Source organism: Thalassospira permensis NBRC 106175 (assembly GCF_000714555.1).
Classification (GTDB): Bacteria; Pseudomonadota; Alphaproteobacteria; order Rhodospirillales; family Thalassospiraceae; genus Thalassospira; species Thalassospira xiamenensis.
This window is the reverse complement of sequence record NZ_AUNC01000019.1, coordinates 1-57671: the sequence shown is the minus strand read 5'-3', so window position 1 is coordinate 57671 and position 57671 is coordinate 1. Positions and strand designations below refer to the sequence as shown.

The window sequence follows — 57671 nt, the reverse complement described above, 5'->3', positions numbered from 1 at the left end:
CCGAGCGGGCGCCTCACAATTCAGGGAGACGTCTTTTTCCATGAGCGACTATACGCCACCACTCCATGATCTGCGGTTCCTGATCCACAATGTGATCGGTTTGCAAACCGTTTCGGATATCCCGGCCTTCGCAGAAACCAGTCCGGACCTTGTCGATGCCATTCTTGAAGAAGCAGGGAAACTGGCTTCTGGCGTACTGGCGCCCTTAAACCGTATTGGGGATCAGGAAGGTTCGGTTCTTCAAACTGATGGCCATGTTAGAACTCCGACCGGCTGGAAGGATGCCTATGATAAATTCTGTGAAGGCGGCTGGCAGGGCATAAGCGCCCCGCAGACCGAGGGCGGCATGGGGTTGCCGTTGCTTTTAGGTGCCGCCGTAGGAGAGCTTTGGCATTCAGCGAATATGGCCTTTGCCCTGTGCCCCATGCTTACCGCCGGCGCCATTGAACTTCTGACCGCACATGGATCGGACGAGCAACGCGCAATTTATCTGTCACGCATGATAAGTGGCGAATGGACCGGCACCATGAACCTTACCGAACCGCAGGCCGGTTCCGACCTTTCAAAGGTTCGCAGCACGGCCGAGCCAGAAGATGACGGTTCGTACCGGATTACCGGACAAAAGATTTTTATCACCTATGGCGATCACGAGATGACAAGCAACATAGTTCATCTTGTGCTTGCCCGGACACCGGACGCGCCAAACGGGGTCAAAGGTATATCGCTATTCATTGTGCCGAAATTCGTTGTGAACGCCGATGGCACACCAGGTGAGCGTAACGATGTGAAATGTGTATCACTCGAACATAAGCTTGGTATCCATGGAAGCCCGACCGCTGTTCTTTCCTTTGGAGACAACGGGGGTGCCAAGGGTTATCTGGTCGGACACAAAGGCCACGGTTTGGCTTGCATGTTCACAATGATGAACAACGCCCGTCTCGCTGTCGGGCAACAGGGCGTCGCGATTTCAGAACGCGCCTATCAGCAAGCTGTATCCTACGCACGCGATCGCAAACAGGGGAAATCTCCGACGACCGGGCAGGATGAAAGCATCATTCATCTCGGCGACGTCCAGCGCATGCTGATCCGAATGCGCTCAACCGCCGAAGCCGCCCGCGCGCTTTCACTTTATGCCGCGGCGCAACTTGATATTGCTCATCATCATGAAGACGAAAATGAACGCACGAAGGCGCAAACGCGCGCAAACCTTCTGATCCCAATGGTCAAGGGGTGGTCAACGGATCTGGGCGTGGAAAACGCATCCCTTGGCATTCAGGTTCATGGCGGTATGGGCTTTATCGAGGAAACAGGCGCAGCCCAGCATCTGCGTGACGCGCGAATTGCCCCAATTTACGAAGGCACAAATGGCATTCAGGCACTGGATCTGATCGGCCGGAAGCTACTTCGTGATAATGGAGCCGCGGTGCGGTCACTGATTACCGAAATGCGTATGTCTGTATCCAAGCCGCATCTTGATGACAATTTGTCTAAAGCGGCGCGGATGTTCGCCCATGCTATCGATCAACTGGAACAAACCACAAAAGATATCCTCTCCAGGTGCAAAAACTCATCTGGCCTCGCTCAGGCTATCGCCTCCCCCTACCTCCGGCAGACTTCGATTTGTGTGGCAGGTTGGTTAATGTTCCGCTCTTTGGAAAAACTGACCGATAGCGACATTGAAAAGGGCTTTGCCAAAGCAAAGGGCCTAAGCTGTAACTTCTTTTTGGCGCAAATCGTTCCCGAAGCCGATTTCATGGCACAGCAGATCGCCAATACGCGACACGAATTGCTGCATGAAACCGCGCCATTATTCTGACACAGCGTTGGCGTTGAAATCCCCCAACCTCTTCCGGAACAGATTCTCCAGGAGAGGTTGCTTTCGCCTTTAACGGCAATCGTTTGCAGCATACTCCACCACAATCAGCCAGCCCCGTCGCGTAACAGTGTAATTGCCGGGATTTCCCCCTAATTTCCTGTTTCGGTTTTTGAACGCTTCTCTATAATCCGGCCAATGAATCGTTTAACCCGATATATGCTGAAACAGCAGTTCATCATGATGGTGTTTGTGACACTTGGCTTGCTATGTGTCATTTGGCTGTCGCAAAGCCTGCGTTTCATTGAAATGATTGTGAACCGCGGCCTTTCGGTATCGGTATTTTTGCAGCTAACATCTCTGCTGCTTCCAAGCTTTTTGGCGATTATTTTACCGATCTCGCTCTTTTTCGTTGTAGTTTTCACATATAACAAACTTATTCAGGACCGCGAGTTGATCGTTATGCGATCCGCCGGGTTAAGCCAGTGGGCTCTTGCAAAACCGACACTCATACTAGCATTGCTGACCGCCGCTTTCGGTTATTTCCTGACGCTGTTTTATCTGCCTTACAGCTACCAGCAATTCAAAGAACTGCAGTTCTCAATCCGCAACGATTTCTCATCCGTTTTGCTGCAGGAAGGCAGCTTTACCGACCTTGACGGTCTGACAGTCTATATCCGGGAAGTCGGGCAGGATAACGAGCTACTTGGCATTCTTGTACATGACGCCAGAGATCCAAACAAACAGGCCACAATGATGGCCAAGAATGGTGCTCTCGTTCGCACGGAAAATGGTCCGCGGATCGTATTGCTTGATGGAAACCGCCAGGAAGTCAACACAAAGGACGGCACGATGTCGATCCTCTATTTTGACCGCTATGCTGTCGATATTGCGCATAATGCAGAAGATCCGGCCCTTCGTTACAAAGAAGCGCGTGAACGAAGCGTATCCAATCTTCTAACAACCATGCCGCCTGATGTTTTGCCGAATGACATTGGCTCATTTCGCGCTGAAGGACATGATCGGCTACTTTCACCGCTATACTCCATCGGCTTTGCAAGCATTGCACTGGCAGTTCTGGTTTCAAGCAGCTTCTCTCGCAGGGGGCAGACCGGGCGCCTTTTATTTGCGATTGCAATTATGATCGTCTTCCAGGTGATCAGCATTACAATGAAGAACCTTGCAGCAAAGAATCCCGACCTTGTCCCCCTTATGTATTTGAATGCGCTTCTTCCAATCGCAGGGGGCCTCTACTGGACATTCCGCGGACCGCAAATCCGTGCGAAGGCTGGAAGCCGGGACGAGGTTCCAGTATGAGAATCTCACCAACCCTCACCTGGTATTTCGGCAAACATGTTCTGATATCGATTCTGGGAATTCTCGCCCTTTTGATCGGATTGATCCTGATCGGCGATACAATCGAATTGCTGCGTCGCGCCGGTGGACGCCCAGATGCGACGGTTGGTATCGTATTTCAAATGGCAACCAGTCGAATTCCATTCATGACAGAGAAGGTCCTGCCGTTTGCTGTCTTGTTCGGATCGATGTTTTCGTTCTGGAAGCTTACTGGCAATCAGGAGCTTGTCGTCACACGTGCAGCAGGTGTTTCTGCCTGGCAATTCCTACTTCCGCCAATCATGTGCGCGATTTTACTAGGCTCCATTCAGGTTATGGCGCTTAATCCGCTATCTTCAATTTTGCTACAAAGATACGAAACGCTCGAGGCCCGATATCTTCAGGGCAACAGCAGTGTCATGAATCTCTCGTCAAACGGATTATGGCTGCGTCAGGGCACGCAGGATGGACAGGCCGTAATATATGCCCGCGAAGTTCGTGGGCAGGCAACAGATAGAGTTGACTTGCGGAACGTCACCGTTTTCCGTTTTCAGAATGCGGATGATTTCACAACCAGAATTGATGCGCAGCGTGCAGTTCTCGAGCCCGGCACATGGCGTTTCTATGACGCATGGACCTTCCATCCGGGACAGACTAGTGAGTTTTCATCCGAATTGATGTTGCCCACAAATCTGACCGCACGAAAAATCCAGGACAGTTTTGCGTCTCCCGAAACGATGTCGTTTTGGGACCTGAAGCCGTTTATCAACCTTCTGGAACGCGCCGGCTTCAACGCAACCCGCCATCGCATCCATTTTCACAGCTTGCTGTCGCGTCCATTGCTGCTTTGCGCAATGGTTCTGATTGCCGCTGCATTCTGTCTTAAATTTTCTCGACGTCGCCGCGCATCTCTTGTTATCGGTGGGGGTGTCGCGACCGGTTTCATTCTTTATTTTTGTACCGATGTCATTTCAGCACTTGGCGTTTCAGGTGGAATCCCGCCCGTCTTGTCGGCTTGGGCACCTGCAGGTATATCTTTGCTATTGGGAGTTTCCACCTTGCTTCATCTGGAGGACGGCTAGCTGAATGGCTCATACAGGGGGAATGATTAAAAGACTGGCAACGGGGACCATCCTGGGCTGTGCATTTGCTTTGGCCGGAACATATTCGATTGCCGCCAAGGCACAGCAGTCCGATGAAGTGACCACTGCAAACGACGAACAGTCCAAGATTCTTTTCAGTGCGGATGAAGTTGACTATAACCGGGAACTTCAAACGGTAACAGCGCGCGGCAATGTCGAAATCTCGCGGGATGGTCGTATTTTGCTGGCAGATACAGTCAGCTATGACAGATCACAGGACGTGCTGACGGCGTCTGGCAATGTCAGTATTACCGAACCAACCGGTGAAGTGACGTTTGCAAGTCATGTCGAACTCTCGGGTGATTTCAAGGAAGGCATTGTTGAAGACATTTATGTTCTTCTTGATGAAAACACTCGAATTGCCGGTACCGGCGCGCGCAGAAGCGGCGGGAATTTTACCGAAATTGCCAAGGCGGTTTACTCTCCTTGCAAGGTTTGCGAAGACGATCCGGAAACACCACCGCTTTGGCGCATCAAAGCAGCCCGTGTTCTTCACGATGCCAAAGAAAAAACCGTGGAATACGAAGATGCCCGACTGGAATTTGCAGGAATTCCGGTTCTTTATTCGCCGTATTTCCAGCATCCTGATCCAACAGTTAAACGTCAATCAGGTCTTTTGGCACCATCTTTTGGTAGCACGAGTTATGTCGGATCGTTCTTCGAATTGCCCTATTATTGGGCTATTGATCAAAGCAAGGATCTGACCCTTCGTCCTATCTACACAACGGACGAAGGCCCGGTTCTCGCCAGTGAGTATCGCCAACGCTTTGACAGCGGTGAAATGGACGTTGTCAGTAGTGTTACCAGTGACGATACGGACGACTTTCAGGGGCACATTGATGCAAAAGGCCGCTTTGACATCGATAAAACATGGCGGTGGGGATTTGATGCAGAACAAGCTTCTGAAAAGACCTATATGAGCCGATATGGTTTTGGCTCACCATCTGTTTTGACCTCCAACCTGTTTACCGAGGGTTTCAGAGGGGCCAGTTATAGCCGTGTCGACGGCTATTATTTCCAGGGACTAAAGGCTGAAGATGATCGGGATACGACACCCATCATCTTGCCACACGCACAATTCCACGGTCAAACGGCTCCGGCGAAATATGGCAGTTACACCACCCTTGATTTGGATGCCTTGTCACTCACCCGGGAAGAAGGGGCGGATTCTCATCGCCTTTCCGCCAAAGCAGGCTGGGCACTACCCTATATCGGATCACTTGGGGACGTAACAAAGCTCTCGATATCCATTCGCACCGACAATTACATGGTTTCGGATGTATCAAGAGACGGTCAACAGGATTACAACGGATATGCAGGCCGAATTCTTCCATTGGTAGCCGTCGACTGGAACATGCCATTTGTGAACAATCAGGGCAGCTACCATCATATCATCAAACCGATTGTCATGGCCGCATGGTCACCAAACGGTGGAAACCCGGACGAGATTCCGAATGAAGACTCCCAGTCATTCGAGTTTGATGACATCAATATTTTCTCACATGACAGATATAGTGGCCTTGACCGTGCAGAAGACGGTTTTAGAACCAGCTACGGCCTTGAATGGGGGGTCTACGGTGAGGAAGGAGGATATACCAGTGCCATGTTCGGCCAAAGCTATCGCGCCAACAAGGGCGATACCTTTGAAGAAGGCACTGGCCTCGAAGATCATCTGTCGGATTATGTCGGCAGAGTAACCGTCTCTCCAAACAAATATGTCGACCTGACCTATCGCTTCAGGCTTGATAATGAAGATTTCTCGACACGCCGAAATCAGGTATCAGCAGGTTTGGGTGAAAAGGAAACGTTACGCCTTAATCTGGATTACGTTCACTTTGCAGAAGATGCTGGCAGTGATGAGTTCGGGCAACGAGAAGAACTTTATTTCCGTGCAGAGCGCCAGTTCAGCGAGTTCTGGTCGGGGATGGCATATAGTCGCTATGATCTTGATCAGAACGACCCTCTTGAATACGGTTTCGGCTTTGTTTACGAAGACGAATGCTTCGTGTTTGACGGACGGGTCAGAAGAACATTCTACGAAGATCAGGACCTTGGTCAGTCGGATGAGATTCTTTTCCGACTGGTATTCAAAACACTTGGCGAATTTGCGTCAGCAGCCGGATTATAAGGCAGTATAACTTTGCATAGCACCAGACTTTCTCATCTCGTCGCAGCAATTGCTGTCATGCTTTTTGCTGCTGTTTCGATATCGACAGCAAGAGCTCAAAGCACGATCGGCGTCGCAGCTGTCGTCAATGATGCCCCGATTTCGGTGGTCGATCTGGTAGAACGTATCAAGCTTGTCGCTGCCTCTTCCAATATTCCGATGAGCCCGCAACGAAGCCAGGAGATGGCACCACAGATTTTACAGCAGCTGATCAATGAAAAGCTGCAACTGCAGGAATCTGAACGTCGCGGCTTTGAGGTGACGGACGCAGATATTGATCGCGCCAAAACCCTGATCGAGCAAAATTCAGGATTGCCAAAGGGGGGGCTTGACCAGTTTCTGGCTCAGAATGGTATCGCACCAGAAACCATAAGAAACCAGATCCGTCCCCAAATTGCATGGCAGAAACTTTTGGGTTCCATGCGTCGCGAAATCGAGATTTCCGATACAGAAATTGATGACAACCTCGAACGTATTCGCAGCAACCAGGGCAAGCCGCGTAACAATGTTCAGGAAATTTTCCTGCCTGTCGATAATCCGCAGGACGAAACCAAAGTTTACCAGAATGCCCGCGAGGTGATCCGGGCCCTTGAACAGGGGGCTAATTTTGGCGGCCTGGCGAGACAGTTTTCGGCAAGCTCAAGTGCAGCAAACGGTGGTAACCTTGGCTGGCTTTATTCTGGTGAAATGGCCGGAGAATTGCAGCAGGCCATTAACCAGATGCAGCCGGGCGATGTAAGTGATCCTATCAGAACCATTCGCGGATATTACATCCTGAAACTGCTTGAACGCCGTCGGGGAGATGCCAACGCCCTGACAGATGTCCGGCTTGATCTATATCAGCTCTTTGTTCCGATTGCAGCCAACACGCCCCAAGATGAGGTCAACTCCAAACTTGGTATCCTGCAAAATGCCAAAGAAACTGCCGATAGTTGCCAATCACTGGCAAATGTAGCGGTTGACCTTGGTTCGGACATGAGCGGAAAGACCGAAGGCATATCACCAAACGATCTTGCAGGGCCTGTACGCAATGCCGTCGCAAATCTGGATAAAGGCGGTATTTCCGATCTGATCAAGGTTGATGGCGGTGCCCTGCTTGTCATGGTTTGCGACAAGACAGAAGAAAGTACTCTTCCGGATCGGGAAAGCATCCGCCAACGTCTTGAAATGGAACGCCTCGAAATTCTGGCGCGCCGTAAACTGCGTGAATTGCGCCGCAATGCGTTTATCGATATCCGGATGTAATCCGGAAAGGACGCCAACCGATGAGCAACATCAAGCCGATTGCAATGACACTGGGAGAACCGGGCGGCATCGGCCCGGAGCTCGCCCTCAAGGCGTGGCTGTCGCGCAAAGACCATGTACTTCCTCCATTTTTCATTCTCAGTCCCAAGACAATCATGGATCAAACCATCGAAAGTCTTGGGCTGCGGGTAAAAACCAAGGTGATAAACGAGGTCAGCCAAACAGGTAAGTTCTTCGAGGACGCCCTTCCGGTTTTTGAAATCCCCGGCACAGCGCAAGATATCAAACATGGAACGGCATCCAGCAAAACCGCATCTATTGTCATAGACAGCATTAACCATGCCGTTAACTTGACGCGATCAGGAACAGCAAGTGCTGTGGTAACCAACCCGATTCAGAAGAGCGCGCTTTATCAGGCCGGTTTCAAACATCCCGGCCATACCGAATTTCTGGCAGAGCTTTCTGGTCCGGGCACCATCCCGGTTATGATGTTGGCCAATAGTCAATTGCGCGTCGTACCGATGACAATCCACATCGCCCTTTCGGAAGTGCCAAAGCAACTTACCAGTGAAATGATCAAACAATTGGTCCGCATCACGTCAAAGTCGTTGCAACGGGATTTTGGGCTGGAAAAACCAAGGCTTGCGATTGCCGGATTAAACCCGCATGCAGGTGAAGATGGATCAATGGGCGACGAAGAAATCAGGATAATACGTCCTGCCATAAAGGCATTGCAGAATGAGGGGTTTGATGTCGTTGGGCCCCTCCCCGCAGATACCATGTTCCATGCCGAGGCACGTGCAAACTACGATGTCGCCCTATGTTCCTATCATGATCAGGCTCTGATTCCGGTCAAAACACTTGATTTCCATGGCGGTGTGAACGTCACGCTAGGATTGCCCTTTATCAGAACGTCCCCTGATCACGGGACGGCTCTTGATATCGCAGGTAAAGGCATCGCACGGCCTGACAGCCTGATCGCGGCCATCAAAATGGCGGCTGAGATGGCACATAAACGAGTAGCCGGCAACGCTGCCTCACAAGGAGCCTGACATCGTGTCAGACCAGAACAACGAAACCACCAGCCTTGCCAATGATGGGCTTCCACCCTTGCGCGACGTCATTGCAACGCATGAACTGTCCGCGCAGAAGAAGTTTGGCCAGAATTTCCTTTTTGATCTGAACCTGACCGGGCGGATCGCGCGCGCGGCTGCACCACTGGATGACGCAACCGTAATTGAAATCGGTCCAGGCCCCGGTGGTCTGACACGCGCCTTGCTTTATCATGGCGCAAAGAACTTGACGGTTATCGAACGTGATCCCCGTTGCCAACCGGTTCTTGAACAAATCAGCAATCACTATCCGGGGGCGCTTCATGTGATCGATGGGGATGCGCTTGACGTTGATGTTACGTCACTCGGCCCGGCTCCGCGAAAGATTGTCGCCAACCTTCCCTATAACGTGGGTACGCAACTTTTGCTGGGTTGGCTGATGCAGATTGATCAGTTTGCCAGCCTGACCTTGATGTTCCAGAAAGAAGTCGCAGAGCGCGTTGTCGCCGCCCCGAAAAGCAAGGCCTATGGCCGCCTTTCGGTCCTGTGCCAGTATTTATGTGACTGCCAGATACTTTTTGATGTGCACCGTAGTGCCTTCACCCCACCGCCCAAGGTAACCTCAGCTGTCGTTCAACTGCGTCCCAAAACAGATCGCGGCGAAGCTGTAAATCTTGTCAGTCTGGGCAAGATCACACAGGCAGCCTTTGGCCAAAGGCGCAAGATGCTGCGCGCCAGCCTGAAGACATTGAACATGGATGTCGGAATGTTGTTGGAACGTGCACAAATTACAGAGACAGCACGTGCAGAAGAATTAAGTGTAGCCGATTTCGTTCGACTAACACTTGTTCATGACGAAATGGCCGCCTGATCAGGCGACCATTTCGGATCATCAATCTGTCAAAAGCTTTTTAACGAACCCCGGCAGTTGGGATTGGCGTTCGCGTTTAACGCGTTCTGCACCAATGATATGTTGTACATCGGCAAGACAACGTTCAAGGTCATCATTGATCAGAACATAGTCAAATTCTTCCCAATGGCTGATTTCGGCACCGGCTTTTGCCATACGCTTCATGATCACATCATCAGCATCCTGTCCCCGATCACGAAGACGGCGTTCAAGCTCGGCCGACGAGGGCGGCAGGATGAAGACAGAAACAACATCATCCCCACCCTTCTCGCGTATTTGCCGCGCGCCTTGCCAGTCAATGTCAAACAGAACATCGTGGCCTTCGGAAAGCGCCTTTTCGACCGGGCAGCTAGGCGTGCCATAATAGTTGCCAAACACTTCCGCCCATTCCAGCAATTCATCATCGGCGATCATATGCTTGAAGGCATCAACGGATTTGAAGAAGTAGTGTATCCCTTCTTCCTCGCCCGGACGCGCTGCACGTGTTGTCGCAGAAACCGAAAGAGAAATCTGGCTGTCTTTTTCCAAAATCTGGCGTGTGATCGTGGTTTTCCCTGCCCCTGAAGGGGCACAGAATACCAGCATAACACCACGACGTTTTGCCTGATCCGTCATCGGATTGTCCTTATTCAACGTTCTGAACCTGCTCGCGCAGTTGATCGATTATGACCTTAAGCTCCATGCCGCAATTGGTCAGTTCGATATCATTCGCCTTGGAACAGAGCGTATTGGCTTCACGATTGAATTCCTGACATTGGAAATCAAGTTTACGGCCAATCGCACCGCCTTTTTGGATCATGTCGCGTGCGGCGATGATATGGGCTTTAAGTCGATCGATTTCCTCCCGAACATCCGCCTTGGTCGCAAGCAAAGCTGCTTCCTGATGAAGCCGTTCGGGATCGAACTTGCCTGTTTCCATCAGCTCATCGATCTGACGCTTGAGCTTTGCCTTGATCGCATCGCTTCGAACGGACGCGCAATTTTCAGCTCTCAGGACGGTTTCCTCGATACGATCAATATGACCGCGCAGCATTTCGTCAAGCTTCGCTCCTTCTTCGGCACGATGTGCTGCCAATTGATCAAGCGCCTCGCCAAAACTTTCAAGGATCGCGGCATCCAGATTTTCGCGACTGTCGTCGTCTTCCTGCTGTTCGACCGCTTCGAGAACGCCTCGCACATTCATCAAATCTGCAATCGTCCCGGCCGAAAGACTACTGGCGCGATCAAATTCTTCGGCCAGCGCAACCAATTCGGCAAGTAGATCGCGGTTAATACGATAGGCACTGGTTTCCCCGGGGCGGACAACATTTAACGTGACCCCCATATTGCCTCGCTTGAACCGTTTGACGACGGCGTCTCGTACAACAGGCTCCAGACGTTCAAAGCCGCCGCTAAGACGCGTACGAACGTCCAATCCCTTGCCATTGACACTGCGAAGCTCCCAGGTCCAGCCAAAGCCTTCTGCACCGCCGTCGGTGCGGGCGAACCCGGTCATGCTTGATACGGTCATATTCTTATCCAGTCTGAATTGTCGGTTGCCCGTTTATAACGGTTGTGCCTCGGCGCGCCAAGGGATTGTCGTTTGATGATCGATCATCAAGACAGACAGTTATTGCCCGCATTTCATAATGCTGCCCTAATGCTGTCCCATGTTCCGCGCGAACAATTCGGAACACGTCCAACGGGATCACGAGCAACCATGTCACTGCAATACCACGCCATCCTGATTACCGGTGCCAGCTCGGGCATCGGGGCCGCCCTTGCGCGTCACTATGCCCGCACCGGGGTCACCCTGTTTATCAGCGGCCGGGACCAAACACGTTTGAAACTGGTCGAAAATGAATGCCGCGCGGCAGGGGCAAATGTATTTGCCGATGTGCTTGATGTGACCGAACGCGAAACGATGGCTGAATATGTTACCAAATGCGACCAGATTATACCGCTGAGCCTGATTATCACCAATGCGGGTATTTCAGCCGGAACCGGCAGCGAGGGTGAAGACCCCGATCAGGTACGCGATATTTTTGCAACCAATGTTGCGGGTGTTCTCAACACGATTGATCCTGCCATCGCCTTCATGTCCGCACGTAGGCACGGCCAGATCGCACTGGTTTCATCGCAGGCATCTTGGCGTGGTCTTCCGTCCGCCCCGGCTTACTGTGCCAGCAAGGCCGCCGTAAGGACGTATGGCGAAGGACTCCGGGGTGCCCTTGCCCCCTTCGGGATAAAGGTGAATGTGATTTGTCCGGGATTTGTCAAAAGCCGCATTACCGATGCCAACGACTTCCCCATGCCATTCTTCATGCAGGCCAACAAGGCAGCAATCAAGATTGATAAAGGCCTGTCGAAGAACAAGGGAATGATCGCGTTTCCCTGGCAAATGAACATTCTGGTTGGTGTTCTGAAAATGGTCCCGCAATCACTGCTGGACATGGTGGCATCGCGCATCCCGCGAAAGGCATCGAAAAGCCAAACGCGCGAAAGACTGGCATCAACGTCCGAACATATACAGCCGCGTCAATAAAAACGGGGATAACCAGTTACTTATTGGCGATCCCGGATGCGGCGCCAACGCGCGACATTGCGGTTATGCTCGTCCAAAGTCCGGGCAAAGGCATGACCGCCCGTTCCATCCGCGACGAAATAAACCTCGTCAGTTTCGGCAGGATGCAAAACGGCATAGATCGCGTCACGTCCAGGATTTGTTATCGGTCCCGGTGGTAACCCAGATGACACATAAGTATTGTAGGGACTATCGAATTTCAAATCAGCACGCGTCAAGGCACGGTCAAGCGGTTTATCCGGGCTGATTGCATAAGCGACCGTCGGATCGGACTGCAAACGCATATTCATTCTGAGCCGGTTGACAAAAACCCCCGCAACACGTGGACGTTCCGCAGCAACACCGGTTTCCCGTTCTACAATCGATGCCAGAACAATTGCTTCTTCGATCGTATCATATGGCAGATTGGCTTTTCGTCCCGGCCATAACTGGGTTACCAGCGCATCATGTGCTGCTGCCATACGATCAATGATGCTTTGTTTCGTGTCACCGAACGAAAACTGATAGGTCTCTGGCAGAAGGATACCATCAGGCGGAACATCAGGAATTTCACCAATGAGACCATCTACAAGATTGATACGGGTGACGATCTCGCTTGAGCGAAGCCCTTCAGGGATCGTCACAAACCGTTTTACAGTATCGCCGGTCGCAAGAATTTCTGCAGCCTGTTTGGGGCTGACACGTGCAGGAAAATGATATTCTCCTGCGCGCAATGCCCGATCAAGCCCGGCGATGCGGACGCCAAGCAGAAACACAAGCGGTTCCTGAATAATATTTTGGCGGCGAAAGATGTCCGCAATCCCGCGAACACCGGTACCCTGCGGAATGACAATATCACTGCCCTGTGCCAGCTTGCTGGGCGATGTATACTGCACATAAACATACACCGCCGCCCCACCAATGGTGAGCGCGGCGGTGATGCATAAAAAGCCAAGAACAAGCAGAAAACGCTTCAAGGGGTTTCCCTCTGTCAGGTTGAATCTGCTGTCTTAAACGCCTTTGAAGACCAGCGAAGCATTGGTACCGCCAAAGCCGAACGAGTTCGACAGGGCGACATTGACCTTGCGTTTCTTCGCTTCAAGCGGAACCAGATCAATTCCGAGGCAAGCTTCGGAAGGATTGCGCAGGTTCAGGGTCGGCGGAACAATACCTTCATGGATTGCAAGGATCGAGAACACAGCCTCGATCGCACCTGCTGCGCCAAGAAGATGGCCCGTTGCCGATTTGGTCGAGGACATCGAAAGTTTCGATACCGAATCCCCGAACAGACGTTTTACCGCACCGAGTTCGATTTCATCACCCAACGGAGTCGACGTACCATGTGCGTTCACATAATCGACGTCTTCCGGGTTAACGCCCGCATTGCGAAGGGCATTGCGCATCGAACGGAAACCACCATTGCCGTCTTCGGCAGGTGCCGTGATGTGATAAGCGTCGCCCGACATGCCATAACCGGCAACTTCGGCATAGATTCTAGCGCCACGGGCTTTGGCGTGCTCGTATTCTTCAAGCACCACACAACCGGCACCTTCCCCCATGACAAAACCGTCACGGCCCTGATCCCAGGGGCGCGATGCTTCGGTCGGGGTATCGTTGTAACCGGTGGACAAGGCACGCGCCGCAGCAAAGCCCGCCATACCCAACCGGCAAACAGCGGCTTCAGCCCCCCCGGCAACCATAACATCGGCATCGCCCAGCATGATCATGCGCGATGCGTCGCCAATGGCGTGCGCACCGGTTGAACATGCCGTAACGACAGCATGGTTCGGGCCTTTAAGGCCATGTTTGATCGAAACCTGGCCGGAAACCAGATTGATCAGGCAGGACGGAATGAAGAATGGGCTGACACGGCGGGTTTTGCCGTTATTCACCAGCTCCGTGGCTTCGGAGATCTTCGGTAAACCACCAATACCCGAACCGATCAAAACACCAGTATTTTCCTGGTCTTCATCAGTTTCGGGCTTCCAGCCGGAATCGGCCAGTGCCTGATCGGCAGCGGCAACACCATAGACGATGAAATCGTCCATTTTTTTCATGTCTTTGATCGAGACATGATCTTCCGCGTTGAAAAGTCCGTCACCCACACCGCGCGGCACAAGGCCAGCGATCTTGGCCGGGATATCGGACACATCGAAAGTGTCGATGCTTTTGATTCCGGATTGGCCGTCCAGCAATTTCTGCCAGGTGTTCTGTGCGCCGCTGGCAAGCGGAGTAACAGCACCAATACCGGTAACAACTACGCGTCTCATCCCGCACTACGCCTTTATTTTATGAATACAGCAAAGACGAAAAGGGCGCCTGAGGATGCCCTCTGGCGCCCATGTCTCACGGCAAGATTAGCCGTTCGCCTTTTCGATGAAGTCGATCGCGTCTTTAACGGTCAGAATTTTTTCTGCTGCGTCATCAGGAATTTCGCAACCGAATTCTTCTTCAAACGCCATGACCAGCTCGACAGTGTCCAGGCTGTCGGCGCCCAGATCGTCGATGAAGCTTGCGTTTTCGGTGACCTTGTCTTCCTCAACACCGAGGTGCTCGACAACGATCTTCTTCACGCGATCTGCGACATCACTCATAGCTCAAATCCTTCAATAGGTTTTCTGTTAGTTGGTTTTGATTGGTTCTTCGCGCCTTCCCCCTATTGAAGGAATTTGCGAGGACCGGAATCCGACAACCGCAATTGCCGGTTTCGTGATTTTCTATAGCGGCCTCTTTTAAACAGAAAAGCAAGCAACCCGCAACGGGTTAAATCATCGCCATTCCGCCATTCACATGCAAGGTCTGCCCCGTGACATAAGCGGCTTCGTCGCTTGCCAGATACAGAACCGCTGCTGCGATCTCTTTGCTTTCCCCCATGCGCCCGGCAGGAACATTGGCCAGAAGCTTTTCTTTCTGTCCGTCATCAAGCTCGTCAGTCATCGCCGTGGTAATGAACCCCGGTGCAACACAGTTAACAGTAATTCCGCGCGATGCAACTTCCTGTGCCAAGGATTTTGACCATCCGATCATTCCGGCCTTCGCTGCCGAATAGTTGGCCTGGCCCGGATTCCCTGTCACACCAACGATCGAGGTAATATTGATAATACGGCCATGACGGCGTTTCATCATCCCGCGCAACGAGTTCCGCGCAAGCTTGAAAGCAGCCGTCAAGTTCACATCGAGAACCGCCTGCCAGTCTTCGTCTTTCATGCGCATCGCGAGCTGATCACGGGTAATACCAGCATTATTGACCAGAATGTCAAGCTGACCGCCAAGGGCTTCTTCGGCATCCTTGATCAGACCGGCAACCGATTCCTGATCAGAAAGGTTACCCGGAACGACAACAGCATTTTCACCAATTTCCGCAGCAACAGCCTGAAGGCGTTCTACGCGCGTGCCCGAAAGAGCAACCTTTGCACCGGCCGCAGCCAGAATTTTGGCAATTTCACCGCCGATACCACCAGTCGCGCCGGTTACAAGTGCGGTCTTGCCTGCAAGATCAAACATCAATCTATCCCTTTGGGTTCGTCTGTTTCGAGCAACGCTTAAAGCGTGCCGAGGAAGCTTTCGATATCGGCCGGGCCGTTAACGGCCAAACCGGTAAGATCACGGTCGATACGGCGAACCATACCACTCAAAACTTTACCCGCGCCCAGCTCCACCAGATCGGTGATACCCTGCTCTTTCATATAAAGAACAGACTCACGCCAGCGCACGGTTCCGCAAACCTGCTCCACAAGGAGTTTACGAATGGTTTCCGGATCAGCAGTTTTTTCCGCAATCACGTTTGCGACAACCGGTTTACCGGGGGCATTCATCGCCACAGACGCCAGTGCTTCGGCCATACGGTCTGCAGCCGGTTGCATCAACGGGCAATGGAACGGTGCCGATACCGGCAGCAAAACAGCGCGTTTTGCACCCTTTTCCTTGGCTATCTCGATCGCGCGCTCAACGGCCGCCTTATGGCCCGAAACAACAACCTGTCCGTCGGCATTGTCATTTGCAGCGGTACAGACATCACCTTGCGCAGCTTCTTCGGCAACAGCAACGGCGTCGACATAGTTAAGCCCCAGAAGAGCTGCCATCGCGCCGACACCAACCGGCACAGCGGCCTGCATCGCCTGCCCGCGAATTTTCAGAAGGCGAGCCGCATCTGCAATCCCAAAGGTGCCTGCAGCTGCAAGGGCCGAATATTCACCCAGCGAATGGCCCGCAACCAGATCACATTTATCTGCAAGCTTGAAACCGCCTTCGGATTCAAGAACACGGGTAACCGCAAGACTGACAGCCATCAGAGCAGGCTGCGCATTCTCCGTCAGCGTCAATTCGTTTTCAGGACCTTCGAACATCAGGGTGCTGAGTTTCTGCGAAAGAGCGTCATCAACTTCCTGAAAAACTTCGCGGGCAACCGGAAATGCATCTGCCAGTTCCTTGCCCATACCTACCGCTTGCGACCCCTGACCGGGGAAAACGAATGCGCGTGTCATTATGTGTAATTTACCCTTGTCTGCTTTCGTAAGGACCCGGTTCGGTCAGATCCCTTTTTTCGAGCTACCCTTGATACTGCCCGCAAGCCCTGTGTCAAGAACAGACGACATTGTCATGCGACTTTCCGTCGCTTTGTTGCCCGAAAGGTAACAGACTTGCCAAACGCCGAAAACAAAACCTTGTTGCGCAGTGCAACGTGGCCTGTTTGCTTCCGGCGCGTTCTTGCCCGCAAAGCATCAAGCATCCAACCTGATATATACAAGTGCTATTCAATTCTGTACTGAATGACACAAAAGGCCGGTTTTCTGCGGTTTACCACTATTAAAGAACGATCAATACCCATACCGTTCAAGATGGCAGGTTTCGCGCGGTTTTCAGCAGAAGTTTGATGGGGCATTTACGGTTGCATGCCCTGTGGAAAAGTGTATATTCCGCCGTCTCACGGCTCCTTGCCGGGGTTGCCCGGCTATGCCTGCATGGCACGAGGTCATGCGAGGAAGAGACAAGCCAAAAGGAGTAATAGGAGTATTATGAATAAGTACGAGAGCGTGTTTATCGCACGTCAGGACTTCTCGACCGCACAGGTCGAAGCCCTGAATGAAAAACTGGCCCAGACCGTTGAAGGTCTTGGTGGCAAAATTGCCAAAACCGAATATTGGGGCCTGCGTTCCCTGACATACCGTGTCAAGAAGAACCGCAAAGGTCACTATACTCTCTTCCAGATCGAAGCCGACAACGCCACGATCGCGGAATACGAGCGTCAGATGCGCCTGAACGAGGACGTTCTGCGTCAGATGACTGTCAAGGTTGAAGAGTTCGAAGAAGAACAGTCAGCCATTCTGCGTAACCGCGACGAGCGCGGCGGTCGTGGCGGTAATCGCCGTGGCGGTCCCCGTCAGCACGGCTAACAGATAGCGAGGAGAATTTATTATGGCTGGACGTCGTCTGTTTTTCCGTCGCCGCAAAACCTGCCCGTTCTCGGGTGCGGATGCGCCGAAGATTGACTACAAAGATGTCAAACTGCTGCAGCGTTTCGTTTCGGAACGCGGCAAAATCGTTCCGAGCCGTATCACTGCGGTTTCGGCCAAGAAACAGCGCGAACTGGCGAAAGCCATTAAACGTGCCCGTTTCCTGGCGCTGCTGCCGTATTCAGATCAGGTCTGAGGCAGTCGGCAAGAGACCCTCTTGCGGTCTCGGGCCTGGAGTAACTGATGTCGCGTAACATTTTAATGGCAGTCGGTGCAGGTTTGGGCAGTTCTGTCCTTTTCCTGCTTGTATTGTCAGGTAATCCGCTGGCTCTGTTGCTTTCATATTTCGGGCACCTGCCACTTTTTCTTATCGGATTGTGGCAAGGTCCAAAACGCCTGCTGGTTGCGGCAATTGCCGCATGTAGTGCCCTTGTTCTACTGGGGGGACTGCTGCCTTTCACGGTCTTTATGGTCGTGTTTGCCGGACCGGCGATGTTGTTGACCCGCATGGCGCTGGTCATCCGCAAGGACGAAACCGGGAAACCGGGCTTTGTTCCGACCGGAATAGTGGTAAGCGCCATGGCCGTCATGATTGCAATGGTGATGATTGTCATCACCGGCAGCGTAACGGCGGAAGGTTTGGACATCCAGGAATTCATTTCGCAGTTCCTGGGTCAGATGTATTCAGAAATGGGGGTCCCTATGACGCCCGAACTTCAGAATATCATCGACATGTTCCAAACGTATTTCCCGGCGATTGTGGCGGTAAGCTGGCTTCTTATGCTGTTTGCCAATGCTGCGATCGCACAGGCAATTCTGGTGCGGTCCGGTCGCAATTTGCGTCCGTCGCCCGATCTGGCCTCGATGGCCTTGCCTGGATGGTCACTGTTTGCGTTCGCCTTGGCTGGATTTCTGGTCGGCTTTGCCGATGGATCTTTGGCCTATGTGGCGCGAAACGTCGCGGTGGTGCTGGCAGTGCCGTTCCTGATGCAGGGATTGGCACTGGTGCACGGGCAGGCAGCCCGTTGGCCGCAAAAACGTATGATACTGACGGTATTCTATATCGTCGCGGTTCTGTCCACATGGTCGTTTATCGCGATCACGGGACTTGGAATTGTTGAGCATTTAATCAGGCTGCGGGGGAAACAACCGATGACCCGTAGCAATGAGGAGGATCGGTGATGGAAGTTATTCTGCTCCAGCGGGTAGAAAAACTCGGTCAGATGGGTGACGTAGTCACCGTCAAGCCGGGCCATGCCCGCAACCGTTTGCTTCCGAAGGGCATGGCCCTTCGCGCAAACAAAGCAAATCTGGCAGTTTTCGAAGCTAAAAAAGCACAGCTCGAAGCTGACAACCTTGACCGCCGCAAAGAAGCCGAAGCGGTTGCCGAGAACATGGGCGACGTTGCTGTCACCCTCGTTCGTCAGGCATCCGATGTTGGTCACCTTTACGGTTCGGTTACCGCACGTGATATCTCGAACGCGGTTACCGAAGCAGGCTTTACCGTTGCGCGCACTCAGGTCGTTCTTGATCAGCCGATCAAGACCCTTGGTCTGCACCAGGTCAAAATCAACCTGCACCCGGAAGTTTCCGTTGAAGTGACCGCCAACGTCGCACGTTCCGAAGAAGATGCCGTCGAGCAGCTTCGTAAGGGCGGCGCCGTTCTGGGCACCATCGACGAAATGGAAGCCGAAGAAGCTCTGGAAGCTGCTGAAGAACTCTTCGAAGAAGACGTTCCGGAAGACTTTGCTGACGAAGCTGAAGGCGAAGAAGAAGCCAACGTTTAATCGTTGCCTTCCATTCAAAGCCAGTTTGGAAACGGCGTATCCGCAAGGATGCGCCGTTTTCTTATGGTTTTGTAATATATTTCAGCTTTTTACACAGAAGGCGACCTCTGCGCTTGCGGAATACCGGCTATGAGTTATACCGATTAGCCCTTTCAGCCCAACAAGATGACTGATACCTTTTTACGCCATGACTGATCCCCAGCTAGATGCCCTGTTCGCACCCCTCGAAGAAAACCACGGTGGCAACACTGAAATGGTGCTCGAACGGACTCCGCCTCATAACTTCGAGGCAGAGGCAGCACTGCTTGGCGCCATCCTGAACAATAACGCCGCTTACGAACGCGTTTCAGATATTCTGCGTCCCGAACATTTCGCGGACGCCCGCCATGGCCGTATTTTTGAAGCCTGCGGCAAATTGATCGAACGCGGTCAGCTAGCCAACCCGGTGACCCTGTCGGCGTTCTTTCGGCAGGACGAACATCTGGCTGAAATCGGTGGCGCGCAATATCTGGCCGAACTGTCAAACAACCTTGTCTCGGTTATCAATGCCGGCGATTACGGCAAACTGGTATACGACCTGTATCTGCGCCGCGAACTGATTGAAATCGGCGAAGACACCGTCAACGAGGCCTATCGCTACGAAATCGAAACTGACGCCGCCAACCAGATTGAGAAAGCCGAACAGAAACTTTTCTCTCTGGCGACGGCGGGTGCTGCTGAATCCGGTTTCGTTGCATTCGGCCCTGCCCTGACCAAGGCATACGAAAATATTGAACACGCCTATAAAAACGCCGGAAAGGTTGTTGGTGTAACCACTGGCCTGCGCGATATCGACCGTAAGCTTGGCGGTCTGCACGCTTCTGACTTGCTGATCCTTGCCGGACGTCCATCAATGGGTAAAACCGCGCTTGCAATGAACGTGGCATTTAACGCCGCCATTGCATCGCATCAGAACCGAAAAACCGGTGCCGAGGCGGGCGACGAGCTCAAGACCGGCGCTGTCGCGGTTTTCTCGCTCGAGATGGCGGCAGAACAGCTGGCTGGGCGACTTCTGTCCCAGGCGGCCGAGGTTTCGGGCGACAACATGCGCCGCGGCGATTTGAACGAAGACGATTTCCAGCGTCTTGTGGTTGCCACTCAGGAACTCAATACCGTTCCGCTTTATATCGATGATACGCCGGCTCTTCCGGTTTCGACCCTGCGCACACGTTGCCGCCGCCTGAAACGTCAGCACGGCCTTGCGATGATCGTCGTCGATTACCTGCAACTTCTGGCACCGCCAACCAACTTCCGCGGCGATGGCCGCGTACAGGAAGTTTCCGAAATCACCCGTATGCTAAAGGCAATCGCCAAGGAACTCGAAGTTCCGGTTCTAGCCCTGTCGCAGCTTTCACGTGCCGTCGAACAGCGCGAAGACAAACGTCCGCAGCTGTCGGATTTGCGTGAATCGGGCTCGATCGAGCAGGACGCCGACGTTGTGATGTTCATTTACCGTGAACAATATTATCTCGAACGTGCAGAACCGGCACAACGTCCGGAAGAAGCTACCGACAAGTTCGGCGAACGTTACTCCCAGTGGCAGGATCGCCTGAACCACGTCTATAACACAGCAGAAGTCATTATCGCCAAACAGCGTCACGGCCCGGTGGGCAACGTACGCCTGTTCTTTGACGGGAACTACACCAAGTTTGGCGACCTTGACCATATCGAAGAAGAATATGAATAGGCCTTGAGCCTGAAACCGAAACGGACTCCACGGGGTATTGCGAATGAGCGTTCTTCCCGCCGCCGGCCGTGCTGCTGAGTGTGCCGAACTTCAGATCAATCTGAAGGCGATTGCTGACAACTACCAGATCATCAAGAAACGCTACAAAGGGCGGACTTGTGGCGCGGTTGTCAAAGCAGATGCTTATGGCCTTGGCGCACAAACCATTGTGCCTGTTCTCAAAAAGCAGGGTTGCCGTCTTTTCTTTGTCGCACAGGCAAACGAAGCAGCCGACCTGTTCCCGCTTCTGCGTGGCGGCGGTCGCATTGCTGTTCTCAATGGCGTTCTGCCCGGTGACGAAGAATTCTTTATCGAAAATGACGTCATTCCGGTGCTTAATGACCTTGGTCAGATCGAACGCTGGTCAAATCTTTGCCGTGAACATGAACGCCCCGCACCGGCCTTCATTCATCTTGATACCGGGATGAACCGTTTGGGTCTTGCCCCGCGCGAGATCGGCGAACTGGTGGATCGTTATTCGTCTCTTTTATACGGCTTCGAAAAAGCGGGCTATATGACCCACCCGGTCGCCGCCGACGAGCTTGAAAATCCGGTCACGGCCGAACAGTACGAACTGTTCATGAAATGGTATCGCCGCCTGCCGCCTGCTCCGCGCGGTTTCTGCAATTCCTCGGCGATTTTCCGTAATAACGATTATCACCTCGAATTCTGCCGTCCGGGCTTTGCGCTTTGGGGTGGAAACCCGACCCCCGAAACCACCAACCCGATGCGCCCGGTGGTAAAGCTGACCGCAAAGGTACTTCAGGTGCGTCAGATCGTCGCTGGCGAGGCGGTTGGTTATGGCGGCACCTGGCGCGCGGAACGAGCCAGCCGCATTGCGACAGTTGCCGTTGGTTATGCCGATGGATGGCTGCGTTCGCTTTCGAATTCAGGAAAACTGCGCATCAAAGGGCATGAAGTCCCGTATGTCGGACGGGTTTCGATGGATGCAATCAGTATTGATATCACCGATCTTCCGGGCAAGCCGTTGCAGCCGGGCGATATGATTCCGTTGATTGATGACAAAATGACAGTTGACGACATCGCAAGTGCTGCGGGTACAATCGGTTATGAAATACTGACTTCTCTTGGACATCGCTATCGGCGGGTCTATACAGAAAGCTGACTTGAAGAAATCGGCCAACAGTCAATGACTGGCCTGCAACAGGGGAAATAATAATTCCAATGCCGATCTTTGCGCCGGTTGGCCGTATGTTCCTTGCCTTTTTGGCTCTCGTTGGTCGCGTAACGGTATTTGCCGGGCGCACCATTGGCCATATGGTAACGCCGCCATTCTATTTCCGACTGATTTTCAAACAGATGCGCGAGATTGGCTATTTCTCGTTGCCGGTCGTCGCCATGACGACCCTGTTTGCCGGGATGGTTCTGGCCCTGCAATCCTATTCAGGCTTTTCACGCTTTTCTGCCGAAAGTGCGGTTGCCACGGTTGTCGTCATTTCGATGACCCGCGAACTGGGCCCGGTTTTGGCCGGCCTGATGGTGGCCGGTCGTGTCGGGGCGGCGATAGCGGCTGAAATCGGTACCATGCGCGTCACCGAACAGATCGACGCATTGGTGACCCTGTCGACCAACCCGTTCAAATATCTGGTGGTCCCACGTGTCATTGCCGGGCTGCTGACCCTGCCCGTGCTGGTCCTGATCGGGGATATCATCGGGGTGCTGGGCGGATATCTTGTCGGAGTGAACAAGCTCGGCTTCAATGACGGTTCCTATATCCGCAATACGTTCCAGTATCTTGAACAGCTTGACGTGGTTTCGGGGCTGGTCAAGGCGGCGGTCTTCGGCTTCCTGATCACGCTGATGGGCTGCTATCACGGATATCATTCGCGTGGTGGCGCACAAGGCGTCGGGCAAGCCACAACCAATGCTGTGGTTTCAAGCTCTATCCTGATTCTGATATCGAACTACATCGTCACCGAACTTTTCTTCACACGCTAAGGTCGGGATATGAGCGACACAGCCAAAATCTCGCTTCGTGATGTACACAAGTCCTTTGGCCCCAAAAAGGTGCTCCAGGGGGTCAATCTTGATGTCGGCCCGGGAGAATCCGTTGCCATCATCGGCGGCTCTGGTACCGGTAAGTCCGTTACACTGAAATGCGTTCTGGGTTTGCTGACACCTGAACAAGGATCCATCAAGGTCAACGGTGTTGAAATGGTCGGGGCATCGCGGTCCGCCCGTGAAGACATGCTTGATCATACCGGCATGCTGTTTCAGGGGGCCGCGTTGTTTGACTCCCTGCCTGTTTGGGAAAATGTCGCCTTCGGTCTGATCGAAGGCCGCGGCATGAAACGCAAACAGGCCCGTGACATTGCCATAGCAAGACTTTCCGATGTCGGCCTTGGCCCCGAAGTCGCCAATATGTCCCCTGCATCTCTTTCGGGCGGCATGCAAAAACGTGTCGGTTTGGCACGCGCCATTGCCACCGAACCGGAAATCCTGTTTTTTGATGAACCGACCACTGGCATCGACCCGATCATGGGTGACGTGATCAATGATCTGATCGTCAAATGCACCCGCGAGCTTGGTGCCTGTGCGATGACCATCACCCATGACATGGCAAGCGCGCGCAAAATCGCTGATCGCGTTGCCATGCTGTATCAGGGCAAGATCATCTGGGATGGTCCGGTTTCTGAAATCGACAATGCCGATAACCCCTATTTGCAACAGTTCGTTTCGGGTGATATCGAAGGTCCTCTGGATCTTGATCTGAAGCATCTCTGATCACGATCAGCCCCTTCGCCTGTTTCGTTCCATCCTCATGCGCGGAGCCACCTGTGGCCAAAACCCAAAGTCGTTTCATCTGCCAGAATTGCGGTGCAGAATACCGGAAATGGACCGGACGTTGCGATGCCTGCGGCGAATGGAATTCGATCGAGGAAGAACGCATTGAAGCCAGCCCCAAGGCAACCGGTGGCATCGCGACCGGGTCGAAGGGCAAACAGCTTGATTTCGTCGCCCTTGAAGGTGAAAGTGCAAGCCCGCCCCGCATCATAACCGGCATTGCCGAACTTGATCGTGCGGTTGGTGGCGGCCTTGTTCCTGGCTCTGCCCTTTTGGTTGGCGGCGATCCTGGGATCGGTAAATCAACGATCCTGTTGCAGGCCGTTGGCGTCCTGTCGACCAGACATAAATGTGCCTATATCTCGGGCGAGGAAGCGGTTGATCAGGTGCGCATGCGTGCCGCCCGTCTTGGACTTGAAAAATCAAAGGTCGATTTTGCCGCCGCAACCAGCCTGCGCGATATCATCGCGACACTGGATCAAAGTTCACATGAAGTCGTGGTCATCGATTCCATTCAGACGATGTATGCCGATACGCTCGACAGTGCCCCGGGTACCGTATCGCAGGTCCGCGCCTGTGCACTTGAACTGATCCGCCTTGCCAAGCGCAAGGGTTTTGCCGTGATCCTTGTCGGTCACGTCACCAAGGAAGGCCAGATTGCCGGTCCCCGTGTTCTGGAACACATGGTCGACACGGTTCTATATTTCGAAGGCGAACGCGGCCATCAGTTCCGCATTCTGCGCGCGGTTAAAAACCGTTTTGGTGCGACCGATGAAATTGGCGTGTTTGAAATGGGCGATGCGGGCCTTGTCGAAGTCCCGAACCCGTCCGCCCTTTTCCTTGCCGACCGCGAAGCCCCGGTATCGGGCACCGCCGTGTTTGCCGGGCTTGAAGGCACCCGCCCGATGCTGGTGGAAATTCAGGCGCTGGTTGCGCAATCAGCACTCGCCACGCCACGTCGGGCGGTTGTCGGCTGGGATTCGGCCCGTATGAACATGATCCTTGCGGTTCTGGATGCGCGCTGTGGCTTGCCGCTTAGCCAATTTGACGTTTACCTGAACGTTGCCGGTGGTATGCGTGTGGGCGAACCCGCCGCCGACCTTGCCGTGGCGGCTGCCCTTATATCTGCCGTCGCAGATGCGCCGGTTCCTGCCGAAACCGTTATTGTCGGCGAAGTCGGCCTTTCGGGCGAAGTCCGCCCTGTCGGTCAAATCGAATCACGCCTTAAAGAAGCCGCCAAACTCGGCTTTGTAAATGCCTATAGCCCGCGAACCGGTGGCAACGGCAAGAAGAAGATCACGATCAAGGGCCTTAACCAGCGTGAAATCGGCCATCTTCAGGATTTGGTAAATCTCTTCGGCGACGATGTTCGTGACAAGGTGCGTCCGCGCGAAGGCATGTATTGATCGTTGCCCGGCTTTTTTGTGCGCGTACTGCGAACTGACTGACCAACAGGATTTACGAAATTATGGACTTTTCCAGCCTACCCGATCTTGGTGCACGGGACGTATTCGATCTGGTGATAGTAGGCATTGTCCTGATCTCGGGTCTGTTTGCATTTTTCCGCGGCTTTATCCATGAAACCCTGTCGATGATGGGCTGGGTCGGGGCTGGTCTTTGCGCATTGTATGGTTATCCGGTCGCGCGCCCCTATGTGCGTGATCTGATTCCTTCCGAACTGATTGCCGATCTGGCCACCGGGGTTGGCTTGTTTCTGATAAGCTTTCTGATCTTTTCCTTCATCAGCGGGCGTATTGGTCGTGCCGTTCAGAATTCCGGTCTTGATAGCCTCGATAGCACGCTTGGCTTTGTCTTCGGGCTTCTGCGTGGCGGGCTTATCGCCTGTATTGGTTTTCTGGCCCTGTCATGGCTTTTGCCGGCTACCTCGCAGCCAGACTGGGTTCGAGACGCCCGTACCCGCCCGGTTCTGGAAGAAGGTGCGTTTCTGCTGATGCGCGCAATGCCCAATGAAATCTTTGACACAACCGCCGAAGAAATTGCCCGTGCGCAACGTGATGCGGAAATCAACGACCAGACATACCGTCAACTTCTGGGTCCTGAGCCAAAAGGTGCTGGACCCAAGCCCCTAAACGGGTATACAAGGCCCTCGCGCGATGATTTGGATCGTCTGATTGAGGCGACCACCAACGAGTGAGGCGATAGGGTTTCGCATGGGTGCGGTATCCTGCGCCACCGGCGAGAGAGCGGAACCCACTCATGCTGACCACCAATCCATTTGACGACGACAAGCTGCGTGAAGAATGCGGTGTTTTCGGTGTTTTCGGATCGCCCGATGCGGCGGCCCTGACGGCCCTTGGCCTGCATGCGCTTCAGCATCGCGGACAGGAAGCCGCCGGCATCGTTTCCTATGACGGCGAAGATTTCCCTGCGCACCGGGCATCCGGTCAGGTCGGCGATATCTTCGGTTCTGAAGACGTAATAAAAAGCCTGCAAGGCCACCGTGCCATCGGCCATGTGCGCTATTCCACGGCCGGGGGCAAAGGCCTTCGCAACGTGCAGCCACTCTTTGCAGATTTCGAATTCGGCGGTCTGGCGATTGCCCATAACGGAAACCTGACCAACGCACTTGCCGTGCGGGAGCGTCTTGTAAAACGTGGTTCGATCTTCCAGTCGACCTCGGATACCGAAACATTCATTCATCTGATCGCAACCAGCCTGTATGAAAAAATCGTGGATCGCCTGATTGATGCCATTCGTCAGGTCGAAGGCGCATACAGCCTTGTGGTCATGACCCAGAAAAAGCTGATCGGTGTACGTGATCCCTTGGGTGTACGTCCGCTGGTTCTGGGCAAGCTGAATGACAGCTATATTCTGTCATCGGAAACGGTTGGCCTTGATATCGTTGGCGCGGAATTCATTCGCGACGTCGAACCGGGCGAAATCGTTGAAATCACGGATGACGGCCTCAAATCGATCAAGCCGTTCAAACCGGTCAAATCGCGTTTCTGCATTTTCGAACATGTCTATTTCGCCCGCCCCGACAGCATCGTCGAAGGCACAAGCGTTTATGACGTGCGCAAAAATATCGGTCGCGAACTGGCACTGGAATCCGGTGTTGATGCCGATGTGGTCGTACCGATCCCCGATTCAGGTGTCCCGTCCGCGCTTGGCTATGCCGAGGCAAGTGGCGTCCCGTTCGAACTGGGCATCATCCGCAACCACTATGTCGGTCGTACCTTCATCGAGCCGACCGATCAGATCCGCCACCTTGGCGTGAAGCTGAAACACAACGCCAACCCCGGCAAGCTTAAGGGCAAACGCGTTATTCTGGTCGACGATTCCATTGTTCGCGGTACCACCTCGACCAAGATTGTCGATCTGGTCCGTCAGGCTGGTGCTGCCGAAGTGCATATGCGCATCGCAAGCCCGCCGACCACCAATCCGTGCTTCTATGGAGTTGATACACCGTCGAAGGAAAAACTGATGGCGGCCAATCACGACATCGAAAGCATGGCAAAGATCATTGGTGTCGACAGCCTTGCCTTTGTCACCATTGACGGCCTTTATCGCGCAGCCGGTCTCACGGGACGCGACAATGACAGTCCGGCCTTCTGCGATGCCTGCTTCACCGGTGATTATCCGATCCGTCTGGTCGATCATCAGGCCGAAAACAAGGACCGCAAACTTAGCCAGCTTGTCGAAAGGCAGTCCGCATGAGTGATGCTAAGCGCCTTGAAGGCCGCGTTGCCCTGATCACAGGGGCCTCGCACGGGATCGGTCGCGCGGTCGCAAAACGTTTTGCTGCCGAAGGTGCCACTGTTATTGCGCTGGGTCGTAATGTCGGTGCGCTCGAAGAACTTGATGATGAAATCCGGGCTGATGGCGGCAAACTTGTTTTGCTGCCCATGGATTTGACCATGTATGAAAAGATCGATGCCATGGGAGCATCGATCTATGAACGCTTTGGCAAGCTTGATATCGTCGTTGGCAATGCCGGTCTTCTGGGGGAACTTGCCCCGGTCGGCCATATCGATACACAGGTTTTTGAAAACACTTATGCGACGAATGTCACGGCGAATTTTCGCCTGATCCGCAGTGTCGATAAACTTCTGCGTCTTTCCGATGCCGGTAGAGCGATCTTTGTGACCTCGAATGCCTCGTTCAAGGGACGTGCTTTCTGGGGCCTTTATGCGTCGACCAAGGCCGCGCTGGAAAGTCTGGTGCTGTCCTATGCCCAGGAAGTCGAAGAAACGCCCCTGCGTGTTAATCTGGTCAATCCGGGCCGCATCCGCACAAAGATGCGCGCAGAGGCCTATCCGGGTGAAGACCCGGAAACCCTTCCGACAGCTGAAAGCATCACCGATGTGTTTGTCGATCTGGCCGCAACCGATTGCACAAAACATGCCGAGGCCGTCAACGCATACTAAGCCAAAGTGACCTGAAATGACGAAGGCCGGGCATATGTCCGGCCTTTTTGGTATTTGCGTAATCCGGGGACTTACTATTCAAATGTGACCGACGGACCATTATCGATGATCTCACGAATACGGTCGCTCAGATCATCCTCGGTGAAGCTTTCCTGTGCCTCTCTGTCATGCGCGAAAGCATAGATATCGGCCAGATCCTGACCGTTGAAATCAATCTGATAGCCAAGATCAGCGCGCTGCAAATGCAGCATCTCATCCGCGCCATGCCACATCCGCGCAAAAAAATCGAACGGGTTTAATGACTGATCGATATTGCTGGCATCAAACCCCGGTCCGATATCTCCGCCGACATTATTCACGGCGTGGCAAACAACACAACCACGCTCGGCAAACAGCTTTTTACCTCGCAGGGCATCCATTTCCGGATAAACAATATTAGCAGCGCCGGCGTTGGTGTCATTCTGCGCCCAAACCACACCGAAACCCGAAAATCCTACCGCCAATGCGATTCCAACGGCAAAGGATAGCCCCAAAGGGCGAGTAAAAGAAAAATGCTGGTGCATATAAAGTCCTTAGGTTGCTTGCTTGGCTCCAAACGGTGCAGCGTTGCGACTGTAAAGAAGCCTATGCCACGAGACAAGCGTATCAACGAAACTGCAAACCGTTTTGCACGACCCCATGTGCGAAAAGGAGCACCGACATCTCATCGGCCTTGTCCTGCAACGCGCCCCACTTGTTCACCGCAATAATCAACGCGTGTTTTTTCAATTCAGACGGATGTTTTCGGCGCAGAAATCCAAAAATGCTCGAACACGGGCGGGTAAATGCCCTCGCCCGCCAATATAAACGGCGTTAATATCGACACCGCCGCCGGGATAAAATTCATCCAGTAAAACCTCAAGCCTGCCATCCGCGACTTCCGCATTGATGTGGAACCTTGCGAGCCGCACGATACCGCCCCCTGCAAGGGCCAACTGACGCGCACTTTCGGCATCCGCAACGTCAAACACACCACCCGGGGTTACCGAAACGTCCTGCCCGTTTACCCGAAACGGCCAGTCAGGAAGAACACGCTGAAAATTGTATCCGATCAATGTATGGCTTTGCAGCGCATCCACGGTCGTTGGTCGTCCGTGTTTTTCAAGATATGACGGGGAGGCGGCAATTGCCATCCGGCATTGCCCAAGCTTGCGCGCAATCAGTCCGGATGACTGTAACGGACCACTTCGGATCGCCACATCGGCACGTTCCTCATACAGGTCCATCACCTTGTCGCTGACTGTCACGTCCAGCGTGATATCGGGATACCGTTCCCGAAACAGCGGCACCAACGGTAAAAGACGATGCAACCCGACAGGCACGTTGGCCGTTACGCACAACCGCCCGCGCGGTGCCATTGCGGTTGCGACTTCCTGTTCTGCCTCATTAATATCCGCAATGATATCAAGTGCGCGTTCATAAAACCGCTGCCCTTCGGATGTCAGATGCAGCTTGCGGGTCGACCGGTTAAACAATCGCGTACCCAGCCGGTCTTCCAAACGACCGACAAGCTTGCTGACGGCGGATGGTGTCATGTTGAAATCACGTGCCGCAGCAGAAAACCCGCCGCGTTCAACAACACGCACGAAGACTTCCATCTCGCCGGATCGGTTGGTTTCAAGTCGCGCCACAGTGAATTCAACTCACAAATCTTCTTCTTAAGATACTACTAGTTGAAAATAAATCCTTTGTCCATATTCCCCCCATGAACCATTTCCAGTGACGGAGAAAACAATGGAATACAGACAATTGGGGAATTCCGGTTTGCGTGTCCCGGCACTCAGCTTTGGTGCAGGTACCTTTGGCGGCCAGGGCCCCCTGTTCGGTGCATGGGGTACAATTGACGCCCGCGAAGCCAGCCGCATGATCGATATCAGCCTGGAAGCAGGCTTGAACATGTTCGACAGTGCCGACGTCTATTCCGACGGTGCGTCCGAACAGGTTCTGGGTGAAGCCATCAAAGGACGCCGCGACAAAATCATACTGTCGACCAAACTGGCCTTGCCGGTTGGCGATGGCCCGAATGACTTTGGCACCTCGCGCCACCGCCTGATCATGGCAACCGATGCCGCCCTGAAACGATTGGGGACCGATTACATTGATCTGCTGCAACTTCACGCCTTTGACGCCTTTACCCCGGTCGAGGAAGTCCTGTCAACGCTGGATGACCTCTTACGCGCCGGGAAGCTGCGTTATATCGGCGTTTCAAATTTTGCCGGGTGGCAGATCATGAAATCACTCGCCGTATCTGATCACCTTGGTTACAGCCGCTATGTCGCCCATCAGGTTTACTATTCACTGGTCGGGCGCGATTACGAATGGGACCTGATGCCGCTGGCGCAGGATCAGGGACTTGGCGCACTGGTCTGGAGCCCCTTGGGCTGGGGCCGGTTGACCGGTAAAATCCGCCGCGGCACGCCGATCCCTGATGGCAGCCGCCTGCATGAAACCGCACAATTCGGCCCGCCGGTTGATGAAGACCATCTCTATGACATTGTCGATGTGCTTGAGGAACTAAGTGCCGAAACCGGCAAAACCGTCCCACAGATTGCCATCAACTGGCTGCTGCACCGCCCTACGGTGGCATCTGTGATTATCGGGGCACGCAATGAACAGCAATTGCGCGACAATCTGGGTGCGGTTGGCTGGTCCCTTTCCAGCGAACAAATCGCCCGCCTTGATGCCGTCAGCAAAAGGCAACCACCCTACCCGCATTACCCTTATTACATCCAGGAAGACTTCGCCCGACTAAACCCGCCATTATTTGCATAAGGATTACAAATACCTGCAACAGGGCCGATCACCCGGTATTGATCACAACGGATTGATCGGCTCTGTCTTGTCTTTGCCAACATCAACGGTTAGTCGGAACATCCGGTTTGATCATGCCACGGATACCCGATGCGATTTTTGCGCTGCCTCATCGTTTCTGTAATATTTACTATCACGGCACCTGCCATCGGGGGGGCTGAAACGTCACCCCTGTCGCTGATTGGCGAAAGCAGCCAGTTTGTCGAACTTGATCCAAAACGGATTGCGCGCAACACCCGCTTTTATGACCGGCGAAATCACCCGACCGATATCGGCGCCTATCGCGGCAAGGTGGTTCTGGTAAATTTCTGGGCCAGCTGGTGCCTGCCCTGTATGGCTGAAATGCCGTCGCTTGATCAGTTGGCCTATGACCATTCCAATGATGACCTTGTCATCATTCCGGTCTCGATAGACGAAGACGGGTTGTTGGCTGCCATTCCCTTTTACCGCCGTTTGGGCCTTGAAAATCTTGTTCTTTTCGTCGATCCGAACGGCGAAACCGCTTATAGCAACCGTGACAATCCAAAGAATGCCGAGTTTGCCCTTTATGGTCTGCCGATCACATATGCCCTTGATCGTGATGGCCGTATTCTTGGCTATGTAACCGGGTTGGTCGACTGGCAGTCAGACAATGCTGCCGATTTCATTGACCGTCTTTTAGAGCCTGCCAAATAAAAACGGAGGCATTCCTGCCCCCGTTGATGCTTCTGCACTCAGGCCCTATCGTTTTTTCTTCTTGTTGCCATAGGGGTTGTCACTGCTACGCAGATAAATGCGGATCGGAACACCCGGCATGTCGAAATCCTCGCGCAGACCATTAATCAGGTAGCGCGTATAGCTTTCGGGCAGCTCGGCGGCCTTGGAGCAGTTGATAAAGAAGCTTGGTGGACGCGATTTCGCCTGGGTCATATACCGCAGACGGATACGACGGCCGGAAATAACCGGCGGCAGATGGCGTTCGGTAATGGCTTCAAGCCAGCGGTTCAGCTGCGAGGTCGGAATACGGCGGCTCCAGATATCATAGATATCAAGGACTGTCGGCATCAAAGTATCTGTCCCGCGACCGGTAAGGGCCGAGAATGTCAGGATCGGAATACCCTTGGCCTGTGCAAAGGACGTATCAAGCTTGTCGCGCAACGCCGACATCACACCGGATTTGTCTTTGACCGCGTCCCACTTGTTCACCGCAATGATAAGCGCACGACCTTCTTCCAGGACCATACGCGCAATCGTCAGGTCCTGCTTATCAAGCGTATTGGTCGCATCGAGCATAATGACAACCACCTGCGCATAGCGGATCACGCGCAAGGTATCGGTCACAGACAGCTTTTCAACCCGATCATCAATCTTCTTCTTGCGGCGCATTCCGGCGGTATCGACCAGACGGATCGGACGGCCTTCATAGGACCAGTCAACGGCAATCGAGTCACGGGTCAAACCAGCCTGCGGACCGGTCATTACCCGGTTTTCACCCAAAAGCTGGTTCAGAAGGGTTGATTTACCCACATTTGGACGGCCGACAATCGCAAGCTGGATTTTCGAATTGTCCTTGCGAACAACTTCTTCCTCGCCTTCATCGTCTTCGTCATATTCGATTTCAAAGGACGGGAAAGAACCATCGTCCTCGTCCATCTCGTCATCTTCGAAATCGTCATCGATGGCAGCAATATCACCTTCCTTGCGCGCCTTGCGCTGCTTGTCGCGATATTCTTCCCAATGGGGGCGCATGATATCTATCAGCAATTCCATGCCAAGGCCATGCTCGGCTGAAATCGGCGCAACATCGCCAAGACCAAGGCCATAAGCCTCGTACAGACCTGCATCCTGATCCCTGCCCTCGTGCTTGTTGGCAATCACATAAACCGGCTTCTTGCGTTTGCGCAGCCAGTCAGCAAAGTGATTGTCAAGCGGGGTCAGGCCCGCACGCGCATCGATCAGGAAAAACGCAATATCACATTCTTCAAAGGCCATTTCGCTTTGCTGGCGCATTTTACCTTCGATTGAATCGTCAAATGCCTCTTCCAGACCGGCGGTATCGATAATATCGAAACCCATATGTCCAAGACGCGCCCTGCCATAGCGGCGATCACGCGTGACGCCCGGCTGGTCATCAACCAGCGCCAGCTTCTTGCCGACCAGACGGTTAAACAAGGTCGACTTCCCGACATTGGGGCGACCGATAATGGCTACTTTCAGCGACATCTGACTTTCAGACTCATTGTTATAAAACGGCGATGTGCGCCGAGGGGCAGTTTACCCCGTTCCGGCGCACGCGCATATCAGGCAAAAGATCGGATCTTTCGCAAAAACTGTGTTCTACCTGTTAGCGATACGCGATTAGATCGGCATCCGCAGTCAGGAAGTAAAGACTGTCACCCGCAACAGACGGCGGCAAGGTGATCGGGCCGGAAACTTCATCCTTGCCAATGATCTCGCCACTATACGGGGAAACAGTCATGATTTCGCCCTGCTCGTTTCCGACGATCAACCGGTCACCAACCAGGACCGGACCGGTCCATACCATCGGGCCTTCCTGATCTTCGGGATCGACAAAACGCGGCAAAGCAGTCACCCATTTAACCTGTCCGGTGTCTCGACGCAAGGCTATCAGGTCATTTGTGTTGGTAAGGATGAAAACATAATCGCCCGCAACCCACGGCGACTGGATGCCTCCGGCTTCCAGTTCCCAGACGCGGTACCCGGTGCGAAGGTCAATCGCAACAGTCAAACCGGCATTACTGGTGGCGATCACCAGATTATTGTCAATCACCGGAAGACCTCGAATATCGGCAATCGCCGAAACCGCATCGGTGCGCCCCGCCGATGCCAGCGCATCGGACCAGATCACCTGACCGTTTTCAACACGAAGCGCGTACATTTCACCGGTCGTGTAAGCCGAAATAACAACCCCTTGGTCAACCGCCGGGCTTGCACCACCGATAAAGGAAGCACCTTCAGATGCGCCGCGATGGCTCCAAAGTGTCTCGCCGGTCATAGCGTTCAGTGCGACAGTCTGGTTATCAACCGTCACAACGAACACGCGCCCGCCACGAACCGTCGGCGCGCCGCGCATCGGGGCGGTTACCTGTGAGCGCCACATCACGGTTGCACTGGGAGCATCAATCGCGATTACCTCGGCAAAGCCGGTCGTCGCGTACAAAATACCGTTTTCATAGGCAAGACCGCCCCCCAGAAGCGTGCTGTCTTCGTCCTCGTCCTTCGCCAGTTCAAGCGACCAGATACGCTTGCCCGATTTGGCACTGAACGCACGAACGACGGCGTCGGCATCAATTGTAAACACCACACCCCGCGCTACAATCGCCTGATTGAGCAGAAGATTGTCATCCATCGATCCTTCGCCGATACCAACAGACCAATCCTGACGCAGCACATCGTTGTCCAGACCGACATGATGCAGGGCATGACTTGGCAGACCACCGTTCTGCGGCCAGTCTTCCATCGGCTCCGGTTCCGGCAGGATCACGCGTTGATCGCTCAATTCGGCATCCGGCTGAACCGTGCTTTCAAGCGAAAGAACCGCAAGGCGTTCACCCGGAAGCGGCGGATCTTCGGATTCTCCAAGCCAGCTTGAGCATGCAGAAACGGCAACCGACATGCCCATGACGCACAAAAGGGATTTAATGTTGCGTGGTCTCAAAACCATATCCTCTGATCCAGTCCCTGTGAACAGGTTGCCTGTGCCATTCCCGCCAATCAGGCGCCAACGGCTTTCAGAATTTCACTTGCGCGGGCGCGCATACCTGACGGTGCTTCGCTGTCATCGGCAATCTCGGTCAGCAGCGGCTTTGCTGCCTCTACCTCGCCTGCTGCGATATGAAGCATCGCGATCATTTCACGTGCCGAGTAGTACCAGGGATTTTCAGGCACAGCGATCGGTTCCAAACGCGAAATCAAATCCTTGGCATTTGATGCGTCGGCGTTGTTCATCGCAATCTGAACCACGGCAAGATCGCGATAGATCTTTTCGACGTCGCTGTTACCCGCAATTGCCTCAAGCTCGGCGACGGCGGAATCTTTCGCCCCGGCGCGAAGATAAATTGCCGCCTTCTGGAAATGACCAAGGGCGACAAAACCGGCATCGCCATCGGCAATGATCGCATCAAGCGCACCCAGTGCCGCATCCTGCTTTTCTTCACCAGCCTGTGCCAGTTCAATGGCATTTGCCATGCGCGTGCCGTTTTCGATGCGCGAATTTTCCTCGTAGCTTTTCCAGCCTTCACGTCCGGCAACACCCAGCACGATCACGGCCGCCACACCCACGATGTATTTGCCGTATTTGCGCCACAGCGCTTCATTGCGCTCGCGCTTGAGGTCTTCTTCGACTTCCTGGAAAATATCAACCACGAAAACCGCTCCAATCCGATCAAAAGAAAGCGGGCAACCTGCCCGCTTGTCAGAATTAATTCCGGCAAGGATTTAACGCGCCAGTACGCAAGGGGTCAAGTCCGCTGCACATCAGGAGCCGCCAATATCGCAATTAAATCCCGCAATGCTGTATTTCACGCGCAAAACTGCCCCCCCATCACGTTGTTTTTGATCCAGTGAACAACCATCAAAGGAAAGAATTGCCGCCTGCGATGCAGGACCAGACCTTAACCCGAACGAAAATCTGCCGCTAAAATCATAATCTGCCGTCCGGTTAATTGCCAAACCCGGCTGAAATGTGGCCAATCCGTCCCAACATCAAAAACAGTATCTGCTTCACCCAAAACGGCACATGGATTGCATTTGTAAATTCGGGAAACGGAATTTTAATCGCTACCGGGCAAATACTGACCGGTCGATGCACGGAGATCAGGATGAAAAGCTTGCACAAGGCCCAAAGCCGACAAGAGGCGAAACGAATAATCCGTCAGCGCGTTCTGGCTGGATTATTCGCAACGCTGCTTGCTGCAAGCGTTTCAGGATGCGGGGGCATGGATAGTGCAGTAGAAGACATTACTGGAACCTCGGCGTTAACAGCTTCGCAATGGTATGTGGCGCTTGATGTCGTCAGCATCATCAACACTGACAAAACCCTGATTGACCACGTCGTTTCCCTTTCAACGGGCCGGGACTGTTCTACAATCCGAAAGATTGATGGTAAATCATACTGCAAAAAGGATCCGGTTCCGGAAACGCCACTTTATTGCTATCGCACATTGGCGGCGGTTAGTTGCTATCGTACACCCGATCCTTATAATACTGGCGCACAAACCGTTGACTGGCCGCCAACACGATCACGCAGCCTGTAATCACCTCAACCAACTGAAATCTCACATATATTTGTAAAAATTTTTATATCCCGGCCCTTTCAAACTTGAGGCTGCGGATAAACCGCGCTACCGTGTCATCAGAGCGTCATAAACGCTCTACCCCGGCCTTTTGAAATTACGTCCGGAGAAAGACATGGGTACATTGTTCAATCTGGCTCAATACCGCAAAGCCAAAAGCTTTGTGCATTTCGACCGGACTGAATTGATGCAGCTCATGAATACTTATTCCAGACAAGTCGCAAGTGGTGCATGGCGCGACTATGCCATTGATCACCTTGATGGCATGGCCATGTTCTCCATCTTCCGCTCCTCACACGAAACAGCCATCTTCACCGTCATCAAACTTGGTGCGGATCACAAGAATGCCGGGCATTTCGTAGCACTTCACAGCGGTGAAAAAATAAAACAAAGCTCGGAAATCCAGAACGTTCTTGATGCCGTTGAAAAACGTGCACGCAAAGTCGTCCCGCTGTTCAAATCCCGTTAAAGATCGGTTTCGCCTTTTGCCCCTTTCCATACTTGCTTTCTTCTCGCCCAATCGCGGCAATCGCACCATCCTGTGTGGTTTTCTTGTTCTGGCGGCATATACGTTTCATGCTCCACCGGCACAGGCCGACTACACCAGTGGTTACAAGGCCTATCAGGCGGGGAATTATGAAATGGCCCGCGCACAGTGGCGCGTTGCCGCACAGGAAGACGATCCACGTGCGCAATATGCGCTTGGCCTGCTTTACTATCGCGGTCTTGCCGGACCACAGGACTACCGACAGGCGGCAGATTGGTTTGCCCTTGCAGCACGCTCTAATCATGCAAATGCAATCTATTACCTTGGGCTGATGTATTTCAATGGCTGGGGGCTGCGCTATGACCAGTTCCGCGCCACAGAATTCTTTAAACGCGCTCTTCATGCCAACGGGAACAATACCGATGCCGCCTTTCTGATTGGCGAACAGTATTTTCACGGGCGTGGAGCGGAACAAAACTATGTTGAAGCCGCCCATTATTACAGGATCGCCGCCGAAAAAGGCATGCATGCCGCCCAATTCATGCTCGGCGCGATGCTGGAACGCGGCTGGGGTATAGAACAGGATTATGCTGATGCCTATTACTGGCTGCGCCGTTCAGCCCTTGGCCCACGCCCCCTGCCTCCCGGTGTCGAACTTGAAATGGATCCGGCAACGGCAATTACCAATCTTGAACCAAAGCTGCGCCTTGAAGAAATCAGACGTGTTGACAAACGGCTACAGGAATTGGCTATTCCCTGAACCAGAACACAAAAGGCCACCCGAAGGCGGCCTTTTGCATGATATTCGTTCCTCAAACGGGATCAGGAAAATGCTTCGTCCCAAGTACCGCGCGTTGCGGCTTTTGAATATTCCGTCGCGCGGTTTTCAAAGAAGTTGGTGTGCTCGACCGCATTCAGCATCGCATCCATCCATGGCAACGGGTTCTGTTCAATCCCGTATTGCTCCTCAAGACCAAGCTGGCTAAGGCGGCGATCAGCGATATAGCGGATGTATTTCTTTATATCTTCCGCTGTCAGGCCCTGCACCGCACCGGCTTCGAAGGACAGATCGATAAACGCATCTTCGTGACTGACGATGGTTTTGCAGGCCTCGATCAGGTCGCTGCGCATTTCGTCATCCCAGATTTCCGGGTTCTCTTTGCAGAATGTCCTAAACAGGCGGATGATGCTTTCGCAATGCAGGCTTTCATCGCGCACAGACCATGTGACGATCTGCCCCATGCCCTTCATCTTGTTAAAGCGAGGGAAATTCATCAGCATCGCAAATGAGGCAAACAGCTGCAAACCTTCGGTAAAGGCACCAAACACCGCAAGCGTCTTGGCGATGTTCCGCTTGCCCTGTGTGGTTAAACGCAGGTCGCCATGCTCGTCGGTATACTCGTCTTCCGGACCAATGCCCCAGATTTGCATATAGTCGTATTTGTCCTTCATTTCCTTGTACTGGAAGAAGGCCTCATACTCGGCTTCGGGCATGCCAATGGTATCAAGAAGGTGCGAATAGGCGGCTACATGGATGGTTTCCATGTTGGAAAATGCCGCCAGCATCATCTGGACTTCGGTTGGTTTGAATACGCGCGTATAATGGCGCATATAGCAGTTATTGACCTCGATATCCGACTGAGTGAAAAAGCGGAAAATCTGCGTGAGCAGGTTGCGCTCGGCATCGGAAATCGTGTGGTTCCAATCCTTGACGTCATCGGCCAGCGGCACTTCTTCCGGCAGCCAGTGAATTTGCTGCTGGGTCAACCACGCCTCATAGGCCCAAGGATAACGGAACGGCTTGTAGACCGGGTTTTCCGTCAGAAGATCAATTACTTTATCGTCAGACATATCGTCACTTCTCGCAAAATTTCTGTGTACTCAAGCCGCCTTACTGGCAGGCGAGACATTCATCATAGTCAGGTTCGCTGGCTGCCTGTGCGGCGGCGGCCGCAACCAGTGCCGGGATTTCAAACGAGCTTTCCGGACTTGGCATATCGTGATCATTCGACTTCGCACGCCCCGGAATGTTCGCAACCACCTCGGCCCGCTGGATCGATTTCGACCGGCAGTAATAAAGGCTTTTGACCCCCTTTTTCCATGCCTGGAAATGGATCTGATGCAGGTCACGTTTATGAACATTCGACGCCAGGAAGATGTTCAGTGACTGTGCCTGATCAATCATCGGCGTGCGATCACCGGCAAGTTCGATCAGCCAGCGCTGATCCAGCTCGAACGCAGTCTTGAAAATGTCCTTTTCCAGATCAGACAGGAAATCAAGATGCTGAACCGATCCTTCATGCACCGTGATGGATGTCCAGACATCCTCAGTATTCCGGCCTTTTTCTTCCAGAACCTCGGCAAGATACTTGTTACGCACGTTAAACGAGCCCGAAAGCGTCTTGTGGGTGTAGGAGTTCGCCGCCATCGGCTCGATTCCCGGCGAAGCACCGCCGCAAATGATCGAAATCGATGCGGTCGGCGCAATCGCGGTTTTGTTCGAGAAACGGGTTTTGATGCCGTATTCGGCCGCATCCGGGCACGAACCGCGTTCTTCCGCCAACTTCTCGGACGCAGCATCGGCATGCTTTTTCAAGTGATCAAAAATCTGCTTGTTCCAGACTTTGCTCATCACCCCTTCAAGCGGCACTTTCTGCGCCTGAAGGAAGGAATGGAAGCCCATCACTCCAAGACCAACCGAACGTTCACGCATCGCGGAATATTTCGCACGCGCCATGGTATCGGGCGCATGATCGATAAAGTCCTGAAGCACGTTATCAAGGAAACGCAGAATATCTTCGATGAACTGCGTGTCATCCTTCCAGGTCAGATAATGTTCAAGGTTCAGCGACGACAGGCAGCAAACAGCAGTACGATCCCCGCCCAGATGATCCTTGCCGGTCGGCAACGTGATTTCCGAACACAGGTTCGACGTCTTGACACTAAGCCCGGCCAGCTTGTGGTGTTCCGGCACCGCACGGTTCACGGTGTCGATGAACAGCATATAGGGCTCGCCTGTTTCAACGCGCGATGTCAGCAAACGTATCCACAATGAACGCGCGCTGATTTTGCGGACAACATGCCCGTCTTTTGGGGATGTCAGCGCCCATTCTTCATCATTTTCGACCGCACGCATGAAGGCATCCGAAATCGCAACGCCCTGATGCAGGTTCGGCGTCTTGCGGTTCGGGTCACCACCGGTCGGGCGGCGCATCTCGGAAAACTCTTCGATCTCTGGATGGCTGACTGGCATATAAACCGCGGCCGATCCGCGGCGCAACGATCCCTGACTGATCGCCAGTGTCAAGCTGTCCATCACACGGATAAACGGCACCACGCCCGATGTTTTACCGTTCTTGCCGACCTTCTCGCCAATCGAACGCAGATTGCCCCAATACGAACCGATTCCGCCGCCACGTGCCGCAAGCCAGACATTCTCTGTCCAGATATCCACAATACCGCCAAGATTATCGTCTGCCTCGTTCAGGAAGCAGGAAATCGGCAAGCCTCGCGTGGTCCCGCCATTCGACAGGATCGGAGTGGCGGGCATGAACCAGAGCTTGGAAATATAATCATAAAGACGCTGCGCATGCGCTTCGTTGTCACCATAGTAGCTGGCAACGCGCGCAAACAGATCCTGATAGCTTTCGCCCGGCATCAGATAACGGTCATTCAAAACCGCCTTGCCAAAGTCAGTCAGCAATGCATCGCGCGAACGATCAACAATAACGCGCGCACCTTTTTCGTGCTGCACCACATCCAGCATCTTCATGCTTGTAGTCCCCTTACCTGAACGGTCGCACGTTGGCGGCGATCCGCTTCCTGTTTGTTATCTTCATCAAACGGCGTTTGCCTGATCCGGCCCCGGTTGACGGCCTGCCAGATCATGAAAAATAGCCGTTTCCAATGCCCGTTTGAAAATGGTTATGCCTGCTCAAAGCCGGATTGAAAACACAATATGTAGTGGGAATGAATAAAAAATCGTCAATTGATTGTATCAGTTCCGTTACAATCCCGGATATCCAATGATTCGCGGCAAAGGCATTTTTTACTCCCCCTGCGGTCAAGCAAAAGATCAGCAAAATTTTTGCGAACAGCTTGATCCCAAAGGTTGAGTTTGGGGTGATCAGCATCCTACAAATTCGCAAAACGCCAGTTGCGATTCCCGATTTGAATTGTCCCAAACAAAAAGCGCCCGGACAAACCGGACGCTTTTTACAGATATTCGAAACGTGCTTAGGGCAGTTTATAGGCCACCACGTAATCACCGGCCTTGGTTCCGATGGAACCGTGCCCACCAGCAACGATCAGCACATATTGTGTGCCGTCATCGGTGGTGTAGGTCATCGGCGTTGACTGCCCACCAGCAGGCAGCCGCGCCTCCCAAAGCTGTTTGCCCGTGGTGACGTCATAGGCACGGAAGTAGTTATCAACCGCCGCACCAAGGAACGCCACACCACCCTTGGTGATGATCGGACCACCGATGCCTGGCACACCAAGCTCGAACGGTAATGGCAGGGGTGTCATGTCCTCAACCGTACCGTTTTTATGCTTGTAAACAACCTCGCCAGTGCGAAGGTCCGCCCCCGCGACATAGCCCCATGGCGGAGCCTGGCACGGTACGCCAACTGGTGACAGGAATGGCCCCATATTGACTGCATAAGGCGCGCCTTCATTGCGGTTGATCCCCATCTCGCTGGCTTTTTCCGTACCGCGCGGCGGCACTTCGTCGCGTGGGATCAATTGCGATGTGAAAGCAAGATATGTCGGCATGCCGAACATGATCTGTTTTTCGGGATCAATCGCCACACTGCCCCAATTGAATGTGCCGAAATTACCGGGATAAACCAGCGTCCCTTCCAAAGAAGGCGGGGTGTAACGGCCTTCATATTTCAACTGATGGAACTGAATGCGACATGCCAGCTGATCAAACAGTGTAATGCCCCACATGTCCTTTTCCGTCAGCGGTTCGGGCATGAAGGTCAGGTCCGATACCGGCTGTGTCGGCGCCGTGAAATCCTCCGGGATCGCACCGCCAGGTGCGGGAACTTCCCTAACCGGAATGATCGGTTCGCCCGTTCGGCGATCAAGGACATAGATATCACCCTGCTTGGTCGGTCCGACAAGTGCCGGGACATTTTCACCATCGGATGTGGTGATATCGAGCAACGCGGGCTGGGCCGGAACATCCATATCCCAAAGGTCGTGATGCACCGTCTGGCGCACCCACTGGACCTGTCCGGTTTCAAGGCTAAGCGCAACGATGGATGATGAATAGGTTTCAACCTCTTCACTACGCCCCATACCCAATTGATCGGGCACCTTGTTGCCCAGCGGCACATAGATCATGCCGAGCTCCTCATCTGCGCTCGACACTGACCAGCTATTGGGTGAATTCGCGGTATAGGTCTGACCTTCGGGGATCGGTTCGGTCTGTTCCGGATTGCCAGAATCCCAGTTCCACACCAGCTCACCGCTATTGACGTCATAGGCACGAATGACACCCGACTGGGATTTGGTCGAATAATTGTCATTCACCGCGCCGCCAATAATGATCTTGCCATCAGCAACAACCGGCGGCGAGGTAGAATAATAATATCCGGCCGGGTTGTAGGGCATGCCCTCTTCCAGATGGACGGTTCCCTGATCACCAAAGTCGGCGCAAATCTCGCCGTTATTAGCATCAAGGGCAATCAGTCGCGCATCCGACGTCGGCAGATACACCCGTGCGGCACACGATGCATCTGCTGACATCGCGGTATCCTGATAGAATGTCACCCCTCGGCAGGTTTGGTGCTGCCGGTCGGTATTATCGGGAACTTCCGGATCAAACCGCCATTTTTCCTGCCCGGTTTTGGCATCAATCGCCATTGCCCAGCTATGCGGCGTACACAGATAAAGCGTGTCATTGATCTTAAGGGGGGTCACCTGATAGGTCGTTTCAGGCACGTCTTCGGACCGCCTGACATCGCCGGTCTGAAAAACCCACGCCTGTTCAAGTGTCGCAACATTATCGGTGTTGATCTGATCAAGAGGCGAATAACGTTGCCCGAACGGTGTCCGTCCATATTGATGCCAATCACCTGCCGGAACATCGCCGCCCAGGTCAGGATTGGAAACAACCGGGCTGTCGTTTAACTGGCCCTCGATTGCATGGGGGTTATTCATCATCGAATACACCGCAACAACAATCGCCAGGACAAGGCTGCCCTCCAGCACGAACGAACGTGTTGGTTTGACTTCCGGCACTGGCTGTCCGACCAGAAGCGTCTTGCGATAGGCAGGCATGGCAAGCCAAAGGCCGATCAAGACAATCAAACCACCGCGCGGTCCCAACTGCCACCAGTCAAACCCGACTTCCCAAACGGCCCAGCCAAGGCTTGCGATCATGAAAAGTGCGTAAAACGGTAAAACGACAGGTCGTTTTGCGAATGAAAGAGCCGCGGCAATCAGAAATGCCAATCCGGCAAATGCATAATACCAGCTACCATCCAGCAAAATAAGCCAGACGCCCCCGGCACCAAGTGCCAGTCCGATCAAGGCCAGCAACCCGGATGTCAGAATATTGATCATGAGATTGTCCTCGTTGTGCGTAAAAGCGGGACATAAGACACAGCCTTTGACCACAAAATGGCAGGTTAAAGGCAGTATCGGCATTTGTTCCAGAACGCACAGACAGCAACACCGGTTCCAACCAACATCGGGAAAAATAAAAACCACCGGCTGCCAACAATCCGGTGGTTTGCAAAATGGCCGAGTTCTTTGGAAAATCTCTTAGTGATGGGTCTCGATAATGGTGCCGGATTTAACAACTTCGGTGATCGTTACACCCAGGTTTTCATCCACGACAACGAGTTCCCCACGTGCCACCAACCGGTTATTGACGTAAATATCAACCGGCTCCCCCACTTTGCGATCCAGTTCAAGAACCGCACCGCGGGTCAGGCGCATCAATTGTGCAACCTGAATCTGGCTTTTGCCGATCACGGTCGATACGCGTACCGGCACATCATACGCCGCCCCGATTTCAGATGCAGCGTGACGTTTGGCAAAAGGATCGTCGTCGTTTTTAGCCATGGTAACCAGATCACCCGGATAAAATGGAAGAATCGCGAAACTCTATTCTAGAGGTTAGCTTTGAAAAAAGTGTTAGCAAGCTTATTCGCAAAATTTACGGTAGTTTTCTGTATAATAATCGCCTACATGAAGAAACCTTCAACGATCGCGTCACCAGCGCCAAACAGAAATACAGGACTTTTCATGAGCTACGATCGCCAATGGGTGGCTGATGCCATCAACATCATCGAAGCCGACTTCAACCGGTCTGCAGACACCCATCTGATCCGTCTTGATCTGCCGTCACTTGATGGCATCGGGCTTTACCTCAAGGATGAATCGACCCATCCGTCCGGCAGCCTGAAGCATCGCCTGGCGCGCTCATTGTTCCTGTATGGCCTTTGCAATGGCTGGATATCCAAAGACACCCCGATCATCGAGGCATCAAGCGGCTCCACCGCCGTGTCCGAAGCCTATTTTGCCCGCCTTCTGGGGCTTCGATTTATTGCGGTGATGCCCAAATCAACATCGCAACAGAAAATCGATCAGATCGCCTTTTATGGCGGCGAAAGCCATCTGGTCGAACACAGCGGCCAGATTTATGCCGAATCCCAACGTCTGGCGCGGGAACTGGGCGGCCATTACATGGACCAGTTCACCTATGCCGAACGCGCAACCGACTGGCGGGGCAACAACAATATCGCCGAAAGCATCTTTGACCAGCTCAAACGCGAACCCCACCCTGTTCCGCGCTGGATTGTTGTTGGTGCCGGTACGGGTGGAACATCTTCTACCATCGGTCGCTATATCCGTTACGGACAGATCCTTGGCATGGGATGCGAACTTTGCGTCGCCGATCCGGAAAACTCGGTTTTCTATGACGCTTATGAAACCGGCAAATGTGACATCACCGGGCAAAAGGCATCACGTGTCGAAGGCATCGGCCGCCCGCGCGTTGAACCAAGTTTTAACCCCAACGTCGTCGATCACATGATCCGCGTACCGGATGCCGGAAGCTTCGCCGCCCTGCAATATCTGGAAAAACATATGGGCCGTCGCTGCGGCGGGTCGACCGGCACCAACCTGATCGCCACCCTGTCACTGATCAGTCAGATGAAAAAGGCTGGCGAAAGCGGATCGGTTGTTACCCTTCTGTGTGATGGCGGTGACCGCTATCGCGACACCTATTATAACCCGGACTGGATCGCCAGACAGGGTATCGACCTTGCACCTTGGCATGCCGCCCTCGAAGCCTTCGATAAAACCGGTGTGTTTGAAATGCCAATGGATTGTTGCACGGCTCACTGACCATCGCCATGCGACCGCAGACAAAAAAGACGGGCGGATTTCTCCGCCCGTTCAGGTGCTTCATCAAGGTTGAGGCAAAACTTACCCGGAAATCGCAATCTTGCGCGGCTCCGGCTTCACTTCCGCTACTTTAGGGAGAGTGAGCGTCAGGACACCGTTCTTGAACGATGCCGCAATCTTGTCTGCATCGACGGTATCGGGCAGACGGAATGAACGTTTGAAGCTGCCATAGGTGCGTTCGACAACGCGAACACTATCATTGCTTTCACGGGTTGATTTCTTTTCACCTGTAATCGTCAGGACACCTTCAAGCACCGAGACATCAACATCGCCCTGTTCAACACCCGGAAGTTCGGCGGAAAGTTCGATATTGTCATCGGTCTCATGAACATCGATACGCGGGGTCAAAAGCTTTTGCGGCGCTTCATTGCCACTTGTATCGGCTGAATTCACAAGCCCGTCACGTCCAAAGATTGACCCGATCATACGATCAAAATCACGTCCGAAAACACCAAACGGATCACCATATGCCGGACGCGAAGCCAGACGACGAGCAGTACCATTTACAGTCTGAAGACCAGTCATAATTACCCTCCTAAACAGACAGGTAGTTCTTGCGCCACAGGTCCAGACATGCTGCAACCCTGACGCGTACAAGGCCACCATGGCCCTTCGATTCAACAAATAGATCAGGGTCATTTTTCCGCAAGTAGGTGCACGCATTTTTTTGAAAATTTTTTCGCTCCTTATCTCGCCCTCATCGGTGTCCTTATCTGACCGACCATTCCACAAGACGGAAAAGCCTAGGATCCCTATGGCGCGAACTGCAATTTCCAACTAGCTTCATGTCATTGTCGGCAGTCCCCCTGCCCCCACTGATACAGGACACCTCCATGAGCCACCTTTTTACGCCGCTCTGCCTTGGCAAGCTTGAACTGGAAAACCGCATTGTCATCGCGCCGATGTGCCAATATTCCGCCGATAACGGTAAAGCCACGGCATGGCACGACATGCATCTTGGCAATCTTGCCCAATCCGGTGCCGGCCTTCTGATAATCGAGGCATCTGCGATTGAACCCGAAGGCCGCATTACCTATGGCGATCTTGGACTATGGGACGATGAAACCGAAACAGCCCTTGGCAAGACCCTCGCCGCTGTGCGCAGCCATTCCGACATGCCAATTGCCATCCAGCTTGCCCATGCCGGGCGTAAGGCATCCTGCGAAAAGCCTTGGGATGGTGGTGGCGCCATTGCACCGGATCATGAAAATGGCTGGCAGGTTGTTGCCCCGTCCGCTGTTCCGTTCCGTGCAGGCGACCCGGAACCAGAGGCACTCAACACCTCACGCATCCGCGAAATCATTCAGGGCTTTGCCGATGCGGCCAAGCGCGCGGATCGACTTGGTCTTGATGCCATCGAAATTCACGGGGCACACGGGTACCTGCTCCATCAATTCCTCTCACCACATTCCAACAAACGCGATGACGACTATGGTGGATCGCTTGAAAATCGTATGCGGATCGTGATCGAGGTTTATGATGCAGTTCGCGCAGCTTTCGATCCAGCCAAACCGGTCGGCATTCGGATTTCGGCTTCTGATTGGGTCGAAGGCGGCTGGGATATTGATCAAAGCGTCGAACTGGCCCGTGTCCTGAAGGAACGCGGTTGCGATTTTATCCATGTGTCATCTGGCGGTCTTCACATCGATCAGAAAATCCCCGTTGGCCCGAACTATCAGGTCCCCTTTGCAGATCGCATCAAATCGGAAACCGGCATCACCACCATCGCGGTTGGCCTGATTACCGAAGCAGAACAGGCAGAGGCCATTGTCTTCACCGGTCAGGCCGATGCCATTGCGCTGGCGCGTGGCATTCTTTATGACCCGCGCTGGCCGTGGCATGCGGCAGCAAGCCTTGGTGCCGAGGTCAAGGCGGCCAATCAGTATCTGCGCTGTCAGCCACGCACACTTAAAAAGCTGTTCGGTTAATCTGAAAAATCCCCGCAACTCATCTGATTGCGGGGATTTTTATCGCAATCGATACAAAAACAAAAAGGGCCTCGCAAATGCGAGACCCTTTCCGTAGCAAGAAGGTCGGTTGGTGGTAAGGCTTAGAAGCCCATACCGCCCATGCCGCCCATACCACCCATGCCGCCCATGTCAGGCGCGCCACCGGAGGATTTATCTTCCGGCTTTTCAGCGATCATGCATTCGGTGGTGATCAGCAGACCTGCGACCGATGCTGCGTCCTGCAGGGCAGTACGAACAACTTTGGCCGGGTCGATGATGCCGGCTTTGACCAGGTTGGTGTATTCACCTTTCTGGGCGTCGAAGCCGAATTCAACATCGTCCTGCTCAAGCAGCTTGCCAGCGACAACTGCGCCATCAACACCTGCGTTCTGAGCGATCTGACGGACCGGAGCCTGCAGCGCGCGACGAACGATGTCGACACCGATGGTCTGGTCATGGTTTACACCTTCAAGACCGTCAAGAGCGCGGGTCGCGTACAGCAGAGCCGTACCGCCACCAGCAACGATACCTTCTTCAACAGCAGCGCGAGTTGCGTGCAGGGCATCGTCAACGCGGTCTTTGCGTTCTTTCACTTCGATTTCCGAAGCGCCACCGATTTTGATCACGGCAACACCGCCAGCGAGTTTCGCAAGACGTTCCTGCAGTTTCTCGCGGTCATAATCCGAAGTGGTTTCTTCGATCTGTGCACGGATCTGGCCAACGCGAGCTTCGATCTGGGCTTTCTCACCGGCACCATCAACGATGGTGGTTTCTTCTTTGGTGATGGTGATCGATTTCGCGGTACCGAGCATATCGAGCGTAACGCTCTCAAGCTTGATGCCAAGATCTTCTGAGACAACCTGACCACCGGTAAGGATGGCAATGTCTTCGAGCATTGCTTTGCGACGATCGCCGAAGCCCGGTGCTTTGACAGCAGCGATTTTCAGACCGCCGCGCAGCTTGTTGACGACGAGGGTCGCAAGAGCTTCGCCTTCGACGTCTTCAGCAATGATAAGAAGCGGCTTGCCCGACTGAACGGCAGCTTCCAGAAGCGGCAGCAGCGGCTGCAGCGAGGAAACTTTTTTGTCGAACAGAAGAACATACGGGTTGTCGAGTTCGGCAACCATCTTTTCCGGATTGGTTACGAAGTACGGCGACAGGTAACCACGATCAAACTGCATGCCTTCGACAACGTCGAGTTCGGTGTGCAGGCCCTTGGCTTCCTCGACGGTGATAACACCTTCGTTGCCAACTTTTTCCATGGCTTCAGCGATCATGTCGCCGACTTCACGGTCACCGTTGGCCGAAATGTTACCAACCTGTGCGATTTCGTCCTTGCCCGACACTTTACGTGCGCGGCTCTGGATGGCTTCAATTACTTTGGTCGTCGCAAGATCGATACCGCGTTTCAGGTCCATCGGGTTCATGCCTGCAGCAACAGACTTGTTGCCTTCACGAACGATTGCCTGTGCCAGAACGGTTGCGGTGGTGGTGCCGTCACCAGCCAGATCGGCGGTTTTGGAAGCCACTTCACGTAGCATCTGTGCGCCCATGTTTTCGAACTTGTCAGAAAGTTCGATTTCCTTGGCCACCGAAACACCGTCCTTGGTCACACGCGGTGCGCCAAAGGATTTTTCGATGACAACGTTACGGCCTTTCGGGCCGAGCGTCACTTTAACGGCATCAGCAAGGATGTCGACACCGCGCAGCATTTTGGCGCGGGCGTCGGTGGAGAATTTTACTTCTTTAGCAGCCATAGTATTCTTTCCTCTCTATGAGACGGATGAACGTGGATTTAAGTCACCAAAAGGCTGACTTATTCCATGATGCCCATAATGTCGGACTCTTTCATGATCAGCAGCTCTTCGCCATCGACCTTGACTTCGGTGCCCGACCATTTGCCGAACAGAACCTTGTCACCTGCCTTGACGTCAAGCGCGACAAGCGAGCCATCTTCTTTGCGAACACCGGAACCAACAGCGATGATCTCGCCTTCCTGCGGTTTTTCTTTCGCGGTATCCGGGATAATGATGCCACCGGCTGTCTTGGTGTCGGATTCGACACGACGGACCAGCACACGATCATGTAACGGACGGAACTTCATGTTAGACAACTCCGTGTTTAAGCTAAGGCTCGTTTTAAATTAAAACTAACCGGGATGAGCCCGTATTAGCACTCACCCCCGGCGAGTGCTAACAGCATGTATTGAAGCCATCGGAATTTGTCAACAGAAGAGAACAAAAGGACGCAAAAATGTCATGATTTTGGGGATTTTCTCGCACTTGCGAGAATGAAAACGGCGCGCTTCGCCCATGCGCCGCGCCACGATCATTTTCTGATGCCAGACCTATCACGCGACACTTCACATGACAAAGGGCAATATTGTGACACGATTTCCGAAACCCTTCATTCGCCAGCTTAAACTCATTGGCGGACTTTGATTTAACCAAATCCCCAATGCATCTTTATAAGTTATGCTAAGTAGGATATTCGTCTTGCAGGTCATTAGCCCGACTGGACCACTTGGGTCCCAAATGGTGATTTTATGAAGATCGAATCTCTGGAAATTCCCGAAGTCAAACTGCTCTTCCCGAGAAAATTCGAAGACGAGCGGGGATTCTTCTCCGAAACCTATAATCAGGAGGAGTTTTCAAAGGCCGGAATTACGCAGGATTTCGTTCAGGATAACCATTCCTTTTCCAAAAGCCCCGGTGTTTTGCGCGGCCTGCATTTCCAGCGCGAACCGTATGCCCAAGACAAACTCGTTCGGGTTCTGCGCGGTCGAATCCTAGACGTTGCCGTCGACATTCGTCCCAATTCGCCAACACTTGGCAAATCGGTTATTGCCGAAATCAACGCCGATGACTGGAACCAGATTTTTGTTCCGCGCGGATTTGCTCATGGTTTTCTGACGCTCGCCCCCGACACAGAAGTCGTCTACAAGGTCAGCAGGCCTTACACCCCCTCAGCCGAGCATGCCATTCTATGGAACGATCCCGATCTTGGTATCAACTGGCCGATGGATGAAAGCCAGCTGATACTGTCAGCCAAAGATACCAATGCGATGTCGTTCAAAAAGTATCTCGAAACAGTTAGATACGAAAACTGAACTGTCGTCTACATCCGATGCAGGCTGCGCAAAACGGATATTAGATAGTCGCGATACGAGCTGGCACCAAAGGCATCAATCAGCTTTTCAAATTGCCCCTCATCAATCAGACCTGTGCGTAATGCTATTTCTTCGGGGCAAGCAATTTTAAGGCTTTGCCGCTTTTCTACTGTTTCAACAAAGTTTGCGGCATCAAGCATCGCACCATGGGTTCCAGTATCAAGCCAGGCATATCCGCGCCCCATCTTTTCTACATGCAACTGCCCACGTTCCAGATACGCATTGTTGACATCGGTAATTTCAAGCTCACCACGCGCCGATGGTTTTATGGATCTTGCGATTTCAACGACCTGCGCGTCATAGAAATACATCCCGGTCACAGCATAATTCGATTTCGGCTCTTTCGGCTTTTCTTCAATTCCCTTTGCCATTCCCTTGTTATCGAATTCGACGACACCGTAACGTTCAGGGTCCTGCACATAATAGGCAAAAACCGTTGCGCCGGTGGTCTGCTTCATCGCGTTGACCAGAAGCTCGGTCAGGCCATGCCCGAAAAATATGTTATCCCCCAGAACCAGACAGCACGGGTCATCGCCGATAAATGCAGCCCCGACCCGAAACGCATCGGCAAGACCGCGGGGCTCTTCCTGAACGGCATATTCGATCTGAAGCCCCCACCTCTGACCATCACCCAACAGCTCACGAAATAACGGTAAATCGCGCGGCGTACTGATCAAAAGGATTTCCCTGATCCCGGCCAACATCAATGTCGTCAGCGGGTAATAGACCATTGGCTTGTCGTAAACCGGCAACAGCTGCTTTGACACAACCATTGTCGACGGATGCAACCGCGATCCGGTTCCGCCCGCAAGAATGATGCCTTTACGCATTTTCTATCTGCCCGCCTCAAGGTTGTTCAAACATGTCGGAAGGCTTTCCGAAATATCGGGCAGCCCATAACCGAAAGTATCGGTAAATTTCTGTGTCGACATTATGGAATAGGCTGGACGCCTGGCAATCGTTGGAAAGGCATCCGAGTTTACCGGATCAATCCTGCAATTTTTTCCAGTCCAATTTGCCCCAAACTGCGCAATCGCAGCATCCTGAATACGTTTGGCGAAATCAAACCATGTCGTCTGATTATCGGACACAAGATGATAGGTCCCAAATACGTAAAAATTCGGATCAAGTATCACCGGTAATAATCGCAAGGTCGCATTCGCCAGATCAATTGCCGATGTCGGACATCCATGCTGATCATTCACAATCGTCAGAACATCACGTTGCGTCATCAATCCCAGCATCGTTTTGACGAAATTCTTGCCAAACGGGCTGTAAACCCAGGCTGTGCGCAAAATAAGGTGGCGCTTAGCCGCAGCCCTCACCGCGCATTCGCCTGCCAGTTTGCTGGCACCGTAAACGCCAAGTGGCGCGGCCGGATCATCTTCGCAGTATGGGCGCTGTGACGCGCCATCAAAAACATAATCGGTTGAAAAATGGATCAGCGGAATATCAAGATCGTCGGCAGCACGGGCCATCATATCAGCGGCATCGCAATTGACCCGATAGGCGCTATCACGATCATTTTCAGCAAGATCAACAGCCGTATAAGCAGCCGCATTGATGATCACCTGCGGATCATTGTTGCGAATCACGGCGGCAATAGACGACAGATCGGATAAATCGCACTTGCTTCGGTCCAAGAGTGTCAAACGGACTTGAGGGAAAGTCGCGTCACATAGCGCCAGACTTCGTCCCAATTGGCCGTTTGCGCCAAAGACAAGTGCATTAATCATCACTATTTCACCGTTCCGAGGCGCTCACCTGCATATTTATCTTTCAGGATCGGCTCCCACCACGCCCGATTTGCCAGATACCATTTCACTGTCTGTTCCAGACCGCTTTCAAAGCTGTGTTTTGGTTCCCAGCCAAGCTCGTCGCGTATCTTCGATGGATCAATCGCATACCGCCAGTCATGCCCCGGGCGGTCGGTCACGAACCGAACCTGCGCCTCAAAGTCACCTGTCACTGCATCGGGCTGAAACCGCGACACAACATCAAAGATGCTGCGCACGACATCAATATTTGCAACTTCGTTGCAACCACCGACATTGTATTTCTCGCCAATTCGGCCCTTTGTCAGAATGGTAAAAAGCGCGTCTGCATGGTCTTCAACATGAAGCCAGTCCCGCGTGTTTTTGCCATCGCCATAAACCGGCAACGCCTTGCCATGCAAGACATTCAGGATCATCAGGGGGATCAGCTTCTCGGGGAATTGATAGGGCCCGTAATTGTTTGAACAATTGCTGATAATCACCGGCAACCCATACGTATGATGCCAGGCGCGCACAAGGTGATCCGATCCCGCCTTGCTTGCAGAATATGGCGAATTGGGCGCATAGGGGGTTTCTTCTGTAAAAAGCCCCTCGTCCCCAAGCGAACCATACACCTCGTCAGTCGAAATATGATGAAACCGGAAAGTCGACCGTCGTTCAGCAGATAAGCCGTTGAAATAATCCCGTGCTGCTTCCAGCAGGGTGAATGTACCAACAAGATTCGTCTGAATAAATTCAGACGGCCCGTCAATCGAACGGTCTACATGGCTTTCTGCCGCCAGATGCATCACAGCATCGGGTTGAAAATCTTCAAAGACCCGATCAAGTTCTGCCCGATTGCAGATATCCTGTTTTACGAAACAGTAGTTGGATAGCGAAGAAACACTTTCAACAGTGCGCAAATCAGACGCATAGGTCAGCTTATCAAGGTTGAGAACCTCGATCTTTTTCTGCCCGGCCAAAAGTCGGCAGACCGCCGACCCGATAAACCCTGCACCACCTGTCACAATGACTTTCATAGGCCCCGCCCGTTTATCCAACTACCTGTGCAACCTGTCGCCTGAAATATCGACCTTATTCCACCGTAACCGATTTGGCGAGGTTACGGGGCTGATCGACATCCGTACCCTTATGGACCGCCACATGATAGGCCAGCATCTGAACCGGAATAGTATACAGGATTGGCGCAACAAAATCGGCAACCTTTGGCAGCTCTACCGTGGCCGATGCCATCTCGCCAAGCTTCGCAAGTCCCTCTGCATCAGACAGGAAAATTACCCGTCCGCCGCGTGCGGCCGCTTCCTGCATGTTCGATGCAGTTTTTTCAAAAAGTTCGTCGGAAGGTGCAATCACGATGATCGGAACCGACTGATCAATCAGGGCAATCGGGCCGTGCTTCATCTCGCCCGCCGCATAGCCTTCGGCGTGGATATAGGAAATTTCCTTGAGCTTCAGCGCCCCTTCCATCGCAATCGGATAGCCAAGGCCGCGGCCGATATAAAGCACATCGCGCGCATCAGCGATATTGATCGCAAGTTCACGGATTTCATCGTCATGATGAAGGACTTCGGCCGCATGTTTTGGCACTTCGGTCAGCGCGTTGACGATGGCGGCTTCCTCGTCCTTGGCAAGAGTGCCGTTATCGCGCCCGATCGTCACGGCAAGACAGGCCAGAACAGTCAATTGCGTGGTAAAGGCCTTGGTCGATGCGACACCGATTTCCGGCCCGGCATAGGTCAGCAAGACCACATCGCTTTCGCGTGCAATCGTGCTTTCGGCCACATTGACGATGGAAACAATTTTCTGCCCCTTGGACTTCGCATAACGAAGGGCAGCCAAGGTATCAAGCGTCTCGCCGGATTGCGAAAGAAATAGCGCCACGCCCCCTTTTGGAAGCGGCGGGCACCGATAGCGGAATTCAGACGCGATATCGACATCAACGCCAAGCCCGGCATAGCGTTCGATCCAGTGCTTTGCCACCATTCCGGCATAGAAGGACGTGCCGCACGCCACAATCGTCAACCGGCTGACATCGTTAAACGAAAACGGCATATCGGGCAGCTTGATCGTCCGCGTCGCCGGATTGATGAAGGCATGCAACGTGTCGCCAATCACGGCTGGCTGTTCGAAAATTTCCTTCTGCATGAAATGGTTATAGTTACCCTTGCCCATCATGGCACCGGAAACAGCCGAAAGCTTTGTTTCACGGGTAACGTCATTGTCATGCTCGTCACGGACCTGAACACCATCGCGGGTCACTTCGACCCAATCACCTTCCTCAAGGTAAATCAGCCTGTTGGTCAGATGCGACAGTGCCATCGCGTCCGAGCCAAGATACATCTCGCCCTCACCCAAACCAACCGCAAGCGGCGTGCCACGGCGCGCGCCAAAAATCACGTCATGCTGCCCGGCAATCATGATTACCAGCGCAAAGGCCCCCTCAATCCGATGTAATGTGGCGGCGACTGCGTCACGCGGGGTTTTGCCCTGATCAAGGAAGTCGGAAACCAGATGCACAATCACTTCAGTGTCGGTATCAGTGGCAAAAACCCGGCCCTTGCCGGAGAGCTCAGCCTTGATTTCCTGATAATTTTCGATGATGCCGTTATGCACCACGGCAACCTTGCCATCGGTGTGCGGATGGGCGTTGTTTTCGGTCGGAACCCCATGCGTCGCCCAGCGGGTGTGACCAATGCCGACATCCCCCGCCAGCGGCATTTCCGCAAGACGGTTGGCAAGATTTATCAGCTTGCCTTCGGCCCGGCGGCGATCAATATGACCGTTAACAAGGGTCGCAATCCCGGCACTGTCATAGCCCCGATATTCAAGCCGTTTAAGCCCCTCAAGAATACGGTCGCTGACGCTGTCCTTGCCAATAATGCCGATAATCCCGCACATAGTTATTATCTTCCCCGTCGAAATTTTGCCCGTCGCGCACGCAAATGCCGCGCGTTAATTGCCGTTACTTACCCAAAAGGGCCTTCATCTTCTCGCGAAATACCCGCGCCCAGCCCGGTTTATCAAGCCGTTGCGCACGCTCTATCACCAAGGCATCGGCTTCGACCGTTCCGGTAATCGTGCTGCCCGCACCAATAATGGCACCGTCCCCGATGGATACGGGGGCGACCAGTGCCGAATTGGAACCGATAAATGCACCGGCCCCGATATCGGTATGTTGTTTGCGGTATCCGTCGTAATTGCATGTGATGGTTCCGGCCCCGATATTGGCCTTTGCCCCGACACGGGCATCACCGATATAGCTGAGGTGATTGACCTTCGCCCCGTCTTCAACAACAGCCTTTTTGATCTCGACAAAATTTCCAACCCTGGCACCGGCACCAATTTCCGCGCCCGGTCGCAAACGGGCATAGGGCCCGATATCGGCTTTGTCCCCCACCACACAGCTTTCAAGATGGCTGAAGGCCTTGATCGTTACCTCATCGCCAACCGTAACACCGGGACCGAAAAACACATTCGGCTCGATAACAACATCCCGGCCCAATCTGGTGTCGCTGGCCAGATAGACCGAACCCGGATCAATCAAGGTCGCGCCATTCACCATTGCCACCTCGCGCAGGCGTGACTGCATAATCGCTTCGGCCACGGCAAGCTGGCTTCTGGAATTCACACCAAGCGTTTCTTCCTCAGCGACCTCAACAGCAACGCAACTATTGCCGTTGGCACGCGCCACCTCGACCGCATCGGTCAGGTAATATTCGCCCTTTGCATTGGCATTTCCAATCGCTTCAAGGGTTTCAATCATGCTTTCAGCACGGAAGCACATCACACCGGAATTGCAAAAATTGATCGCACGTTGCGTTTCGTCACATTCCTTGTCTTCAACAATCGCCAGCAACTCACCATTTGCCGGATCGGTCACAAGGCGGCCATAGCCGGTCGGGTCTTCGGGGCGGAACCCCAGAACCGCAACCGCGTGATCGCCATGCTCGCGTGCCGCGACAAGGCGTGAGAGGGTTTCGGTAGTAAAAAGCGGACTGTCGGCATAAAGCACAAGCACATTGCCCGTAAGGCCACGAAGGGCCTCTTTGGCGGCAAGAACCGCATGTGCGGTTCCAAGTCGATCCGTTTGTTCGAATGTCGAATGCGGGGAGACGGCCTCAATCAGCTTGGGCATATCCGGCCCGACAACAACCATGGTTTTGGTTGCGTTCAGATGGGCCGCCGTATCAATCACATGATTGACCATCGGTTTGCCTGCTATCTTGTGCATGACCTTGGGGATCGCGCTTTTCATTCGCGTTCCCATACCCGCAGCCAGAACCACCACACTTAATTCACGCGACATGCTTTAACCCTGTTGTGCCATGCGTTACACGGCGTCCCCTTTGTTTTCGATCCGGTCACGATATGCCGGTCCGAACCTTTCACAGCCGATTTGAAGCAACTCCTAACCTATAATCCCCAAAGGCAAAAGCCCCGAAAGAATCACGTTTTGTTACTTCGTGTTAGCAGATGTTACCGTTTGTTAATGACACCATTTCGGTTAAGGTCCGATAAATCGATATTCGTTTTCAAAGGCAGCATCGCAAAATGGCAAAATTCATCCTGTTCGATCTTGACGGCACCCTGATTGACGGGGTGGATGATCTGCTGTTTGCGATGAACGAAACCCTCGCCGCTCACGACCTTACGCCACTTGCTCGTCCCGAACTGGAAGCCATGCTGGGCGATGGCACCAAAATGCTGACCAAACGGGCGTTTGATGCACGCGGTGTCACGATTGATGGTCAACAGCTCGATGACTGCGAAGGCGATTTCACCACACGTTATATCGACACCGACTATGGCAATACCCGCCTGTTTGAAAATGCCGAAGCAACCCTTCGAGATCTGGCATCAGATGGCTGGATCATTGGTCTGGCATCAAACAAACCGACCGCACCCTGCAAACGCATCCTTGAACGGCTGGGTGTCTCCGACCTGTTTGCCGTGATTGCCGGCGGCGATGCAACGCACGTTAAAAAGCCCGACGGCGCTCATTTGGCATTCGCCCTTGATCAAGCCGGATATGACCGGGCACGCGGCGATATCGCGATCATGGTTGGCGATCATGCCAATGATGTGAATGCCGCACGCGATTTCGGCATTCCGGCCATTGCGGTGGCCTTTGAAGTCGACGATACACGTGCAAAAAATCTCGCCGCAGATGGGGTTGTCACTGCATTTGAAAACCTGCCCGACGAGATCGGAAAAATCGTCAAACAGGCTGCTTGACACCCCCTGATCACCCCCTTATAACCCCGCGCTACCGATGGAAAGCAAGCTGCCCAACCGGGCCGCGATTTCCGTTTTCGGGCG

At 53.3% G+C, this 57671-nt stretch carries 53 protein-coding genes; 29 read left to right on the top strand and 24 right to left on the bottom strand.

Going from position 1 to position 57671, the window contains the following annotated elements; translation table 11 throughout:
• The first annotated feature begins 40 nt into the window (after positions 1-40).
• The 7 genes from SMB34_RS11095 (at position 41) to rsmA (ending at position 9625) form a co-directional block, all read left to right on the top strand.
• A complete protein-coding gene (locus SMB34_RS11095) occupies positions 41-1816 on the top strand; it encodes an acyl-CoA dehydrogenase (protein WP_037990112.1) in 1776 nt (591 codons plus the stop codon).
• Positions 1817-2011: 195 nt separating this feature from the next.
• Entirely contained in the window at positions 2012-3130 is a 1119-nt protein-coding gene (gene lptF / locus SMB34_RS11090; RefSeq protein ID WP_240478809.1) for an LPS export ABC transporter permease LptF, read from the top strand.
• Positions 3127-4230 (top strand): LPS export ABC transporter permease LptG, encoded by a 1104-nt coding sequence (gene lptG, locus SMB34_RS11085; protein WP_007090341.1) that lies wholly within the window; start codon positions 3127-3129, stop codon positions 4228-4230. Before lptF ends, lptG begins: the two co-directional genes overlap by 4 nt.
• 241 nt (positions 4231-4471) lie before the next feature.
• The gene (locus tag SMB34_RS11080) at positions 4472-6418 is read left to right on the top strand and encodes an LPS-assembly protein LptD (protein ID WP_240478808.1); all 1947 of its coding nucleotides are present in this window, start codon (positions 4472-4474) and stop codon (positions 6416-6418) included.
• 12 nt (positions 6419-6430) lie between these two features.
• The gene (locus tag SMB34_RS11075) at positions 6431-7702 is read left to right on the top strand and encodes a peptidylprolyl isomerase (protein ID WP_276202146.1); all 1272 of its coding nucleotides are present in this window, start codon (positions 6431-6433) and stop codon (positions 7700-7702) included.
• 20 nt (positions 7703-7722) lie between these two features.
• A complete protein-coding gene (pdxA, locus tag SMB34_RS11070; RefSeq protein WP_037990104.1) occupies positions 7723-8754 on the top strand; it encodes a 4-hydroxythreonine-4-phosphate dehydrogenase PdxA in 1032 nt (343 codons plus the stop codon).
• Positions 8755-8758: 4 nt separating this feature from the next.
• Complete coding sequence (rsmA, locus tag SMB34_RS11065; RefSeq protein ID WP_037990101.1) at positions 8759-9625, top strand: 16S rRNA (adenine(1518)-N(6)/adenine(1519)-N(6))-dimethyltransferase RsmA; 867 nt, start codon at positions 8759-8761, stop codon at positions 9623-9625.
• A 21-nt stretch (positions 9626-9646) separates the two neighbouring features.
• On the opposite strand, the gene gmk is transcribed toward rsmA, so the two are convergent.
• Together gmk and SMB34_RS11055 are read right to left on the bottom strand one after the other, a co-directional pair.
• Positions 9647-10279 carry a guanylate kinase gene (gene gmk, locus SMB34_RS11060; protein ID WP_037990126.1) on the bottom strand — a complete coding sequence of 211 codons (633 nt, stop codon included), beginning with the start codon at positions 10277-10279 and terminating at the stop codon, positions 9647-9649.
• A gap of 10 nt (positions 10280-10289) precedes the next feature.
• Positions 10290-11174, bottom strand: a complete 885-nt coding sequence (locus tag SMB34_RS11055) for a YicC/YloC family endoribonuclease (RefSeq protein WP_037990099.1) — start codon at positions 11172-11174, stop codon at positions 10290-10292.
• Positions 11175-11363: 189 nt separating this feature from the next.
• On the opposite strand from SMB34_RS11055, the gene SMB34_RS11050 reads away from it, so the two are divergent.
• Positions 11364-12188 (top strand): SDR family NAD(P)-dependent oxidoreductase, encoded by an 825-nt coding sequence (locus tag SMB34_RS11050; protein WP_037990125.1) that lies wholly within the window; start codon positions 11364-11366, stop codon positions 12186-12188.
• 20 nt (positions 12189-12208) lie between these two features.
• Here SMB34_RS11050 and mltG read toward each other — a convergent pair whose 3' ends face one another.
• From mltG to fabD, 5 genes are all read right to left on the bottom strand, one after another.
• Complete coding sequence (gene mltG / locus SMB34_RS11045) at positions 12209-13183, bottom strand: endolytic transglycosylase MltG (protein WP_037990096.1); 975 nt, start codon at positions 13181-13183, stop codon at positions 12209-12211.
• A 33-nt stretch (positions 13184-13216) separates the two neighbouring features.
• Positions 13217-14476 carry a beta-ketoacyl-ACP synthase II gene (fabF, locus tag SMB34_RS11040; RefSeq protein WP_037990093.1) on the bottom strand — a complete coding sequence of 420 codons (1260 nt, stop codon included), beginning with the start codon at positions 14474-14476 and terminating at the stop codon, positions 13217-13219.
• 87 nt (positions 14477-14563) lie between these two features.
• Positions 14564-14800, bottom strand: a complete 237-nt coding sequence (locus SMB34_RS11035; protein ID WP_007090351.1) for an acyl carrier protein — start codon at positions 14798-14800, stop codon at positions 14564-14566.
• Positions 14801-14969: 169 nt separating this feature from the next.
• Positions 14970-15710 (bottom strand): 3-oxoacyl-[acyl-carrier-protein] reductase, encoded by a 741-nt coding sequence (gene fabG / locus SMB34_RS11030; protein ID WP_037990091.1) that lies wholly within the window; start codon positions 15708-15710, stop codon positions 14970-14972.
• Positions 15711-15748: 38 nt separating this feature from the next.
• Positions 15749-16690, bottom strand: a complete 942-nt coding sequence (gene fabD / locus SMB34_RS11025; protein WP_037990088.1) for an ACP S-malonyltransferase — start codon at positions 16688-16690, stop codon at positions 15749-15751.
• Positions 16691-17221: 531 nt separating this feature from the next.
• On the opposite strand from fabD, the gene rpsF reads away from it, so the two are divergent.
• The 12 genes from rpsF to SMB34_RS10965 all read left to right on the top strand — a co-directional run bounded on the left by rpsF (position 17222) and on the right by SMB34_RS10965 (position 28404).
• Positions 17222-17599, top strand: a complete 378-nt coding sequence (gene rpsF, locus SMB34_RS11020; RefSeq protein WP_007090354.1) for a 30S ribosomal protein S6 — start codon at positions 17222-17224, stop codon at positions 17597-17599.
• A gap of 22 nt (positions 17600-17621) precedes the next feature.
• Entirely contained in the window at positions 17622-17855 is a 234-nt protein-coding gene (gene rpsR, locus SMB34_RS11015; protein ID WP_007090355.1) for a 30S ribosomal protein S18, read from the top strand.
• A gap of 47 nt (positions 17856-17902) precedes the next feature.
• Positions 17903-18841 carry a DUF2232 domain-containing protein gene (locus SMB34_RS11010; protein WP_037990085.1) on the top strand — a complete coding sequence of 313 codons (939 nt, stop codon included), beginning with the start codon at positions 17903-17905 and terminating at the stop codon, positions 18839-18841.
• A complete protein-coding gene (gene rplI, locus SMB34_RS11005) occupies positions 18841-19446 on the top strand; it encodes a 50S ribosomal protein L9 (RefSeq protein ID WP_007090357.1) in 606 nt (201 codons plus the stop codon). Before SMB34_RS11010 ends, rplI begins: the two co-directional genes overlap by 1 nt.
• Before the next feature lie 187 nt (positions 19447-19633).
• A complete protein-coding gene (locus SMB34_RS11000) occupies positions 19634-21172 on the top strand; it encodes a replicative DNA helicase (RefSeq protein WP_007090358.1) in 1539 nt (512 codons plus the stop codon).
• Between the two features lie 43 nt (positions 21173-21215).
• A complete protein-coding gene (alr, locus tag SMB34_RS10995; RefSeq protein ID WP_051682255.1) occupies positions 21216-22337 on the top strand; it encodes an alanine racemase in 1122 nt (373 codons plus the stop codon).
• A gap of 59 nt (positions 22338-22396) precedes the next feature.
• Positions 22397-23170: an MlaE family ABC transporter permease gene (locus SMB34_RS10990; protein ID WP_007090360.1), complete on the top strand. Its 774-nt coding sequence runs from the start codon at positions 22397-22399 to the stop codon at positions 23168-23170.
• Positions 23171-23179: 9 nt separating this feature from the next.
• Entirely contained in the window at positions 23180-23956 is a 777-nt protein-coding gene (locus tag SMB34_RS10985) for an ABC transporter ATP-binding protein (RefSeq protein WP_007090361.1), read from the top strand.
• A gap of 53 nt (positions 23957-24009) precedes the next feature.
• Complete coding sequence (radA, locus tag SMB34_RS10980; protein ID WP_037990082.1) at positions 24010-25422, top strand: DNA repair protein RadA; 1413 nt, start codon at positions 24010-24012, stop codon at positions 25420-25422.
• 62 nt (positions 25423-25484) lie between these two features.
• Positions 25485-26171, top strand: a complete 687-nt coding sequence (locus tag SMB34_RS10975; RefSeq protein WP_007090363.1) for a CvpA family protein — start codon at positions 25485-25487, stop codon at positions 26169-26171.
• A 62-nt stretch (positions 26172-26233) separates the two neighbouring features.
• A complete protein-coding gene (gene purF / locus SMB34_RS10970) occupies positions 26234-27694 on the top strand; it encodes an amidophosphoribosyltransferase (RefSeq protein WP_007090364.1) in 1461 nt (486 codons plus the stop codon).
• Positions 27691-28404: an SDR family NAD(P)-dependent oxidoreductase gene (locus SMB34_RS10965; protein WP_007090365.1), complete on the top strand. Its 714-nt coding sequence runs from the start codon at positions 27691-27693 to the stop codon at positions 28402-28404. Before purF ends, SMB34_RS10965 begins: the two co-directional genes overlap by 4 nt.
• 74 nt (positions 28405-28478) lie before the next feature.
• Here the strand turns inward: SMB34_RS10965 and SMB34_RS10960 are convergent, their stop codons facing one another.
• Positions 28479-28907: a c-type cytochrome gene (locus tag SMB34_RS10960; RefSeq protein WP_233421766.1), complete on the bottom strand. Its 429-nt coding sequence runs from the start codon at positions 28905-28907 to the stop codon at positions 28479-28481.
• Between the two features lie 261 nt (positions 28908-29168).
• Positions 29169-30074, bottom strand: a complete 906-nt coding sequence (locus SMB34_RS10955; protein ID WP_037990080.1) for a LysR family transcriptional regulator — start codon at positions 30072-30074, stop codon at positions 29169-29171.
• Positions 30075-30177: 103 nt separating this feature from the next.
• Here SMB34_RS10955 and SMB34_RS10950 point away from each other — a divergent pair, with 103 nt between their 5' ends.
• Both SMB34_RS10950 and SMB34_RS20675 read left to right on the top strand, forming a co-directional pair.
• Positions 30178-31215: an aldo/keto reductase gene (locus SMB34_RS10950; RefSeq protein WP_007090368.1), complete on the top strand. Its 1038-nt coding sequence runs from the start codon at positions 30178-30180 to the stop codon at positions 31213-31215.
• A gap of 129 nt (positions 31216-31344) precedes the next feature.
• Positions 31345-31929: a TlpA disulfide reductase family protein gene (locus SMB34_RS20675; protein ID WP_051682254.1), complete on the top strand. Its 585-nt coding sequence runs from the start codon at positions 31345-31347 to the stop codon at positions 31927-31929.
• Positions 31930-31974: 45 nt separating this feature from the next.
• On the opposite strand, the gene der is transcribed toward SMB34_RS20675, so the two are convergent.
• The 3 genes from der to SMB34_RS10930 form a co-directional block, all read right to left on the bottom strand.
• Positions 31975-33456, bottom strand: a complete 1482-nt coding sequence (der, locus tag SMB34_RS10940) for a ribosome biogenesis GTPase Der (protein ID WP_007090370.1) — start codon at positions 33454-33456, stop codon at positions 31975-31977.
• A 121-nt stretch (positions 33457-33577) separates the two neighbouring features.
• Positions 33578-34918 carry an outer membrane protein assembly factor BamB family protein gene (locus SMB34_RS10935; RefSeq protein WP_065702023.1) on the bottom strand — a complete coding sequence of 447 codons (1341 nt, stop codon included), beginning with the start codon at positions 34916-34918 and terminating at the stop codon, positions 33578-33580.
• A 50-nt stretch (positions 34919-34968) separates the two neighbouring features.
• Positions 34969-35619 carry a tetratricopeptide repeat protein gene (locus SMB34_RS10930; protein WP_037990079.1) on the bottom strand — a complete coding sequence of 217 codons (651 nt, stop codon included), beginning with the start codon at positions 35617-35619 and terminating at the stop codon, positions 34969-34971.
• 572 nt (positions 35620-36191) lie between these two features.
• Here SMB34_RS10930 and SMB34_RS10925 point away from each other — a divergent pair.
• The 3 genes from SMB34_RS10925 to SMB34_RS10915 all read left to right on the top strand — a co-directional run bounded on the left by SMB34_RS10925 (position 36192) and on the right by SMB34_RS10915 (position 37795).
• The gene (locus tag SMB34_RS10925) at positions 36192-36509 is read left to right on the top strand and encodes a hypothetical protein (protein ID WP_233421768.1); all 318 of its coding nucleotides are present in this window, start codon (positions 36192-36194) and stop codon (positions 36507-36509) included.
• A gap of 154 nt (positions 36510-36663) precedes the next feature.
• Positions 36664-37017, top strand: coding sequence for a DUF2794 domain-containing protein (locus SMB34_RS10920; RefSeq protein ID WP_007090374.1), 354 nt, complete (start codon positions 36664-36666; stop codon positions 37015-37017).
• 16 nt (positions 37018-37033) lie between these two features.
• Positions 37034-37795, top strand: a complete 762-nt coding sequence (locus SMB34_RS10915) for a tetratricopeptide repeat protein (protein WP_037990077.1) — start codon at positions 37034-37036, stop codon at positions 37793-37795.
• A 62-nt stretch (positions 37796-37857) separates the two neighbouring features.
• On the opposite strand, the gene SMB34_RS10910 is transcribed toward SMB34_RS10915, so the two are convergent.
• The 4 genes from SMB34_RS10910 to fliN all read right to left on the bottom strand — a co-directional run bounded on the left by SMB34_RS10910 (position 37858) and on the right by fliN (position 44112).
• Positions 37858-38886: a ribonucleotide-diphosphate reductase subunit beta gene (locus SMB34_RS10910; protein WP_007090376.1), complete on the bottom strand. Its 1029-nt coding sequence runs from the start codon at positions 38884-38886 to the stop codon at positions 37858-37860.
• 40 nt (positions 38887-38926) lie between these two features.
• Positions 38927-40801 (bottom strand): ribonucleoside-diphosphate reductase subunit alpha, encoded by a 1875-nt coding sequence (locus tag SMB34_RS10905; protein ID WP_051682256.1) that lies wholly within the window; start codon positions 40799-40801, stop codon positions 38927-38929.
• A gap of 470 nt (positions 40802-41271) precedes the next feature.
• On the bottom strand, positions 41272-43608 hold the full coding sequence (locus tag SMB34_RS10895; RefSeq protein WP_037990072.1) for a glucose/quinate/shikimate family membrane-bound PQQ-dependent dehydrogenase: 2337 nt from the start codon (positions 43606-43608) through the stop codon (positions 41272-41274).
• A 201-nt stretch (positions 43609-43809) separates the two neighbouring features.
• Positions 43810-44112 carry a flagellar motor switch protein FliN gene (gene fliN / locus SMB34_RS10890; protein WP_007090379.1) on the bottom strand — a complete coding sequence of 101 codons (303 nt, stop codon included), beginning with the start codon at positions 44110-44112 and terminating at the stop codon, positions 43810-43812.
• Between the two features lie 183 nt (positions 44113-44295).
• Between fliN and SMB34_RS10885 the strand changes: the two genes are divergently transcribed.
• Complete coding sequence (locus tag SMB34_RS10885) at positions 44296-45399, top strand: PLP-dependent cysteine synthase family protein (RefSeq protein ID WP_037990069.1); 1104 nt, start codon at positions 44296-44298, stop codon at positions 45397-45399.
• An 81-nt stretch (positions 45400-45480) separates the two neighbouring features.
• Here the strand turns inward: SMB34_RS10885 and SMB34_RS10880 are convergent, their stop codons facing one another.
• Positions 45481-45984: an Hsp20/alpha crystallin family protein gene (locus tag SMB34_RS10880; protein ID WP_037990065.1), complete on the bottom strand. Its 504-nt coding sequence runs from the start codon at positions 45982-45984 to the stop codon at positions 45481-45483.
• Between the two features lie 308 nt (positions 45985-46292).
• Here SMB34_RS10880 and SMB34_RS10875 point away from each other — a divergent pair, with 308 nt between their 5' ends.
• Positions 46293-47387, top strand: a complete 1095-nt coding sequence (locus SMB34_RS10875; RefSeq protein ID WP_037990116.1) for an NADH:flavin oxidoreductase/NADH oxidase — start codon at positions 46293-46295, stop codon at positions 47385-47387.
• A gap of 122 nt (positions 47388-47509) precedes the next feature.
• Here the strand turns inward: SMB34_RS10875 and groL are convergent, their stop codons facing one another.
• Positions 47510-49165: a chaperonin GroEL gene (gene groL / locus SMB34_RS10870; RefSeq protein WP_037990063.1), complete on the bottom strand. Its 1656-nt coding sequence runs from the start codon at positions 49163-49165 to the stop codon at positions 47510-47512.
• A 59-nt stretch (positions 49166-49224) separates the two neighbouring features.
• Positions 49225-49512, bottom strand: a complete 288-nt coding sequence (gene groES / locus SMB34_RS10865; protein WP_007090384.1) for a co-chaperone GroES — start codon at positions 49510-49512, stop codon at positions 49225-49227.
• A 441-nt stretch (positions 49513-49953) separates the two neighbouring features.
• Here groES and rfbC point away from each other — a divergent pair, with 441 nt between their 5' ends.
• On the top strand, positions 49954-50517 hold the full coding sequence (rfbC, locus tag SMB34_RS10860) for a dTDP-4-dehydrorhamnose 3,5-epimerase (protein WP_037990060.1): 564 nt from the start codon (positions 49954-49956) through the stop codon (positions 50515-50517).
• Between the two features lie 8 nt (positions 50518-50525).
• Here the strand turns inward: rfbC and rfbA are convergent, their stop codons facing one another.
• The 5 genes from rfbA to glmU all read right to left on the bottom strand — a co-directional run bounded on the left by rfbA (position 50526) and on the right by glmU (position 56658).
• Positions 50526-51407 carry a glucose-1-phosphate thymidylyltransferase RfbA gene (rfbA, locus tag SMB34_RS10855; protein WP_037990059.1) on the bottom strand — a complete coding sequence of 294 codons (882 nt, stop codon included), beginning with the start codon at positions 51405-51407 and terminating at the stop codon, positions 50526-50528.
• Positions 51408-51410: 3 nt separating this feature from the next.
• On the bottom strand, positions 51411-52313 hold the full coding sequence (gene rfbD, locus SMB34_RS10850; protein ID WP_037990057.1) for a dTDP-4-dehydrorhamnose reductase: 903 nt from the start codon (positions 52311-52313) through the stop codon (positions 51411-51413).
• A 2-nt stretch (positions 52314-52315) separates the two neighbouring features.
• The gene (gene rfbB, locus SMB34_RS10845) at positions 52316-53371 is read right to left on the bottom strand and encodes a dTDP-glucose 4,6-dehydratase (RefSeq protein WP_037990052.1); all 1056 of its coding nucleotides are present in this window, start codon (positions 53369-53371) and stop codon (positions 52316-52318) included.
• 55 nt (positions 53372-53426) lie between these two features.
• The gene (gene glmS / locus SMB34_RS10840) at positions 53427-55250 is read right to left on the bottom strand and encodes a glutamine--fructose-6-phosphate transaminase (isomerizing) (RefSeq protein WP_037990049.1); all 1824 of its coding nucleotides are present in this window, start codon (positions 55248-55250) and stop codon (positions 53427-53429) included.
• A 64-nt stretch (positions 55251-55314) separates the two neighbouring features.
• A complete protein-coding gene (glmU, locus tag SMB34_RS10835; protein ID WP_007090390.1) occupies positions 55315-56658 on the bottom strand; it encodes a bifunctional UDP-N-acetylglucosamine diphosphorylase/glucosamine-1-phosphate N-acetyltransferase GlmU in 1344 nt (447 codons plus the stop codon).
• 245 nt (positions 56659-56903) lie between these two features.
• Between glmU and SMB34_RS10830 the strand changes: the two genes are divergently transcribed.
• A complete protein-coding gene (locus SMB34_RS10830) occupies positions 56904-57587 on the top strand; it encodes an HAD-IA family hydrolase (protein WP_007090391.1) in 684 nt (227 codons plus the stop codon).
• Positions 57588-57671 lie beyond the last annotated feature (84 nt).

What these genes read in the sequence shown, in the direction of transcription:
- SMB34_RS11095 (WP_037990112.1), top strand. Translation starts at nt 41, where the DNA reads ATGAGCGACTATACGCCACCACTCCATGATCTGCGGTTCCTGATCCAC.
- lptF (WP_240478809.1), top strand. Translation starts at nt 2,012, where the DNA reads ATGAATCGTTTAACCCGATATATGCTGAAACAGCAGTTCATCATGATG.
- lptG (WP_007090341.1), top strand. Translation starts at nt 3,127, where the DNA reads ATGAGAATCTCACCAACCCTCACCTGGTATTTCGGCAAACATGTTCTG.
- pdxA (WP_037990104.1), top strand. Translation starts at nt 7,723, where the DNA reads ATGAGCAACATCAAGCCGATTGCAATGACACTGGGAGAACCGGGCGGC.
- gmk (WP_037990126.1), bottom strand. Translation starts at nt 10,279, where the DNA reads ATGACGGATCAGGCAAAACGTCGTGGTGTTATGCTGGTATTCTGTGCC.
- SMB34_RS11055 (WP_037990099.1), bottom strand. Translation starts at nt 11,174, where the DNA reads ATGACCGTATCAAGCATGACCGGGTTCGCCCGCACCGACGGCGGTGCA.
- SMB34_RS11050 (WP_037990125.1), top strand. Translation starts at nt 11,364, where the DNA reads ATGTCACTGCAATACCACGCCATCCTGATTACCGGTGCCAGCTCGGGC.
- fabF (WP_037990093.1), bottom strand. Translation starts at nt 14,476, where the DNA reads ATGAGACGCGTAGTTGTTACCGGTATTGGTGCTGTTACTCCGCTTGCC.
- SMB34_RS11035 (WP_007090351.1), bottom strand. Translation starts at nt 14,800, where the DNA reads ATGAGTGATGTCGCAGATCGCGTGAAGAAGATCGTTGTCGAGCACCTC.
- fabG (WP_037990091.1), bottom strand. Translation starts at nt 15,710, where the DNA reads ATGTTTGATCTTGCAGGCAAGACCGCACTTGTAACCGGCGCGACTGGT.
- fabD (WP_037990088.1), bottom strand. Translation starts at nt 16,690, where the DNA reads ATGACACGCGCATTCGTTTTCCCCGGTCAGGGGTCGCAAGCGGTAGGT.
- rpsF (WP_007090354.1), top strand. Translation starts at nt 17,222, where the DNA reads ATGAATAAGTACGAGAGCGTGTTTATCGCACGTCAGGACTTCTCGACC.
- rpsR (WP_007090355.1), top strand. Translation starts at nt 17,622, where the DNA reads ATGGCTGGACGTCGTCTGTTTTTCCGTCGCCGCAAAACCTGCCCGTTC.
- SMB34_RS11010 (WP_037990085.1), top strand. Translation starts at nt 17,903, where the DNA reads ATGTCGCGTAACATTTTAATGGCAGTCGGTGCAGGTTTGGGCAGTTCT.
- rplI (WP_007090357.1), top strand. Translation starts at nt 18,841, where the DNA reads ATGGAAGTTATTCTGCTCCAGCGGGTAGAAAAACTCGGTCAGATGGGT.
- SMB34_RS11000 (WP_007090358.1), top strand. Translation starts at nt 19,634, where the DNA reads ATGACTGATCCCCAGCTAGATGCCCTGTTCGCACCCCTCGAAGAAAAC.
- alr (WP_051682255.1), top strand. Translation starts at nt 21,216, where the DNA reads ATGAGCGTTCTTCCCGCCGCCGGCCGTGCTGCTGAGTGTGCCGAACTT.
- SMB34_RS10990 (WP_007090360.1), top strand. Translation starts at nt 22,397, where the DNA reads ATGCCGATCTTTGCGCCGGTTGGCCGTATGTTCCTTGCCTTTTTGGCT.
- SMB34_RS10985 (WP_007090361.1), top strand. Translation starts at nt 23,180, where the DNA reads ATGAGCGACACAGCCAAAATCTCGCTTCGTGATGTACACAAGTCCTTT.
- SMB34_RS10975 (WP_007090363.1), top strand. Translation starts at nt 25,485, where the DNA reads ATGGACTTTTCCAGCCTACCCGATCTTGGTGCACGGGACGTATTCGAT.
- purF (WP_007090364.1), top strand. Translation starts at nt 26,234, where the DNA reads ATGCTGACCACCAATCCATTTGACGACGACAAGCTGCGTGAAGAATGC.
- SMB34_RS10965 (WP_007090365.1), top strand. Translation starts at nt 27,691, where the DNA reads ATGAGTGATGCTAAGCGCCTTGAAGGCCGCGTTGCCCTGATCACAGGG.
- SMB34_RS10950 (WP_007090368.1), top strand. Translation starts at nt 30,178, where the DNA reads ATGGAATACAGACAATTGGGGAATTCCGGTTTGCGTGTCCCGGCACTC.
- SMB34_RS20675 (WP_051682254.1), top strand. Translation starts at nt 31,345, where the DNA reads ATGCGATTTTTGCGCTGCCTCATCGTTTCTGTAATATTTACTATCACG.
- der (WP_007090370.1), bottom strand. Translation starts at nt 33,456, where the DNA reads ATGTCGCTGAAAGTAGCCATTATCGGTCGCCCCAATGTCGGGAAGTCG.
- SMB34_RS10935 (WP_065702023.1), bottom strand. Translation starts at nt 34,918, where the DNA reads ATGGTTTTGAGACCACGCAACATTAAATCCCTTTTGTGCGTCATGGGC.
- SMB34_RS10925 (WP_233421768.1), top strand. Translation starts at nt 36,192, where the DNA reads ATGGATAGTGCAGTAGAAGACATTACTGGAACCTCGGCGTTAACAGCT.
- SMB34_RS10920 (WP_007090374.1), top strand. Translation starts at nt 36,664, where the DNA reads ATGGGTACATTGTTCAATCTGGCTCAATACCGCAAAGCCAAAAGCTTT.
- SMB34_RS10910 (WP_007090376.1), bottom strand. Translation starts at nt 38,886, where the DNA reads ATGTCTGACGATAAAGTAATTGATCTTCTGACGGAAAACCCGGTCTAC.
- SMB34_RS10905 (WP_051682256.1), bottom strand. Translation starts at nt 40,801, where the DNA reads ATGCTGGATGTGGTGCAGCACGAAAAAGGTGCGCGCGTTATTGTTGAT.
- SMB34_RS10895 (WP_037990072.1), bottom strand. Translation starts at nt 43,608, where the DNA reads ATGATCAATATTCTGACATCCGGGTTGCTGGCCTTGATCGGACTGGCA.
- fliN (WP_007090379.1), bottom strand. Translation starts at nt 44,112, where the DNA reads ATGGCTAAAAACGACGACGATCCTTTTGCCAAACGTCACGCTGCATCT.
- SMB34_RS10885 (WP_037990069.1), top strand. Translation starts at nt 44,296, where the DNA reads ATGAGCTACGATCGCCAATGGGTGGCTGATGCCATCAACATCATCGAA.
- SMB34_RS10880 (WP_037990065.1), bottom strand. Translation starts at nt 45,984, where the DNA reads ATGACTGGTCTTCAGACTGTAAATGGTACTGCTCGTCGTCTGGCTTCG.
- SMB34_RS10875 (WP_037990116.1), top strand. Translation starts at nt 46,293, where the DNA reads ATGAGCCACCTTTTTACGCCGCTCTGCCTTGGCAAGCTTGAACTGGAA.
- groL (WP_037990063.1), bottom strand. Translation starts at nt 49,165, where the DNA reads ATGGCTGCTAAAGAAGTAAAATTCTCCACCGACGCCCGCGCCAAAATG.
- groES (WP_007090384.1), bottom strand. Translation starts at nt 49,512, where the DNA reads ATGAAGTTCCGTCCGTTACATGATCGTGTGCTGGTCCGTCGTGTCGAA.
- rfbC (WP_037990060.1), top strand. Translation starts at nt 49,954, where the DNA reads ATGAAGATCGAATCTCTGGAAATTCCCGAAGTCAAACTGCTCTTCCCG.
- rfbA (WP_037990059.1), bottom strand. Translation starts at nt 51,407, where the DNA reads ATGCGTAAAGGCATCATTCTTGCGGGCGGAACCGGATCGCGGTTGCAT.
- rfbD (WP_037990057.1), bottom strand. Translation starts at nt 52,313, where the DNA reads ATGATTAATGCACTTGTCTTTGGCGCAAACGGCCAATTGGGACGAAGT.
- rfbB (WP_037990052.1), bottom strand. Translation starts at nt 53,371, where the DNA reads ATGAAAGTCATTGTGACAGGTGGTGCAGGGTTTATCGGGTCGGCGGTC.
- glmS (WP_037990049.1), bottom strand. Translation starts at nt 55,250, where the DNA reads ATGTGCGGGATTATCGGCATTATTGGCAAGGACAGCGTCAGCGACCGT.
- glmU (WP_007090390.1), bottom strand. Translation starts at nt 56,658, where the DNA reads ATGTCGCGTGAATTAAGTGTGGTGGTTCTGGCTGCGGGTATGGGAACG.
- SMB34_RS10830 (WP_007090391.1), top strand. Translation starts at nt 56,904, where the DNA reads ATGGCAAAATTCATCCTGTTCGATCTTGACGGCACCCTGATTGACGGG.